The sequence below is a fragment of the Kitasatospora sp. NPDC058046 genome, from assembly GCF_042885595.1.
Classification (GTDB): Bacteria; Actinomycetota; Actinomycetes; order Streptomycetales; family Streptomycetaceae; genus Kitasatospora.
Genome location: NZ_JBHVRS010000009.1, coordinates 227705 through 283270, shown reverse-complemented (window position 1 = coordinate 283270; position 55566 = coordinate 227705). Strand labels below are relative to the sequence as shown.

48 protein-coding genes and 4 pseudogenes (1 of these 52 running past the window's edge) are annotated in these 55566 nt (G+C 74.3%); 19 read left to right on the top strand and 33 right to left on the bottom strand.

Annotated features, from left to right (window positions below):
• Window positions 1-1539 carry an APC family permease gene (locus ACFVU7_RS20800; protein WP_049654537.1) on the bottom strand — a complete coding sequence of 513 codons (1539 nt, stop codon included), beginning with the start codon at window positions 1537-1539 and terminating at the stop codon, window positions 1-3.
• A gap of 326 nt (window positions 1540-1865) precedes the next feature.
• On the opposite strand from ACFVU7_RS20800, the gene ACFVU7_RS20795 reads away from it, so the two are divergent.
• Together ACFVU7_RS20795 and ACFVU7_RS20790 are read left to right on the top strand one after the other, a co-directional pair.
• The gene (locus tag ACFVU7_RS20795; protein WP_388046373.1) at window positions 1866-2618 is read left to right on the top strand and encodes a FadR/GntR family transcriptional regulator; all 753 of its coding nucleotides are present in this window, start codon (window positions 1866-1868) and stop codon (window positions 2616-2618) included.
• A gap of 110 nt (window positions 2619-2728) precedes the next feature.
• Window positions 2729-3490, top strand: a complete 762-nt coding sequence (locus ACFVU7_RS20790) for a cache domain-containing protein (protein ID WP_388046371.1) — start codon at window positions 2729-2731, stop codon at window positions 3488-3490.
• A 52-nt stretch (window positions 3491-3542) separates the two neighbouring features.
• Here ACFVU7_RS20790 and ACFVU7_RS20785 read toward each other — a convergent pair whose 3' ends face one another.
• Window positions 3543-4337, bottom strand: a complete 795-nt coding sequence (locus ACFVU7_RS20785; protein WP_388046369.1) for a (2Fe-2S)-binding protein — start codon at window positions 4335-4337, stop codon at window positions 3543-3545.
• A 161-nt stretch (window positions 4338-4498) separates the two neighbouring features.
• On the bottom strand, window positions 4499-5113 hold the full coding sequence (locus ACFVU7_RS20780; RefSeq protein WP_375875388.1) for a hypothetical protein: 615 nt from the start codon (window positions 5111-5113) through the stop codon (window positions 4499-4501).
• Between the two features lie 159 nt (window positions 5114-5272).
• Between ACFVU7_RS20780 and ACFVU7_RS20775 the strand changes: the two genes are divergently transcribed.
• On the top strand, window positions 5273-6550 hold the full coding sequence (locus ACFVU7_RS20775; protein WP_388046367.1) for a sensor histidine kinase: 1278 nt from the start codon (window positions 5273-5275) through the stop codon (window positions 6548-6550).
• Window positions 6551-6613: 63 nt separating this feature from the next.
• On the opposite strand, the gene ACFVU7_RS20770 is transcribed toward ACFVU7_RS20775, so the two are convergent.
• Window positions 6614-8197 (bottom strand): purple acid phosphatase family protein, encoded by a 1584-nt coding sequence (locus tag ACFVU7_RS20770; protein WP_388046365.1) that lies wholly within the window; start codon window positions 8195-8197, stop codon window positions 6614-6616.
• 88 nt (window positions 8198-8285) lie between these two features.
• Between ACFVU7_RS20770 and ACFVU7_RS20765 the strand changes: the two genes are divergently transcribed.
• Window positions 8286-8978, top strand: a complete 693-nt coding sequence (locus ACFVU7_RS20765; RefSeq protein WP_304414272.1) for a response regulator transcription factor — start codon at window positions 8286-8288, stop codon at window positions 8976-8978.
• Window positions 8979-9353: 375 nt separating this feature from the next.
• Here ACFVU7_RS20765 and ACFVU7_RS20760 read toward each other — a convergent pair whose 3' ends face one another.
• Both ACFVU7_RS20760 and ACFVU7_RS20755 read right to left on the bottom strand, forming a co-directional pair.
• Window positions 9354-11018, bottom strand: a complete 1665-nt coding sequence (locus ACFVU7_RS20760) for a peptide-N4-asparagine amidase (protein WP_388046363.1) — start codon at window positions 11016-11018, stop codon at window positions 9354-9356.
• Between the two features lie 212 nt (window positions 11019-11230).
• Window positions 11231-12133: a LysR family transcriptional regulator gene (locus ACFVU7_RS20755; protein WP_049655825.1), complete on the bottom strand. Its 903-nt coding sequence runs from the start codon at window positions 12131-12133 to the stop codon at window positions 11231-11233.
• 138 nt (window positions 12134-12271) lie between these two features.
• On the opposite strand from ACFVU7_RS20755, the gene ACFVU7_RS20750 reads away from it, so the two are divergent.
• Both ACFVU7_RS20750 and ACFVU7_RS20745 read left to right on the top strand, forming a co-directional pair.
• Window positions 12272-13273, top strand: coding sequence for a pseudouridine-5'-phosphate glycosidase (locus tag ACFVU7_RS20750; protein ID WP_388046361.1), 1002 nt, complete (start codon window positions 12272-12274; stop codon window positions 13271-13273).
• 3 nt (window positions 13274-13276) lie between these two features.
• Entirely contained in the window at window positions 13277-14155 is an 879-nt protein-coding gene (locus tag ACFVU7_RS20745; RefSeq protein ID WP_388046360.1) for a carbohydrate kinase family protein, read from the top strand.
• A gap of 52 nt (window positions 14156-14207) precedes the next feature.
• On the opposite strand, the gene polX is transcribed toward ACFVU7_RS20745, so the two are convergent.
• Complete coding sequence (gene polX / locus ACFVU7_RS20740; protein ID WP_388046358.1) at window positions 14208-15938, bottom strand: DNA polymerase/3'-5' exonuclease PolX; 1731 nt, start codon at window positions 15936-15938, stop codon at window positions 14208-14210.
• A 58-nt stretch (window positions 15939-15996) separates the two neighbouring features.
• Window positions 15997-16710 carry a sensor histidine kinase gene (locus ACFVU7_RS20735; protein WP_388046356.1) on the bottom strand — a complete coding sequence of 238 codons (714 nt, stop codon included), beginning with the start codon at window positions 16708-16710 and terminating at the stop codon, window positions 15997-15999.
• A 292-nt stretch (window positions 16711-17002) separates the two neighbouring features.
• On the opposite strand from ACFVU7_RS20735, the gene ACFVU7_RS20730 reads away from it, so the two are divergent.
• Window positions 17003-17626: a transcriptional regulator gene (locus ACFVU7_RS20730; RefSeq protein ID WP_074004491.1), complete on the top strand. Its 624-nt coding sequence runs from the start codon at window positions 17003-17005 to the stop codon at window positions 17624-17626.
• Entirely contained in the window at window positions 17623-19068 is a 1446-nt protein-coding gene (locus tag ACFVU7_RS20725; protein ID WP_388046354.1) for an MFS transporter, read from the top strand. Before ACFVU7_RS20730 ends, ACFVU7_RS20725 begins: the two co-directional genes overlap by 4 nt.
• 19 nt (window positions 19069-19087) lie before the next feature.
• On the opposite strand, the gene ACFVU7_RS20720 is transcribed toward ACFVU7_RS20725, so the two are convergent.
• The gene (locus ACFVU7_RS20720; protein ID WP_388046352.1) at window positions 19088-19759 is read right to left on the bottom strand and encodes a DUF6629 family protein; all 672 of its coding nucleotides are present in this window, start codon (window positions 19757-19759) and stop codon (window positions 19088-19090) included.
• A gap of 6 nt (window positions 19760-19765) precedes the next feature.
• Window positions 19766-20776 carry a DMT family transporter gene (locus ACFVU7_RS20715; RefSeq protein ID WP_388046351.1) on the bottom strand — a complete coding sequence of 337 codons (1011 nt, stop codon included), beginning with the start codon at window positions 20774-20776 and terminating at the stop codon, window positions 19766-19768.
• Window positions 20777-21044: 268 nt separating this feature from the next.
• Here ACFVU7_RS20715 and ACFVU7_RS20710 point away from each other — a divergent pair, with 268 nt between their 5' ends.
• Window positions 21045-21308, top strand: coding sequence for a dsRBD fold-containing protein (locus ACFVU7_RS20710; RefSeq protein WP_049655929.1), 264 nt, complete (start codon window positions 21045-21047; stop codon window positions 21306-21308).
• Window positions 21309-21472: 164 nt separating this feature from the next.
• Here the strand turns inward: ACFVU7_RS20710 and ACFVU7_RS20705 are convergent, their stop codons facing one another.
• Both ACFVU7_RS20705 and ACFVU7_RS20700 read right to left on the bottom strand, forming a co-directional pair.
• On the bottom strand, window positions 21473-22246 hold the full coding sequence (locus ACFVU7_RS20705) for a hypothetical protein (protein ID WP_147409312.1): 774 nt from the start codon (window positions 22244-22246) through the stop codon (window positions 21473-21475).
• 913 nt (window positions 22247-23159) lie between these two features.
• Window positions 23160-23882, bottom strand: a pseudogene (locus tag ACFVU7_RS20700) (transposase); the annotation flags it as partial.
• 222 nt (window positions 23883-24104) lie between these two features.
• Here ACFVU7_RS20700 and ACFVU7_RS20695 point away from each other — a divergent pair.
• Entirely contained in the window at window positions 24105-24824 is a 720-nt protein-coding gene (locus ACFVU7_RS20695; RefSeq protein ID WP_388046349.1) for a DinB family protein, read from the top strand.
• Window positions 24825-25345: 521 nt separating this feature from the next.
• Here ACFVU7_RS20695 and ACFVU7_RS20690 read toward each other — a convergent pair.
• Window positions 25346-25737: pseudogene (locus ACFVU7_RS20690) on the bottom strand (transposase); the annotation flags it as partial.
• A 495-nt stretch (window positions 25738-26232) separates the two neighbouring features.
• On the bottom strand, window positions 26233-27114 hold the full coding sequence (locus tag ACFVU7_RS20685; protein ID WP_388046347.1) for an alpha/beta fold hydrolase: 882 nt from the start codon (window positions 27112-27114) through the stop codon (window positions 26233-26235).
• Window positions 27115-27300: 186 nt separating this feature from the next.
• Between ACFVU7_RS20685 and ACFVU7_RS20680 the strand changes: the two genes are divergently transcribed.
• The gene (locus tag ACFVU7_RS20680; protein WP_380741585.1) at window positions 27301-27735 is read left to right on the top strand and encodes a MarR family transcriptional regulator; all 435 of its coding nucleotides are present in this window, start codon (window positions 27301-27303) and stop codon (window positions 27733-27735) included.
• Window positions 27736-27755: 20 nt separating this feature from the next.
• Here the strand turns inward: ACFVU7_RS20680 and ACFVU7_RS20675 are convergent, their stop codons facing one another.
• Complete coding sequence (locus ACFVU7_RS20675; protein WP_049659344.1) at window positions 27756-28682, bottom strand: AEC family transporter; 927 nt, start codon at window positions 28680-28682, stop codon at window positions 27756-27758.
• Window positions 28683-28951: 269 nt separating this feature from the next.
• On the opposite strand from ACFVU7_RS20675, the gene ACFVU7_RS20670 reads away from it, so the two are divergent.
• Entirely contained in the window at window positions 28952-29410 is a 459-nt protein-coding gene (locus ACFVU7_RS20670; protein ID WP_049659345.1) for an HD domain-containing protein, read from the top strand.
• Window positions 29411-29659: 249 nt separating this feature from the next.
• Here ACFVU7_RS20670 and ACFVU7_RS20665 read toward each other — a convergent pair whose 3' ends face one another.
• Entirely contained in the window at window positions 29660-30034 is a 375-nt protein-coding gene (locus ACFVU7_RS20665) for a transglycosylase SLT domain-containing protein (RefSeq protein ID WP_241853055.1), read from the bottom strand.
• Window positions 30035-30590: 556 nt separating this feature from the next.
• Window positions 30591-32108 carry a carboxyl transferase domain-containing protein gene (locus ACFVU7_RS20660; protein ID WP_388046345.1) on the bottom strand — a complete coding sequence of 506 codons (1518 nt, stop codon included), beginning with the start codon at window positions 32106-32108 and terminating at the stop codon, window positions 30591-30593.
• Between the two features lie 387 nt (window positions 32109-32495).
• Between ACFVU7_RS20660 and ACFVU7_RS20655 the strand changes: the two genes are divergently transcribed.
• A complete protein-coding gene (locus ACFVU7_RS20655; RefSeq protein WP_049650667.1) occupies window positions 32496-32828 on the top strand; it encodes a ribonuclease in 333 nt (110 codons plus the stop codon).
• A gap of 129 nt (window positions 32829-32957) precedes the next feature.
• On the opposite strand, the gene ACFVU7_RS20650 is transcribed toward ACFVU7_RS20655, so the two are convergent.
• Window positions 32958-33776 (bottom strand): MOSC domain-containing protein, encoded by an 819-nt coding sequence (locus ACFVU7_RS20650; protein WP_049650662.1) that lies wholly within the window; start codon window positions 33774-33776, stop codon window positions 32958-32960.
• A 143-nt stretch (window positions 33777-33919) separates the two neighbouring features.
• Here ACFVU7_RS20650 and ACFVU7_RS20645 point away from each other — a divergent pair, with 143 nt between their 5' ends.
• Window positions 33920-34597 carry a TetR/AcrR family transcriptional regulator gene (locus ACFVU7_RS20645; protein WP_074004498.1) on the top strand — a complete coding sequence of 226 codons (678 nt, stop codon included), beginning with the start codon at window positions 33920-33922 and terminating at the stop codon, window positions 34595-34597.
• Between the two features lie 272 nt (window positions 34598-34869).
• Complete coding sequence (locus ACFVU7_RS20640) at window positions 34870-35394, top strand: universal stress protein (protein ID WP_074004499.1); 525 nt, start codon at window positions 34870-34872, stop codon at window positions 35392-35394.
• Between the two features lie 2 nt (window positions 35395-35396).
• Here the strand turns inward: ACFVU7_RS20640 and ACFVU7_RS20635 are convergent, their stop codons facing one another.
• Window positions 35397-36143, bottom strand: a complete 747-nt coding sequence (locus ACFVU7_RS20635) for an alpha/beta hydrolase family protein (RefSeq protein ID WP_380741576.1) — start codon at window positions 36141-36143, stop codon at window positions 35397-35399.
• Window positions 36144-36411: 268 nt separating this feature from the next.
• On the bottom strand, window positions 36412-37218 hold the full coding sequence (locus ACFVU7_RS20630; protein WP_049650658.1) for an IclR family transcriptional regulator: 807 nt from the start codon (window positions 37216-37218) through the stop codon (window positions 36412-36414).
• A gap of 324 nt (window positions 37219-37542) precedes the next feature.
• Between ACFVU7_RS20630 and ACFVU7_RS20625 the strand changes: the two genes are divergently transcribed.
• From ACFVU7_RS20625 to ACFVU7_RS20615, 3 genes are all read left to right on the top strand, one after another.
• Complete coding sequence (locus tag ACFVU7_RS20625) at window positions 37543-38853, top strand: extracellular solute-binding protein (protein WP_387975723.1); 1311 nt, start codon at window positions 37543-37545, stop codon at window positions 38851-38853.
• Window positions 38854-39062: 209 nt separating this feature from the next.
• The gene (locus ACFVU7_RS20620; RefSeq protein ID WP_388046343.1) at window positions 39063-40040 is read left to right on the top strand and encodes a carbohydrate ABC transporter permease; all 978 of its coding nucleotides are present in this window, start codon (window positions 39063-39065) and stop codon (window positions 40038-40040) included.
• A gap of 155 nt (window positions 40041-40195) precedes the next feature.
• Window positions 40196-41020, top strand: coding sequence for a carbohydrate ABC transporter permease (locus ACFVU7_RS20615; protein ID WP_049650666.1), 825 nt, complete (start codon window positions 40196-40198; stop codon window positions 41018-41020).
• Window positions 41021-41118: 98 nt separating this feature from the next.
• On the opposite strand, the gene ACFVU7_RS20610 is transcribed toward ACFVU7_RS20615, so the two are convergent.
• The 3 genes from ACFVU7_RS20610 to ACFVU7_RS20600 form a co-directional block, all read right to left on the bottom strand.
• Window positions 41119-41730 carry a hypothetical protein gene (locus tag ACFVU7_RS20610; protein WP_049650655.1) on the bottom strand — a complete coding sequence of 204 codons (612 nt, stop codon included), beginning with the start codon at window positions 41728-41730 and terminating at the stop codon, window positions 41119-41121.
• A gap of 162 nt (window positions 41731-41892) precedes the next feature.
• Window positions 41893-42678 (bottom strand): VOC family protein, encoded by a 786-nt coding sequence (locus ACFVU7_RS20605; RefSeq protein ID WP_388046342.1) that lies wholly within the window; start codon window positions 42676-42678, stop codon window positions 41893-41895.
• Between the two features lie 121 nt (window positions 42679-42799).
• Entirely contained in the window at window positions 42800-43441 is a 642-nt protein-coding gene (locus ACFVU7_RS20600; protein WP_049650653.1) for an alpha-ketoglutarate-dependent dioxygenase AlkB, read from the bottom strand.
• A gap of 175 nt (window positions 43442-43616) precedes the next feature.
• Here ACFVU7_RS20600 and ACFVU7_RS20595 point away from each other — a divergent pair, with 175 nt between their 5' ends.
• Window positions 43617-44135: a universal stress protein gene (locus ACFVU7_RS20595; RefSeq protein ID WP_388046340.1), complete on the top strand. Its 519-nt coding sequence runs from the start codon at window positions 43617-43619 to the stop codon at window positions 44133-44135.
• A gap of 7 nt (window positions 44136-44142) precedes the next feature.
• Here the strand turns inward: ACFVU7_RS20595 and ACFVU7_RS20590 are convergent, their stop codons facing one another.
• The 10 genes and pseudogenes from ACFVU7_RS20590 to ACFVU7_RS20545 form a co-directional block, all read right to left on the bottom strand.
• Window positions 44143-45768, bottom strand: a complete 1626-nt coding sequence (locus ACFVU7_RS20590) for an amidohydrolase (RefSeq protein ID WP_388046338.1) — start codon at window positions 45766-45768, stop codon at window positions 44143-44145.
• The gene (locus ACFVU7_RS20585; RefSeq protein ID WP_074004508.1) at window positions 45765-46625 is read right to left on the bottom strand and encodes a PaaX family transcriptional regulator C-terminal domain-containing protein; all 861 of its coding nucleotides are present in this window, start codon (window positions 46623-46625) and stop codon (window positions 45765-45767) included. The genes ACFVU7_RS20590 and ACFVU7_RS20585 overlap by 4 nt, the downstream gene beginning before the upstream one ends.
• A 156-nt stretch (window positions 46626-46781) precedes the next feature.
• Window positions 46782-47534 carry an Asp/Glu racemase gene (locus ACFVU7_RS20580; protein ID WP_049650649.1) on the bottom strand — a complete coding sequence of 251 codons (753 nt, stop codon included), beginning with the start codon at window positions 47532-47534 and terminating at the stop codon, window positions 46782-46784.
• Between the two features lie 32 nt (window positions 47535-47566).
• A complete protein-coding gene (locus ACFVU7_RS20575) occupies window positions 47567-48481 on the bottom strand; it encodes a fumarylacetoacetate hydrolase family protein (RefSeq protein WP_388046336.1) in 915 nt (304 codons plus the stop codon).
• Between the two features lie 17 nt (window positions 48482-48498).
• Complete coding sequence (locus ACFVU7_RS20570; protein ID WP_388046334.1) at window positions 48499-49680, bottom strand: cupin domain-containing protein; 1182 nt, start codon at window positions 49678-49680, stop codon at window positions 48499-48501.
• Window positions 49677-50648 carry a carbon-nitrogen hydrolase family protein gene (locus ACFVU7_RS20565; RefSeq protein ID WP_375875410.1) on the bottom strand — a complete coding sequence of 324 codons (972 nt, stop codon included), beginning with the start codon at window positions 50646-50648 and terminating at the stop codon, window positions 49677-49679. The genes ACFVU7_RS20570 and ACFVU7_RS20565 overlap by 4 nt, the downstream gene beginning before the upstream one ends.
• Window positions 50649-50716: 68 nt before the next feature.
• Entirely contained in the window at window positions 50717-53107 is a 2391-nt protein-coding gene (locus tag ACFVU7_RS20560) for an FAD-dependent monooxygenase (RefSeq protein ID WP_388046332.1), read from the bottom strand.
• Window positions 53104-53448 (bottom strand): annotated as a pseudogene (locus ACFVU7_RS20555) (acyl-CoA thioesterase); the annotation flags it as partial. The pseudogene ACFVU7_RS20555 and the gene ACFVU7_RS20560, both read right to left, overlap by 4 nt.
• A gap of 75 nt (window positions 53449-53523) precedes the next feature.
• A pseudogene (locus ACFVU7_RS20550) lies at window positions 53524-55131 on the bottom strand (AMP-binding protein); the annotation flags it as partial.
• A gap of 229 nt (window positions 55132-55360) precedes the next feature.
• Window positions 55361-55566 carry the 3' portion of a hypothetical protein gene (locus tag ACFVU7_RS20545; protein WP_388046330.1) on the bottom strand. 823 nt of this gene lie beyond the right edge of the window, so 206 of the gene's 1029 nt are visible here — the last part of the coding sequence; its start codon lies off the right edge, out of view; its stop codon occupies window positions 55361-55363.

Below are 55566 nucleotides of genomic sequence, written 5' to 3'. Positions count from 1 at the left end.
TCACGACCGCCCCCTGGCCGCCCCGGCCGCGGCCGTCGCGCCGCCGGTCGCCGCGCCACCGGCCGTCGCGTCGCCCGAGGGGGCGTCGCCGCGCAGGTGCGGGCGGGCCAGCAGGAGGTAGAGGCCGCCGGCCGCGAGCACGACCACCGCCGAGAGCAGCACCAGGTAGTTGTCGTACCAGGCGGCGTCCGGGGTGCGGCCCCAGCAGATGTTGACGATCGCGGCGACGCCGTAGACCAGCGCGCCGATGTTCACCGCCAGGCCCCAGCGGCCGAGCCGGAAGTCCCCGCTCGGGCGCCAGCCGCGCAGCCGGGCCCGCAGGGCGGCCAGCACCACCATCTGGAAGGCCAGGTAGATGCCGATGCTGGAGAAGGAGATGATCTTCGTGAGGGCGCCCTCGGAGAGCGCCGAGGCGCCCACGATGATCACGCCGGGCAGCGCCGCGGCGAGCAGCAGCGCGTACGGCGGCACCCGCAGCCGGCCCGAGACGGTGGCCAGCAGCCGGCTGCCCGCGATCATCCGGTCCCGGGCGAAGGAGTACGCGAGCCGGCTCGCCGCCGCCTGGAGGCTCAGCACGCAGGACAGGAAGGAGATCAACACCACGCCGATCACCACCCGGGCGCCGGCCGCGCCGAAGGCGTCGTGCAGCACCTTGGCCACCGGGTCCTTGTCGTCGCCGGAGACCACCGCGCCGATGTCCTGGATCGACATCACCAGGGCCAGGCTGACCCCGATCGCCGCCGCGCCGCCGACGTAGATGGTGCGCCGCATCGACTTGGGGATCTGTCGACCCGGGTCGGCCACCTCCTCGGCGACGTCGCCGCAGGCCTCGAAGCCGAAGAACAGGAAGACCGCGATCAGCCCGGCGGCCAGGAAGGCGTCGGCGTAGTTCCCGTCGCCGCCCGCGCCGAAGCGGTCGAAGACCACGCCGAGGCCGTGGTAGCGGTGCGTCAGCAGCAGCCAGGCGCCGACCGCCAGGGCGCCGAGCAGCTCGGCGGCGAAACCGAACATGGCCGCCGCCGACAGGACCCGGGTGCCGCCGAGGTTGATCACGGTGGCGAGCGCCAGCAGGCCGAGCGCGCACCAGACGGTCGTCGCGGTGCTCGGCTCGACGCCCAGGAGGGCGGCCACGTACGGACCGGCGCCGTAGGAGACGGCCGCGATGGTGGACATCAGCGCCAGCAGGTAGACCCAGCCGGTCAGCCAGCCCCAGGTGCGGCCCCAGAGCCGGCGCGCCCACGGGTACACCCCGCCGGCCACCGGGAACTGGGCGACCACCTCGCTGAACACCAGGGCCACCAGCAGCTGGCCGAGGCCCGCGATCAGGAAGCTCCAGACCATCGGCGGCCCGGCGGTCTGGAGCGAGGTGGCGAAGAGTGTGTACACGCCGACCACGGGGGAGAGATAGGTGAAGCCGAGCGAGAAGTTCGCCCAGAGGCTCATGTCGCGCTTGAACTCGGAGGTGTAGCCGAGGGCGGCCAGCCGTTCGGCGTCCGGGTCGGGGGAGTGGGCGGTGGCACGGGCACTGGCATCGGTCATGACCTGCTCCTGGGAACGTGTCGTGATGCGTCGTCAGGACGCGTCGTCGTGATGCGTCGTCGTGACGCGTCGTCGTGATGCGTGGGGGAGTGCTGCGGGGTGCTGTTCGGGCCGAGGCTGCGGGAGAACATACGAGATTGAGTTTCTAGCGGCAAGGGTGCGCGCTCGACCGGGAGGTACCCTGCGGGAAACATCAGGTCGGACGGTGATCCGGAGTCGGCGGTTCGGAGGCGGCGGTTCGGGGACGCTCATCCGGAGGCGGGTGATCCGGCGACGGGCGACCCGGCGACGGGCGACCCGGCGACGGTGATCGAGGAGGGGGCGGTGTGACGACCATCGGCAGTGCGACCCCGCTGCTCAGCGCCGTCCTCGCGCCGCTCGCCGACCTCGGGCGCGCCGACGCGGTGGCCCGCCGGATCACCGAGGCGATCGCCCTCGGGCTGGTCGCGGACGGGGACCAACTGCCCAGCGAGAACGACCTCGCCGACCAGCTCGGCGTCGCCAACGGCACCGTCCGCGAGGCCCTCGCCCTGCTCCGCGAGGCCGGGCTGATCGAGACCCGGCGCGGCCGCAACGGCGGCAGCTTCGTCCGCACCCCCGCCGAGGGCTCCCAACACCTCCAGCTCGCCCGGCTGCGCGACCTCGCCACCGTCGACCTGCGCGACCTCGGCGACGAGGAGCTGGCCGTCTTCGGCACCGCCGCCCGGCTCGCCGCCGAACGCGCCCCGGCCGACCTCGGCCCCAGGCTCACCCGGCTGGTGCACGACCTGCGCGACGCCGCCGGGCCCGCCGAGCGGTGCCGCGCCGACGCCCGCTTCCACATCGAACTCGCCGTCGCCGCCCAGTCGGTGCGGCTCACCCAGCTCGCCGTCCGGCTCCAGGCCGAACTCGGGCCGCTGCTCTGGCTGCCCGCCCCGCACGGGCCGGACCAGGCGCGCTTCGCCGAGCAGCACCGGGAGATCCTGGTCGCGGTGCTGGCCGGCGACGCGGCCGGCGCCCGGGCCGCGGCCGAGGCGCACGCGGTGGCCTGCGTCCACCATCTGGTCCGGCGGCACCTGGAGTTGGCGGACGACGGCTGAGCCGGGGCCCGTTGCTCCCGGAACCCGTTGTTCCCGGAGCCGTCCCTCGCCGGAAGTCCGTTGCCGGAAGCCCGTTGCCGCCGGAACCCTCCCTCGCCGCCGGAGCCGTCATGACCAGCGCGTCCAGCCCCGCCCTGCCCGTTGCCCGAGCCCGCGGCGGGCCCGCCGCCGTCGAGCGCTGCGCCCGACGGGTCGCCGCAGCCGTCGACGAGGTGCTCGCCGAACTGGACGGCCTGCGGGCGGCCGCGGCCGACTGCTGGACCCGGGCGGCCGCCGAGGGCCGCCGGCCCGGGGCCGCCGAACTCGCCGCGGTGCGCGGGGCGGTGGGCGAACTGCTGGCGCGGCCCGGCTCGCGCTGGTTCGGCTGCGGAGCGGTCGTGGCACCCGGCGCGCTCGCCGACGCGGACCTGCACGCGGAGTGGTGGTACCGCGGCGCGCGCGGGGCCGGAGAGCGGCGGCTGCGCCTCGTGCTCGACCCGGCGGACGCCGAGTTCTACGACTACCGGGTGTTGCCCTGGTTCGCCCGGCCCCGGGACGAGGGGCGGGCCGTGGTGGCCGGGCCGCAGGTCGACCTGCTCTGTGCCGACCGGTACGTGCTGTGCTGCGCCCGGCCGGTGGTCGTCCCGGGCGCCGGCTTCGTCGGGGTGGCGGCCGGGGACGTCCCGCTGGCCGCGCTGGAACGGCTGCTGGTGCCGCCGCTGCGGGAGCTGGCCGGCGAGGCCGCGCTGCTCGACGGCGAGGGGCGGGTGCTGGCCGCCACCACCCCGGCCCTGCCGGTGGGTTCGCTGGCGCGCGGGCTGCTCGCGGACCCGGCGGCCGAGCGGGTCGGGGTGCCGTCGGCGGCGGTGGACTGGACGGTGGTGCGCGGCTGACGGGTGACCGGACGGTGCCGGCAAGCCGATATGACCTTCATTTGTGAAGGTATTAGTCGTTCCGCTTCCCGCGGCCGGGCGGCGTGCTGAAGCAGCAGTCGCCGCAGAGACCGGCGCCCGGACCCAGCCGGTAGTAGAGGCAGCAGCTGTTCCGGCGAAACGCCGTACCGCGCGGCCCGGTGCGCAGGGTACCCGACCCGGCCAGCGGCGGACGGTCCAGCAACTCCGCCACCAACGCCCGTGCGGCGACCGGCGCATGGGCGTCCAGGATCCGCAGCGTCCCGGCCAGCGCGGAGGCGGCGTTGCCGAGCAGCAGGCGGCGGGAGAGCGGGGCGGCCGCCCGTACGGCCGTCGCCAGCGGCTCCAACTGGCCCAGCAGGACGGCCTCGTGCAGCTGGTCGGCGAGCGTCCCGGCGGCCTTCCCGGCGGTCGGCCCGGCGGCCGTCCCGGAGGACGGAACGGCGGACGGAACGGCGGACGGCCGGACGGGCTCCGGCGGGGTCCACAGGTCGAGCGGGCCCTGGTCCGGGATCCGCACCCAGGCGTGCTCCAGGGTCAGGACCGTCCCCAGCAGGACGGCCGAGCCCAGGCCCACCGACCAGAAGCGGGCGGCCAGTCCCAGGTGCAGGATCGAGGCGGCGACCCGGGGCTCGTCGGTGCCGAGCCGCTGCGCCACCACCCGCAGCCGCGCCGCCAACGGCGCGTCCGGCCCGGTGTCGTACAGCTCGGCCAGCGGCCGGAAGCCCTCGGGCGGCCGGTCGGCCGGTGCGGTGTCCAGCGCGAAGTACGGCCCGACGGCGGCGAGTCGGGCGTAGTCCGGCGGCCGAAGGCCGGGTGCGGGGTTCAACGGCCGTCCCCTGTGCGGTCGTTGAACCCCGCACCCGCCCGCGGCGGGGTGGTCGGATGGTCGAGGGGCATCGGGGCCTCCAGGTCTGCGGGTGCTCGGGCGACCATGCGCGTCGCCCCGGTCGGACCCGAGCGGCCCGGGCAGGCCTGGTCGGCCGGGTGTCAGCCGCGCACGGAGAAGTCACCACTGGTCGTGCGGATGAACGGTACCGTGCCCTGGCAGTCCGAGACCGGCTGGCCGAACACGCCCCAGACCCAGCCCATCCGGTCCCCGCGCCGCCCGTTGTCCTCCACCGAGAGCGCGACCTTCTGACCGGTCAGCTCCAGGCCCGGGAACCACGGCGCCTCGCTCTTGGTGATCACCCCGGTGGCGATCGCCTCCCGGCCGCCGACGGCCAGGCAGGTGATGTCGCCCTCGAAGTCGGCGACCAGCCGGCCGTCGGTGTGCACGTGACGGACGTGGAAGTGGCCCGCGGTGCCGCGCGGATCGGTGTTGGTGGAAGTGCGGGCGTCCACCGAGATCTGCACCGGGTCGCCCTCGAAGCCCTGGAAGGCCGTGGTGAGGACGGTGTTGCCGGTGCCGCGCACGCTCACCGGTCCGAAGCCGCCCGCGGGGTCGGCCGGTTCCGCGGCGGACGCCTGTGCTGCGGACGCCTGTGCGGCGGGGACCGGTGCGACGGTGGTGGTCGGTGCGGCGACGGCGGCCGGTGCGGCGGTGGCGGCCGTCGCGGTCAGCAGGAGGAGCGAGACGGCGGCGGTGGCGAGGCGGCGGTTCATGGGGTGGGTTCTCCTTCGGGTTCGGTCGTTCCGGTGCCACTCAGCATGCTTCCGCCCGGCCGCGCGGGCCTCCCGCTGCGGAGGGGAGTTGACGGTGGGTCGCTCCTCCCCGGGAAGGAACCGGCCTCCCCCGGGAGAGCTGCCCCCTAGGCTCGGTGGGTGCGCACCGAAGCCCGAACCAGCTCCGCCCAACCCAGCTCCGCCCGACCCCGCTCCGCCCGGATCCGCCGGCCGCTCGCCGCCGTCTCCGCGCTCGCCCTGCTGGCGCCCGTCCTGCTGGCGCAACCGGACGCCCGGGCGGCGGCCGCGCTGCTCGCCCTGACGGCGGCGTTCGCCGCGGTGGTGGCGCTGCTGCCCTGGCCCGCCGGGCGGATCACGCTCGGTGCGGCGGTCGGGGCGGTGGCCGGGGCCTCGCTGCTGGTCGACCTGGTCTACCCGGGGCCGTACCGGCTGCCCGCGTTCTGGCTGCCGTTCGAGTGGCTCGCCCTGCTCGGGCTGCTCTTCCGGGCCGTCCGCGGGCTGTCCGACCGCCGGGTCGGCCCGGTCGGCGGGCTGCTCGGGCTCGCGGCGGTGCTGCTGCCGCTGCGGTTCTCCCTGCGGACGCCGCAGGGCGGTGCGGCCTGGTCGGTGGTCGGGGTGCTGCTCTCGCTGCTGCCGCTGCTCGGTGTCGCGGGGGCGGCCCTCTACCTGCGGGTCCTGGACGCCCGACGGGAGCGGGCGGTCGCCCGGGCCCGGCGCGAACAGCGGCTGGAGGTGGCGCGGGGGCTGCACGACTTCGTCGCCCACGAGATCACCGGCATCGTGCTGGAGGCCCAGGCCGGTCAACTCCCGGACCAGGAGCCGGAGGAGACCGCCGTACTGCTGCGGCGCCTGGAGGAGGCCGGGCTGCGGGCGCTGGACTCGATGGACGAGATGGTCGGCGCCCTGCGCGAGCCGGGCGGAGAGGGCGGCCGGGACGGCCGGTCCGAGACGCCGGATCGGGAGGAGGAGTCCGACGGCGCGACCACCCGCCGGCTGGGCCTGGCCGACCTCCCCGAACTGGTCACCCGCTTCGGCGCCACCGGTGCCGGCGGCACCGCCGGTGCCCCGCGCGCCACCGCCGAGCTGGCGCCCGAGACCGCCGGCCGGCTCTCCGCCGAGGCCGAGGCGACCGCGTACGCCGTCGTCCTGGAGGCCCTCACCAACATCCGTCGGCACGCGCCGCAGGCCACCGAGGTCACCGTCCGGGTGGCCCCCGGCACGGACGGCACGGTCGAGCTGACCGTCACCGACGACGGCGGCCCGTCCCGCAAGCCGCTGCTGCGCCGCCGCCCCGGCGCCGGCGGCACCGGCCTGGCCGGGCTCACCGCCCGGGCCGCCGCCCACGGGGGCTCGCTGACCGCCGGCCCGGGAACGCCCGGGGGCTGGTGGGTCAGCTGCTCCCTGCCGGGTCGCTGAGGCACGCGCCCTGTGGCGTCGGCCGGCGCGGCAGGGCTGCCCCCGCTTCCGGGTGCGTCGCGCTCAGTGGCCCCGGCCGCCGCCCCGGGTGCCGCGCGGGCGGGTCAGGGTGAAGCGGTCGACCGGGACGAGGTCCCCGTACGGCCCGCTGACGGAGTAGTAGGTGACGCCGATCGTGGTCTGCCCGTTGCGCCCGCCCGGGTCGACGTCGAAGGAGGCGAAGCCGTACGGGTTGTCGGCGTCCCGGAAGGCGGACCAGGGGGCGTCCTCGATGACGTACACCGGCGGGCGCTTGCCGGTGGCCGGGTCGACGGCGCCGACGCCGGTGATCACCCGGGCCTTGGCGGGGCTGAAGAAGAGCTGGTTGGACGGGGCCGAGGTGCCGCCGCCGCCGATGACCATGTGGACGGTGCCCTTGGTGGTGTCGATGGTCTCGGTGCCGGTGGAGACCGGGATCGGCGTGCGGGTGTCGGTCGGCTGCTGGCCGCGGATCGGGTGCGAGCGCTCGTAGTGGTGCTCGTGGCCGCAGACCACCAGGTCCACGCCGTACTTGTCGAACAGCGGCACCCAGGCCTCGCGGACGCCGAGGTCGGCGCCGTTGAACTTGTCGGCGGTGGAGATCACCACCTGGTGCATGCAGACCACGATCCAGTCGATCCCCGGGTCCGCGTTGGCCGCGATCAACTCCCTTTCCAGCCAGCGCTGCTGGGCACCGCCGGAGTAGCCGTGGACGTAGCTGCTGCCGCCGTCCTGGTAGGCCACGTCGTCGTTGTTGAGGCTGATCACCCGCACCGAGCCGGCCGTGAACGAGTACCACAGGCCGCGCGTCTCCGCGTCGGAGCGGGCGTCCGGCAGCTCGAAGTACGCCTGGTAGGCGCCGTAGCCGATCGGGCCGTTGCCCTTCTCGTTCTCGTGGTTGCCGGCCGCGGGCATCCAGGGGCGGTGGCGGGCCGAGCGGGTGTTGTTCTCGAACCAGTCGGACCAGGTGCGGACCCGGTCGGTGGCGATGTTCGCGTAGCAGAGGTCGCCGTTGAGCAGGTGGAACAGCGGGGCGATCCGCTCGACCCCGGCGGTGGTGTCGCCGGCGGCGGGGCTGCCGAGGTTGTCGTTCACGTAGCCGTTGGCGGTCTTCTTGCCGAGGGTCGGGGTGCCCTGGTCGCCGAAGCTGGTGAAGGTGAAGGCGGACCGGCCGCGCGGGGCGGTGCGGACGGTGCCGAGTTCGGGGGTGGTGCCGTCGTGGACGGCGGCGTAGACGTAGTCCGTGTCGGCGCGCAGGCCGGTCAGCCGGGCGTGGTGCGTCTGGACCTCGGTGCCGGACGCGGCGTCCCGGTAGGTGCGGGTCGCGGCCTGGACCGTCCGGCCGAAGCCGCCGTTCGAAGTCCCGTACACCACCCGGGGGTTGCCGGCGGACCGGGTGGTGTGCCAGGAGACCACCACCTCGCGGGAGGCGTCCGAGCCGAACTGGAGGTGGAGGCCGGCCACCCGCGGCGCGCCGGAGCGGTCCGGCCGCTGCCAGAGCACCGGGGAGGCGGCGGCGGGGGCGGCCGAGACGCCGGAGAGGGACACGGCACCGCCGAGGCCGACGCCGGTCGCCCCGGCCAGGAGCCCGCGCCTGCTGACGGGGAGACGTCCACTGGAATCGTTCATGGCGGCCAGCCCACCGGACGAAGGTGAACCGCGCCGGGTCCGCCGCGTGAACTTTCCCGTCCGTCACCCGTGCGTCACACTGCTGGGCGTGACGAGGACGAACGGCGACGGCCCGCGGGTGATCCGCACCCTGATCGCGGACGACCAGGAGGCCGTACGGCGCGGTGTGCGGCGGATCCTGACGGCCCAGCCGGACATCGAGGTGGTGGGCGAGGCGGCGGACGGGCTCGCCGCACTGGAGCTGGCGGCCGAACTGCGGCCGGACGTCGCGCTGGTGGACATCCGGATGCCGCGGATGGACGGACTGGAGCTGACCCGGCGGCTGGCCGGGCCGGGGGTGGCGGAGCCGGTGCGGGTCGTGGTGCTGACCACCTTCGACCTGGACGAGTACGTGTACCCGGCCCTGCGGCACGGGGCGTCCGGTTTCCTGCTGAAGCGTTCCGGCCCGTCGCTGCTGGCCGAGGCGGTGCGGGCGGCGGCGGACGGGGAGAGCCTGATCAGCCCGTCGGTCACCGTCCGGCTGCTGCGGCACGTGACGGCTCCGCGCCGCCCGGAGCGGCGGCGGCCCGCGCTTGTGGTGCCGCTGACCGAGCGGGAGGTGGAGATCGCCGGGCACGTCGCGGCGGGCCGCACCAACGCGGACATCGCCGCGGAGCTGTTCATCTCGCCGGGGACGGTGAAGACCCACGTCGCCAGCATCCAGCGCAAGCTCGGGGTGGCGAACCGGGTCGGGATCGCGGTGCACGCCTGGGAGATGGGCTGGGCGGCGCAGGAGCGGTAGCGGCGGTGCCGCGGAGACGGGTGCGCGCCCACGGGGCCGAGGGGATGCTCCGTGGACGCGCGGAACCTACGAGGTGGGGGTGGCCTCCGGACGTGACGTCCTCCGGCCGGTAGTTCGATCGTCGACCGAGGTAGTCATCCAGCGTCGGACCCTGATCCGTCTCGATCCGTCGCCACTGCCTCCTGCGGTCGAACTCCTTCAGCTACCTCGCAGGTCCATCTCCCATCATGCGCCTCCTGCGGGCTGTGCACCAGGGGTGAACGGTATGAATCCAACCAATTTTCGCAACTCGGGCAATCCGGGGTGGATCGGCTGACGGGGCTGGCGGGCGACGGGGCTGCCGGGCACTGGGACTGCCGGGCGACGAGACCTCCGTCAGGGGCGCGGCCAGCCGTCCACGAAGGTCAGCGTCCGCTGGTACGGCCCGTCGGGCCCGGTGCTGCGGTACTCCTCCGTGCTGCCGCCGGTCCGGACGGTGCGGTCCCCGTCGTGCCGCCGGGCGGTGGGGCGCAGGGTGTGGTCGACGGTGGAGCGCTCGGTGACGTGGCCGCCGGTCGCCGCGGTGGCCTCGCGGTGGTAGCCGAGCTCCATGGCGGTGGTCTGGTCGGTGTTCCCGGCCGCGTCGCGGCTCACCCGGTAGCTGACGTCCAGCGGTTCGCCCTCGTGCACGGTGGTGGTGCGGTGCGGGCCGCCACCCCAGGTCGCGGTGGTGCGGGTGAGGTCGGTGCCGTTGTGCAGCGTCACGTCGTTGCCGCCGTCGCGCAGCCGCTGGGCGGAGCGGAACGCGAGCTCGTCGCGGACCTCGGTGGTGATCCGGCCGTGCGAGGTCTGCACCCAGCCCCGGGCGAGGTCGTCGCGGGCGGCGGTGACCGTCCAGTCGCCGCTGCCGCCGCCGTGGTCGGCGAGGTCGGTGGCGACGGTGGCCTCCGGGGCGACCCGGTGGTCGGTGAGCTGTCCGGTGGTGCGGGCGGCGCCGTGGTCGGTCTCGGCGAAGAGGTTGACCTGGCCGGTCCAGACGTCGTTGCTCTGCGCCTCGGCGGTGTTCACGGTGACGCCCACGCTGTGCGGCCGGCCGTCCAGCAGCAGTCCGACGTACGGGGTGAGGTCGAGCCGGTAGGCGGGCAGGTCGAAGGCGAAGACGCCGGGCACGGGCCGCCAGAGCAATGGGTCCCAGCCGCCGGTGTAGATCACCGGGTACGGCCAGACCGCGCCGGCCACCCGGCCGTCCACGGTGAGCCGCAGTTCGCGGAACGGGCCCTTGCCGCAGATGCCGCTGCCGGGGTTGGCGGCGGCGAAGGCGTCCGGTGCGGAGGCGTAGGCGAACTCCTCGCAGGCGCCGCCGCCCCGGGCGTAGACCTCGGCGGTGAGGCGTTCGAGGTTCTGCGGGAAGACGAGGTCGCGCCCGGCGGCGGGGGCGGCCTGGGTGAGCCCGAACGGGCCGGTGGTGAGCAGCCGGTCGGCGGAGCGGGCGGCCGGCCAGTGCGCGTCCGCGGTGTAGAAGGTCAGCTTCGCGCTGATCGTGAAGACGCCGGTGTAGGTGGCGTCGGTGACGTTGGCGAGGTCGAAGGAGAACTCCTGCGGGCCGCCCGCGAAGAGCGGGGCGTAGCGGGTGACGTCGTGCTCGACGTTCCAGGCGATGCCGTCCTTGGACGGCTCCGGGGTGGAGGAGAGCAGCACCTGGACGCCGCCGACGCGGACGCTGAAGATCCGGTCGAACTGCCGTCCGGCGACCTGCCCGTGGAGGTCCATGACCACCGCGGACCAGGGGCCGGCGCAGTCGGCGGGCGGGGTGAGGGTGGCGTTGTACGGGGTGTCCGGCGGGTTGCCGTACCCGTTGCGGAACTCGCGCTCGTGCATCACCTCGACGGTGCAGGAGCGGGTGTCGGGGCGGGTGAGCGGCTTGGTGGCGGTGACCGGGTCGTGGTAGTCGGTGCCGAAGTCGGCGTGGGCCGGGGCGGCGGCGGTGAGGGTGCCGGCCAGGGTGAGGACGGCGGCGCCGATCAGACCGGCGGTGCGGCGGAGCAACGGGCGCAGGGCCAAGGCGGGTTCCCGGGGTCGGGCGGCCCGCGGGCGGGTGCCGCGGGCCGGTCGGATGGTCCGGGAATCCTTCCGGGGGTGGCATGCCAGCGTCAAGGATTCGCGCCGACCGGATCCGGGCCGGCGGGTGGGTCGGGTCGGGTCGGTCAGGGAGTGGGTCGGGTCGCGCCGGTCAGGGAGTGGGTCGGGTCGGGCCGGTCACGGAGTGCGTCGGGTCAGCGGTCCTCCAACTCCGCGGCCTCCTGCCGGATCAGGTCCCGCAGCGAGGCCAGCCGGGGCCGCCGGTCGTCCGTCCGCCACTGCATCTCCAGCGGCAGCGCGGCCCGCCCCTCCAGTCGTACGGTGGCCACGTCCTCGGTGAGGTGGCCGGTCATCGAGCCGGGCACCAGCGAGAAGGCGCGGTTGCGGGCGAGCAGGTAGAGCCGGGAGCCGACGATCCGGGGCGGGCTGACCAGCACCGGCGGGTCCACGCCGTGCTCCGCGCAGAGGCCGAGCACGTGGTCGTAGTAGCGGGGGTGCTGCTCGCGCGGCCACAACAGCAGGGGCAGGTCGCGCAGTTCGGCCAGGCGCAGGCTGCTCCGGCGGGCCAGTGGGTGGTCCCGGCCGAGCGCGACCAGCACCGGTTCGTCGGCGATCCGCTCCAGCCGGTAGCCGTCCACCTCGTCCAGGAAGCGGCCGAGCCCGATGTCGGCCAGCTCGGCGGCCAGGGTGGCGGAGACCTGCCCGGTGTCCACGGCCAGTTCGGCGGTGTCGAGCGCGGGCAGCTCCTGCTCGGCCCGGCTGACCACGGCGGGCAGCAGGCGGTTCACCACGCTCGGCGAGGCGACGATCCGGGCGGTGCCCAGCCGGGACTCCTCGTGCAGCCGCACCCGGGTCAGCAGCGTCTCGGCCTGCCGGAGCAGCAGAGTGCTCTCGGCGGCCATCACCTCGCCGGCCTCGGTCAGCGCGACCGAGCGGCGGCTGCGGTCGAACAGCTCGACGCCGACGGTCCGCTCCAGCCGGGCGACCTCCTGACTGACCGTCGGCTGCGAGATGTGCAGCCGTTCGGCGGCCCGCCCGAAGTGCAGCGTCTCGGCGACGGTCAGGAAGACCTGGAGCTGGCGCAAGGTGAAACCCATGGGTGGCAGGGTAGACGAACCAATAGGTGATGGCCTATCAGAAACCTCAGTACTCATTCTGGATTCCGATGTGAACCGTCCATACGCTGAGCAGCACGTTGCCCCACCGCAGCGGCAGCCTCACAGAGAGTTCGCATCATGACCGGACTTCTTCCCCCCGCCGCTCCCGCCGTCCAGGTCTCCGAGGAGGTCGCCCGGGCGCTCGCCGACGGCCGGCCGGTGGTCGCCCTGGAGTCGACCATCTTCACCCACGGCCTGCCGCGGCCGCGCAACCTGGCCGTCGCGCTGGAGGCGGAGCGGCAGCTGCGGGCGGCGGGCGTCGTGCCCGCCACGATCGGGGTGCACGCCGGGGTGCCCACGGTCGGGCTGAGCACCGGACAGATCACCGAACTGTCCGCCGCCGACGGCCTGGACAAGGTGAGCCTGCGCGACCTCCCGGTGGTCGCCGCGCTCGGCCGGCACGGCGGCACCACCGTCGCCGCCACCGCCTTCCTCGCCCACCGCGCCGGCATCCGGGTCTTCTCCACCGGCGGCCTCGGCGGCGTGCACTTCGGCGCCTCGGAGAGCTTCGACGAGTCGGCCGACCTGACCGCCCTGGCCGCCACCCCGGTCACCGTGGTCAGCGCGGGCGTGAAGTCCATCCTCGACATCCGGGCCACCCTGGAACGCTTCGAGACGTACAACATCCCGGTCATCGGCTACCGCACCCGCAGGTACCCCGGCTTCTACGTCACCGACTCCGGCCACGAGATCAACTTCAGCGTGGAGTCGCCCGAGCAGGCCGCCGGGGTGATCGAGGCCCGCGACCGGCTCGGCCTGCCGCAGGCCGTCCTGATCGCCAACCCGGTCGACCCGGCCAAGCAGCTGCCGCCGGAGGAACTGGACGGCATCCTGGCCCGCGCCTGGGCCGAGGCCGAGCGGCGGGGCGTCACCGGGAACGCCGCCACGCCGTTCCTGCTCGACTTCATCCAGCGGGACACCGGCGGGCGCAGCCTGGACGTCAACGTCGAGGTGTACCGGGGCAACGTCCGGCTCGGCGGGGAGATCGCGACGGCGCTGGCCGGTGGTGCCTCCGGTGCCTCCGGCGCTGCTTCGGCGGGTGCTGCGGCCTCGGCGGGCGCCGTCGAGACCGGGGCCTGAGCCGTGCTGGGGGTGCTCGGGGACCTCGTCGAGGACATCGTGGTCTGGGCCGACGGCCCGCTGCGGCACGGCACCGACTCCGGCGCCCGGGTCTTCCGGCGGCGCGGCGGCAGCGCGGCCAACGTCGCCTGCTTCGCCGCCGGGCAGTACCCGGCCCGCTTCCTCGGCTGCGTCGGCGAGGACGCGGTCGGGGACGGCGTCGTCGCCGAACTGACCGGCCACGGCGTCGACGTACGGGTCTCCCGGCGCGGCCGGACCGGCAGCGTCGTGGTGCTGATCGACCAGGGCGGCGAGCGGACCATGCTGCCCGACCGGGGCGCCGCCACGCTGCTGGAGCGGGTCCCGGACGCCTGGCTGGCCGGACTGACCCACCTGTACGTGCCGGCCTACTCCTTCGACGGCGAGCCGGTCGGCGGTACGGCGGTGGACGCGCTCGCCCGGGTCCGGCGGGCGGGCGGCACCACCTCGGTGGACGCCTCCTCGACCGGCATGCTGGAGCGCTTCGGCCGGGAGCGCTTCCTGGTCCTGCTGGCCGGGCTGGCGCCGACCTTCGTGTTCGCCAACCGCTCCGAGTCGGCGTTCCTCGGACTGCTGGTCGGCGGCCTGCCGGGGCCGGAGCGGGCCCGGCTGGCGGCCACCACGGTGGTCACCAAGGCGGGCGCCGAGGCGACCGCCGTCGACGTCCCGGGCGAGCCGCTGGTCATGGTGCCGGTGCCGCCGGTGGCGGAGGTGCGCGACCTCACCGGGGCCGGGGACGCCTTCGCGGCGGGGTTCCTGGCCGGCTTCCTGGACACCGGGGACCTCGGGCGCGCGGCCGGCCTCGGGCACCGCAGCGCGGCCCGGGTGCTGGCCTCGCCCGGGGCCTCCTTCGGCGGGGAGTGACGGTTCGGCGGGTGCCCTTCGGCGGGCCCGTCGGCGGCGGGCCTGCCCGGGGTTACCTGGGCACCGCGTCCTTGCGGAGGAAGTGCTTCAGCTTCTGCCAGGTCCAGGTGTTGACCACGTCCTCGGCGGTGAGCCAGCCGCGCTGCGCCGTGCCGATGCCGTAGCGCGGGTAGCCGAGCTGGCCGGTGGCGTGCGCGTCGCTGTCGATCGCGAACCGGACGCCGTGCCGCCTCGCCCGCAGGACGTCCTCGTCGCGCAGGTCGAGCCGCTGCGGGGAGCTGTTGATCTCGATCGCGGTGCCGGTGCGCGCGGCGGCCTCGAACACGGCGTCCAGGTCGACGTCGATCGGTCCGCGCCGGCCGATCCGGCGGGTGGTGAGGTGTCCGATGACGTGCACGTACGGGTTCTCGCAGGCGCGGATCAGCCGACGGGTCTGGGCGGCCCGGTCCAGGGCGAAGTGCGAGTGCACGGAGGCCACGCAGACGTCGAAGCCGGCCAGGAACTCCGGTGGCCAGTCCACCCCGCCGTCCGGGCCGATGTTCAGCTCGGTGCCGTGCAGCAGGCGCAACTTCTTGTGCCGGTCGGCGAGTTGCCGCAGCTGCTCGCGCTGGGCGAGCATCTTCTCGTCCGTCATCCGCTGCATCACCAGGTCCGGGGCGTGGTCGGTGACGGCGAAGTAGGAGTAGCCGCGGGCGGCGGCGGTGTCGACCATCTCCTCCAGGGTGGCGAGCCCGTCGGTCAGGTCGGTGTGGGTGTGCAGGTCGCCGCGCAGGTCGGACTCCTGGACCAGATCCGGGAGTCCGCCCTCCAGCGCGGCCTCGATCTCGCCCCGGTCCTCGCGCAGCGGCGGCGGGATCCACGGCAGGCCGAGCGCCGCGTACACCTCCTCCTCGGTCTCCGAGACCACCTTGGCGCCGCCGTCCACCTCGAACAGCCCGTACTCGGAGAGCTTCAGCCCGGCCCGGACGGCCATCGTGCGCAGCCGGATATTGTGCGCCTTCGAGCCGGTGAAGTAGACCAGCGCAGCTCCCCAGTCCTCCTCCGGGAGGACCCGCAGGTCCACCTGTACGCCCTGGGTGGTACGGACCGAGGTCTTGGTGCCGCCGCTGCCGATCACCTCGGCGACGTAGGGGAGTTCGGTGAGCGCGGCCATCAGCGGGGCGGAGTCCGCCGCGGTCGCGAGCACGTCGATGTCGCCCACCGTCTCGCGCATCCGGCGCAGCGAGCCCGCGTACGCGCAGCGGGTGCAGCCGGGGACGGCGGAGAGCGCGGCGACCAGCTGCTCGGCCAGCTCGGTGGCGGTGTCCAGCAGGGTGCGGCCGCCGGACTGCCGCATCAGCTCGATGCCGTGCAGGATCCGCTCGCCGCTGCGCTCGCCGAAGCCGGGCAGGTCGGCGAGCCGCTCGGCCCGGGCGGCCGCGGCGAGTTCGTCCACCGAGGCGATCCCGAGGTCGCGGTAGAGGGCCAGGGCGCGCTTGGGCCCGACCCCGGGGACGGCCGTCATCTCCCGTACGCCGGACGGGACCTCGGCGCGCAGCGCTTCCAGGGCGGGGATGGTTCCGGTGGCGAGGTACCCGGCGATCTTCTCGGCGGTGGACCTGCCGACGCCGGGGATCTGCTGCAGGCCCTTGACGTCCAGGCCGGCCAGGTCCTCGGGGTGGCCGCCGACCGCGCGGGCGGCCTTCTCGTAGGCGCGGGCCCGGAAGGCGTCCCCGCCGGTGATGTTGATCAGGTCGGCGTACTCCTGGAGCAGCTCCCTGACCTGGTCGTTGAGCCGGGGCATGGGGCAAGTCTAGGGTCGGTGGGGCGGGGGCGCCGGGTGTACTTCCTCGTGTACTCCGTCAGTCGTACGCGACGGTCAGCAGCAGGACCATGGTCAGCCCGCCGCCGGGGGTGGGCTCCACCGCGAGCCGGCCGCCCGCGGCCACCACCAGGCGGTGCAGGGCGGGCCCGACCGGGCCGTCCGCCCGCACGCCCGCGATCAGCCGCTCGCGCGCCTCGGGCGGCTCGTAGGCGCCCCGGTCGGAGACCCGGACCTCCACCCGGGCGCGGGTCGCCGCCGTCCGTCCGGGCGCCCGCAGCGCGGACGCGCCGCCCGCCACGTCGGCCCGGACCAGCACCCGGCCGCCCAGCGGGCTGCGCCGGATCGCGTGGTCGACCAGCCCGGCGAGGACGGCCTCCAGCCGGCGGGCGTCCCCGGCCACCACCGGGAGCCCGGGGGCCACCCGGACCGTGACGGCCGCCGCCCGCCCGCCGCCGCGCACCACCCGGCGGACCACGTCGGCCACCTGGACGTGCCGGGCCATCGGTTCGCAGCCGGCCTGCCGGCCGGTCCACCGCAGCCGCTCCAGCTCGGTGCGGTCGAGCGCCCTGGGCGCGGCCATCGCGCCGGGCGAGTACGGGCCGGGGCCCTCCTCGGCCCCGGCCGGCGCCGCCGCGCCCACGCGCCCGGACCCGCCCCGGCGCCCGGTGCCGACCGCGCCGACGGTGCCGCCGAGCGCGCCGAGCGCCTTGGCTCCCGACGCGACGTAGCCCCAGAGCCTCCCGCGTGCCATCGCCCTGCCCCTCGTGCTCCCCGGCGGCCGTCATCGAATCCGCGGCCGACCGGGGTGGGCCGGCTTCCGGGCCCTTCCTGCCAGCGTGCGCCTCGGCCGCCCGGGTGACAATCCCGCTCCGGGTCGCGGTCCGCTCCGGGGCCCCCGCCGAGCGGCCGGCCGGGCACCCGCCGACCGGCGGGGCCCGGAGGCGTGGCCTACTGCGGATCGAGTAACCGCAAGGACTTCTTCGCAAAAGATCTTTCGCAAAAAACCCTTTGCAAAGAACTCTTTGGGGTTCTAGTCTCCTGCCATGACCGAAGAACGCGGCTGGAAGCACAGCGACGACCCGCACATCGCCATCACCGCCAAGAACATGCGGGCGATGGCGCACCCCGTGCGGATGCAGTTGGTCGGGCTCCTGCGCAAGCACGGCCCGTCCACGGCGACGAGGCTCGCCGAGCAGCTGGGGCTCAACTCCGGAGCCACCAGCTACCACCTGCGCCAGCTCGCCGCCGCGGGCTTCGTCGAGGAGGACGAGGAGCGCGGCAACGCCCGCGAGCGGTGGTGGCGTTCGGCCCACCCGCTCACCGTCTGGACGGTGGACGACATGGCGGACGACGAGCTCGACACGGCCGCCGGCTTCCTGCGGTCCGTCCTGGCCGCGCACACCCAGACCGCCCAGCGCACGCTGGACGCCTTCGAGACCATGCCGCGCGAGTGGCGCCGGGTGACGGACCTCAGTGACCGGGTCCTGCAGCTCACGCCCGCCGAGGCCGAGCGGTTGTCCGGCGAGCTGTTCGAGGTGGTCCGGCGCTACCGGCAGATCGACCACGGCGGGCCCGCGCCGGAGGGCACCGAGCAGGTGGCCGTCGTCGTCCACCTCCTGCCGGACGCGACCGCCACCGCCACCGCAAGCGAGGGGGAGACCGCATGACCACCGGAACCGCCGCCACCGCTGCTACCGCCACCGACGCGCCGGGGCGCAGCTTCCGCCCGCTGGCCGGGGTGCTGACGGCCATGGCCGTCTCCGTGACGGGCACGCGCGTCTCGGCCATCGCCCTGCCCTGGTTCGTCCTGGCCACCACCGGCAGCGCCACCATGACGGGCCTCGTCGCGTTCGCCGAGATGGCGCCGTACGTGGCGGTCAAGGCGCTGACGGGCCCGTTAGTCGACCGGCTCGGGCCGCGCGTGGTGTCCTGGACGACGGACGCGGTCAGCGCCGTCGCGGCCGGGCTGGTCCCGCTGCTGCACGCGCAGGGGCTGCTTCCGTTCTGGGTGCTGCTGGTGATGGTCGCGGTGATCGGGGCGATGCGCGGCCCGGGGGACTTGGCCAAGTCCGTCATGGTCCCGGAGGCGGCCGACCACGCCCGGGTGCCGATGGAGCGCGCCACCGGGCTGTCGGGCGTCACCGAGCGGCTGGCCTCCACCATCGGGCCGGCGGTCGGCGGCGGGCTGGTCGCCCTGATGGGCCCGCTGGCCGGGCTGGCGATCAACGCGGTCACCTTCGCGCTCGGGTCGCTGATCATCGCGGTCGCGCTCCCGCGCGGCATGGGGCGCCCGGCGGTGCCCACCACGGCCGCGGATCCGGCCGCCGATCCGGCCCTCGACCCGGCCGTTGACGCGTCCGGGGAGGAGCAGCCCGCAGGTTACTGGCGGATGTTCCGCGAGGGCTTCACGTTCCTGCGCTCGGAGCCGCTGTTGCTCACCGTGATCGTGATGATCGGCATCACCAACCTGATCGATGCCGGGTTCATCACCGTCCTCGTCCCGGTCTGGGCGCGGGAGTCCGGAAACGGACCGGCCGCCATCGGCCTGCTGGCCGCCTCCATGGGTGCCACCGCGGTCGTCGGCAGCCTGATAGCGGCGGCCGTCGCCTCCCGGCTGCCCCGTCGGACGGTCTTCTTCACCGGCTTCCTGCTGTGCGGCGCACCGCGCTTCCTGGTGCTCGCCCTCGGCGCGCCGATGTGGCTGGTGATCACGGTCTTCGCGATCGGCGGCTTCGGCTCCGGCTTCCTCAACCCGATCCTCGGCGCGGTGCTCTTCGAGCGGGTGCCCCGCCACCTGCTGGGCCGCGTCCACGCCCTCGGCGACTCCCTCGCCTGGGCCGGCATCCCGCTCGGCGGCCTGGTCGCCGGTGCGGCGGTCGCCACGGTCGGCCTCATACCCAGCCTGATCGCGGCCGGCGCCCTGTACTTCGCGACCACCACGCTGGCCGGGCTGCGCCCCGAGTGGCGGGAGATGGACCGCCTCCGTGGCCGCTCGGGCCGAGCGGACAGCGTGGCCGACGCGAGCGGTGTGGTCGGCACGGGCGACGCGGGCGACGCGGGCGACGCGGGCGACGCGGCCGTCGAGCCGGAACCGGCGCGCAGCGCGTAAGCCGCCCCCCCGGGCGTGGCTAGCGGGCCCGATCGGTGACCGGGCCGGGCTCATCCGCCGGGCGGTGGCCCGCCCAGTGGAGCAGCAACAGGCTGGCCAGGGCGGCGAGGGCGCACCAGGTGGAGACGAAGGCGAGGTGCCAGAGCAGGGCGCAGACGACGGCGCCCGCACCGGTGACGAGACCGAGACGGCGGAGCAGCCGGTCGCCGCTCACCAGGAGGGAGCCGACGGTGGCGAGGAGGTAACCGGCCAGCAGGAGGGCCGGGTACGGGATGCCGACCGCGTAGCCGAGGGTGTGGCCGTGCACGGCGGCCGTCACCGGATGGGAGCCGACGGCCACGGCCAGCGGGACGGCGACCGCCGCGCCGAGCAGGGTGAGCGCGGCGAGCACCCGTCGGCGCGGTCCGACGGCGGCGCACCACACGGCGGCCGGGACCAGGACGGGCAGCAGCGGCAGGGCGACCACCGCCCAGGCGGTGCGGGCCGCTCCGGCGAGGCCGTCCGGCAGCCCGCCGTCCGTACCGAGCCAGACCAGCGCCTCGATCAGCTGGTGCACGCCCAGCACCAGGGGGAGCGCGGCGAGTGGCAAACGCTCGGGCCGGCCGGCCCGACGGGCACGGACCACACACGCCACGCCCGTGACCGCGACCAGCCCACCGGCCACGGCGTCCGCCTGCGCGCTCCAGCACATCGCGGCCTAGCCGGTGCTCCCGGGGCGGTCGTCCCCCTCGGGTCCCTGCCCCGCTCCGTCCTCGGCCTTGTCCTCCGGTTCGTCCCCGGCTTCGTCCCCGGGTTCTTGCCCGGCTTCGTCCCCGGGTTCGTCCTCCGGTGGTGCCCCGATGCTCTCCAGGGTGTCGCGTGCGGTCCCGGGCATCGCCGGATGGCGGCCGATCACGATCACCCCGATCACGATCGCCAACAGCCCGACCGACTGCCACGCCAACGCCCCCGGGGTCACCCGCAACCGGTCACCGAGGAAACCCACCGCGCACGCGATCCCGGCCAGCGGCTGGGCGGCGGTCAGCGCCGGCAGGGACATCCGCAGCGGCGCGGCCTCGAAGGCGCTCTGCACCAGCAGCAGCCCGACCACCCCCGCCACCACCACCGCGTACGGCTGCCAGCTGCGCAGCACCGCGGCCAGGCCCTCGTGGTCGAGGCGCTGGGTGGTGGTCCGGGTCAGCGCGTCCTGGAGGCCGTAGAGCAGCCCGGCGGCGAGCGCCAGCAAGGTCGCCTCCTCGAACAGCGGCAGCCGACGGGCCAGCGAGACCAGCAGCACCACCAGCCCGACCACGGTGCCCACCACCAGCCAGTGCCGCAGCTCCCCGGCGGGCGGCCCCCCGCCGGTCGGCCGCCCGGCCACGATGAAGGCCGTCACCCCGAGGGCCAGCAGCGCCACCCCGGCCCAGCCGGAACGGCCCAGGGTCTGACGGGTCAGCACCCGGGCCAGCGCCATCGCGAAGATCAGATTGGTGGCCAGCAGCGGCTCGACCAGCGACACCTCGCCCTGGTTGAGCGCGAACGCCGAGAGGATCAGCCCGCTGACCATGAACCCGGTGCCGAGCAGCCACTGCGGCATCCGCATCAGGTCCAGCAGCAGCCGCCAGCGCAGCAGATCGGAGCGCGGGGCTTGCTGAGCCGCGTGCTGCTGGAGGACGAAGCCGAGCCCCAGACAGCAGGCCGCGCTGAGAGCGAGGAGGAAGACCGCCACGGAGGGACCACCAGGTTGTCGCTGCCCGCGCCGCGCCGACGAGTCCGAGAGGTGGGTCGGGCGTCGCGGCCGCTCCCGTCAGCCTACCGCCGGGCCGGTGCCCGGGCCGATCGCACGACACGCCCGCGACGGGGCGGGCCACCAGGCCCTCCGGCAGCGCTTGCCGCCATCGGCAGGGCAGGCGCACGCTGGTGTGAGCGGCCGCCACGGGTCACCGTCCGTGCCGGTCCGGACAGGCGCGACGGGGGCCGCCGCCAGGAGGTGTGGCATGCACAACCAGTGGGACGTGGAGCTGAGGTTCGAGGAAGACGGCGTGCACACGGCGTGTGACGCCAGGCTGACCGGCGCCAGGGCGCCCGGCCTGAGCGCGCACGGCGAGTCCGTGAAGAGCGCGGACGACCGTCCGCTCGCCAGGATCGGCGAGGAGGTCGCGGCCTCCCGCGCCCTGGAGGAACTGTCCCGCAAGCTGCGGGCCCAGGCGACCGGGGAGATCGACGACGAAGGGCACCGCCCGGGCTACCTGATCTACTGAGCCCACCGGCCGCCCCGCCCCTCCCGGTCCGCAGCGGCTCCGGGCAGCCCGGCGGCCGCCCGATCGACGTGGACGGCGCCCACGGAGGCGCGTTCCAGCGAAGGTACGCCATGACCTCGGAGGGAGGAGGGCCATCATCGGACCGGCCTGTCCGGTCGTCGGCCCTACCGGCGCCACCACGGGGCGCGGAGGACGTCGTCCGGGTCGGTGGCGCAGTTGGTGCCGCTGACCACCTCGTGGGCGGGAACGTCCCAGCCGACGACGCCCGGAGCCTGACGGTCCAGCTCGACCAGCCGGGCGCGCTGCGGGCCGGCGCCGGTGTCGACGTCGCACATCAACACGCTCGTCCAGGACCGGCCGTCGAGGGCGGCGACGACCGAGAGCACCGGAAGCACCACCAGGGAGAGCAGCAGCGCCGCGACCCGGACCGCCTCGACGGCCCGGGGCCCGAAGGCCACGGCGGTGCGCCCGGTGCGCCGGCCGGTGTCGGCCGAGCGCGCGCCCGTCCGGTACTCGGCCACCACGCCGAGCCGCAACAGGTAGCCCAGGACGCCCGCCGCCACACCCCACCACAGCCCGTTGAACGCCCCGACCACCACCCCGAGCGCCCCCGGCAGGATCGCCGCCCGGGCCGCCGTCTCCGCCAGGGCCCGCCCCTGGCGCCGGGCGGCCCCGCCGTGAGCGGCCCGGTAGGCGTAGCCGATGTAGGAGAGCACCGCCGCCAGCACGACCGCCAGCACCGGCTCGGCGAAGAACATCCCGATGACGACGTCCACCCAGTTCGCCGGCCCCATGGCCAGCAGCGCGTCCCGGGCCGCGTCCCCACCCCCGAGCGTCCACGCCAGCTTCAGCACCGGAATGGCGAACACCACCGCCGGCGCCATCACATGAGCCGCACTCACCTGTGCCGCGCCGCCGCCCCGCGTCCCTTCGGTCATCCGGCAACGCTACGCACGCCCCCCGCACCCCCACACCTCCGACACCCACCCCTGCACCTCGTGGCCTAACCCTCCACCAGCGGCGCCGGCCAGCTGTATCCGGTCCCTGCTCCCGGCCCCCTTCCGGAACGGGGTCCCACATCCTGCCGCCTGGCCGACTTCCTGCGCCGTTACTCAGGTTGATCCTTGACCAACGGGATGGGGGCGTGCTCACCGGGGCGCTGATCGCTGTGGCCCGGTTCGGTCGCGTTCGATCAGCGTGGCGGGGAGCTTGACGGTTCTGCCCACGTCGCAGGGGGTGGCCTTCGTCCGGTTCGGGATGCCGGGTGGCCGGCCGGGGCCGGGCGTGCTGGGTTTGGGCGCACGGGCCGGACTGGGCAGGTGGGGGTCGGATGTTCCGGAACCCCCGGCGGACGCGGGTCGGCGTCAGCGCGACGCCGGGGCGGCTGGTCTTCTCCCAAGGGCGGCGCTGGTCGGCGGCGAGTGGGGCGGCGAGGCGGAGCTGGGTGCGGGCGACGATCACGAGCCAGGTCCAGCGGTCCGCGGCCTCCGGGGAGCGGAGCCTGGGTCGGGCCCAGCCGAGGGTCTGCTTGAACAGGCGGCAGGTGTGCTCCGGGTCGAATCTGCGCAGGTAGCTCGACCAGATGAAGTCGACGTCATCGGCGGTGGCGCCCGTCTTGGAGGACCACAGCCAGACCGGTGGCGCGTCGCGGTCGCCGGGCAAGTGGTCGACCTTCAGCCGGATCAGGGTGCTCTCGACCAGCGGGAGTTCGCCGTCGTCGCCGATCCAGGCGGAGCGGTGGGTGAGGTAGGGGTGGACCGGTCCCACGCCGTCGTCTCGGCCTTGCCGTAGCGCGGGGTGTCGTTCCTGGTGGTCAGCGTGGGTTCGGGCCAGGCGGCGGGGTCGGCGAGTGGGAAGCGGGGCCCGCGCTTCGGGGGCCCCGCCCTTCGGGTCGTAGACGTAGGCGGGCTTCGCCAGTCGCAGGACGCGGTCCGAGCGCAGGCGGCCGACGACCTCGACGGGCAGGTCCCGCAGCACGTACGCGAGGCGCATCGGGTCGTAGCCCGCGTCCATCACGATCACGATGTCCGGGTCGCCGTCGCGCCACTGACCCGCAGCGACCAGGCGCCGGACCACCTGCCGCAGCTGGGCGGCGGTCACCAGCGCAGCATCGTCGGTCGGGCCGAGGCGGACCACGTCCAGGACCTGCGTCCACGAGGTCCGGTCCGGGGTGAGCGCGGTGACGAACGAGTAGGGCCAGCCCGGCACCACGTGGTTGGACGCCTGGCCAGCGCGGCCGTGGACCAGGCAGAACAGCCGCTCGGGCGAGCAGGCGGCGTCGGAGCGCAGCCACGGCGAGACGTCCACGGTGAGCACGATCCGGCCCGCGAAGCGGGGCAGTGGCAGCTCGGCCAGCAGGTCCCGCAGCAGCTCGGTGTCCAGACGGCCGTGGTCGAGCGCGCCGTACAGGGAGCCGTAGTCGCGGCGTTGCTCGGCGGTCAGTGACAGCTCCACCGGCGTACGGGTGGGCGCATCCGAGCACAGCAGCGTGTCGGTCGGCTCAAAGAACGCGTCCGCCCGCGCGGACAGGCTGGCGTAGTAGTCCTCCCGGAAGAGTGACAGTTCCACGAACATGTCTCGCCGGGTGGCAAGTCGGAGCACATTCATCGGCACGGCCCCGTCGTCGATTCCTCGATCTCCTCGCAGAGTCAGGATCACGACCGGGCCGTCCCCATGTCCGCCGATCACCCGAACGAGTGAGCCATCGACGAGCACAATCAGGGCCCGATGCCAAGGAACAAGCTAAGTCAAACCGGGGAGGCCGGCTTGTCGGTGCTCGGACCTAGTATGCGGATCATGACGCGATATATCGACGAGGATCTGCACAGTGCGGAGTTCCGCGAGTGCGATCTGACCGGGGCGCGCCTGATCGGCGTCGTCATGCAGGATGCCGTGATCGACGGGCACGTCACCAACCTCGTAGTGAACGGTGTCGAGGTCACCGAGTACGTCGAGGCAGAGCTCGACCGACGTCATCCGGTGCGGGTGCTGATCCGCTCCGAGGACCCTGACGATCTGCGCGAGGCATCGCGTCAGCTCCATGCCGTCTGGGCCGCCACGATCGAGCGAATCCGCCGTACGCCCGGCATCGAGCGCCGCAGCGTGAACGACGAGTGGTCGGCGGTGCAGACGCTGCGCCACCTGGTCTTCGTCCACGACTCGTGGTTCCGCCGCTGCTGCCTGGGCTCGACGGAGCTGTTCACGCCGATGGGCATTGGGCCGACCGTCGAGCCCTACCGTGGAGCGCACGGGCTTGACCTCTCGCTCGATCCGGCCCTCGACGAGGTCGTGAGCGTGCGTGACGCGCAGGCCGCCGAGCTTGAGGCCTGGCTCGATGAGGTCACCGCCGTGCAGCTCGCAGCGCGAGCGCCGGTGCCCGACGACGATGTCTGGCCGCCGTACGCCAGGGGCCGCTTGGTGCGGCAGTGCCTCGGCACGGTGCTCAAGGAGACCTTCGAGCACCACACCTTCTGCGTTCGCGACCTCGACCTGATCGAGGCACAGGACGCCGAGTAGGGCCGACTACAGACAACGTGCACCCAAGCCGACCCGCCCGGGCCCAGGCCGGCCGGCGTCCCGAACCGGACCAAGCCCCCCCGCTGCGACGTGGGCAAGACCGTCAAACGCCCCGCCACGCTGATCGAACGCGACCGAACCGGACCGGTCCGCTCACACCCGCCCCGCTAGCGAAACCGAGCCGCACCATAAGGAACAGGCTCAGGTTGAACCCGCCTCGCCGCAGAGGCTGAGAGCCGTCGATCCGCGGGTACGCCCTCGTCGTGCGATACGTGCGCGGCGTCGGTCCACCATCCAGGAGTAGGAACTCCTAACGAAATGATCTTCGATGGTCGGTTCCAGTCGCTGGGGTGCCATCGGGCAGCATGGGGGCGATGAACTCGGATGAGCCGGTGCCTCGGGAGTTGAAGGTCCTCGATACGACCTCGCTGGTCAGGCTGGAGGAGCGGGCATGCGAGCTCGGCCTCAACCAGCGGTTGAACCCGGCATGGGTGCAGGCGAATGCGGCGCCCGATGGAACCCAGGCTCAGGAAGGCCTCGTGGATGTCATCGCGGATCTCCCAGCGGATGCGCAGGCGTCGGAACCAGTGCAGGTGGGCGAAGGCGCCTTCCACGACCCAGTGTTGAGCGCCGAGTCCGGCGCCGTGCTCGGTGCCTCAGCGGATGATGAGCGGCTTCACGCCGAGGTTCCAGACCAGGCGGCGGTACTTGTCGTGGTCGTAGCCGCGGTCGCCGAGCACGGCGTCGGGCCGGCGCCGGAGCCGGCCGCGCTTGCCGCGAACGGACGGCAGTGCCTGAAGCAGTGGAATGAGCTGGGTGACGTCATTGCGGTTCCCGCCGGTCAGGGGGCGGCGAGCGGGATACCGTTGGCGTCGGTGATCAGGTGGTGCTTACTGCCCGGCCGCAGTCGCTCGCTTCCCGGGCTGAGTGAGTGGCAATTTGCTTAAGTGGAGCGGGAGATGGAGCGATGTCCGCTCCCGTCGACGGGTCTCGATCGTCACCCTGATCTGCTGCAAACCCGGCGAACAGTCCCGGTGGGACGACGGCCGGGGCAAGCGCAAGGCCTGCAAGAGCTCCGCCCGGACTGATCGCCTCCCTGTCCCGACCGGCCGCCTGTGAAGCGCCTGCTGCCCTGGCGAGCGAGTGCGCGAGGGCTTGTCGCGGAAGTGGATCTCGGCGGTGAAACGATCACGCTCCGTGGGACATGGAGATCTGACGAACAGTCAGTTGACGTGGTTTGAACCGTTGCTGCCGCAGGGCATCAAGCCGGGCCGACCGCAGGCGTGGACGCGGCGGAAACTGATAGGCGGCATGCGGTGGCGGATCCGGGCCGTGCCTCCTGATGCGACTGAGTGGGGGGACGTGAGAAGTCGGATGGGCCGACTTCTCATGCTGCGGGGGTACGTGGTCAGGGGTGGTGGGTGGGGGTGAGGAAGGTGGTGAGGTGGGGGTTGAGGTCGTGGGGGGCGGCCATGGGGAGGGTGTGGTGGGAGGTGGCCGGGATGATGGCGACTTCGGCTCGGGGGAGGGTGTGGTGGGCGGTGCGGGCGACGGCGTGGGGGTCGTGGGTGCGGCTGTGGGCGGCGAGGAGGGTAAGGACGGGGGTGGTGAGGGTGCGGAGGCGTTCGGGGGTGGGGCGGGGGCCGGTGACGACGGGGGAGGCGGGGAAGTCGGCGTAGCCGAGGGCGTAGAGCTCGCGCCAGGCGGGGTCGGGTCGGGGGGTGGTGCCGGCTTCCCAGTCGAGGTAGGCGCGGGCGCGGGCCGGGGTGCGGTGGGGGAGGAAGAGGGGGAGGGCGCGCAGCAGGTAGCCGGGGCGGAAGCCGGCGAAGCACTGGGTGGGGTCGAGCAGGGCGAGCCGGCCGACCCGGGTGGGGGCGTGCAGGGCGTACTCCAGGGCGATCCAGCCGCCGTACGAGTGGCCGCAGAGGTCGGCCTGTTGGACGCCGAGTCCGTCGAGGACGGCGTCCAGCCAGCCGAGCAGGCCGGGGACGCCGTCGAGGGCGGCGCCGTCGTGGACGCTGCGGCCCGGGTCGCCGATGAGGTCGACGGCGAGGACGCGGTGTCCTGCTTCGGCCAGGGCGCCGGCGTTGGCGAACCACAGGGTGGAGGTGGCGCCGCCGCCGTGGAGCAGGACGAGCGGGCGGCCGTCGGCGGGGCCGCAGGCGTTGATCCGGGTGGTGCCGTGGGCGGTGCGGACGGTGAGCGCTTCGACCGGGACGGGCCAGCGGGCGAGCAGGGCGTCGTAGGCGGCGAGGAAGGGGGCGAGGAAGGGGGCGGTGCGGGCGGACATGAGGGCCTCCGCGGGTGTGGTGTGATGGCGGCCGAGCCGGCTGGACCACTCGCCGGGCAAGTGTCGCGGTGAACGAGTATTACGCTGAACACGTATCGTGCTAAACAAGTATCTCGCTGAGCGAGAGAATAGTCGCACATGCCCTCCCCGAGGAAGGACGACAGGGTGTCCGAGGTTGCCGACCCGATGCGGCTGGTGCACCTGCTGCGTGGCCTGACGGTCGAACTCGACCTGTTCGGCGCCGAGTTCGCGGCCCGCAACGGTCTGCATCCGACCGATCTGCGGGCGCTGATCCACCTGCTGGACGCGGCCAGGGCGGGGGAGGTGGTCACCCCGGGCCGGCTCGGCGAGGCGCTGGGGCTGAACTCGGCGGGTACCACCGGCCTGGTGGACCGGCTGGAGCGGCTCGGGCTGATCCGGCGCGAGCGGGACCCGCGGGACCGGCGCCGGGTGCGGCTGCTGGTGGAGGAGCGGGCGATGGAGCTGGGGGAGGGCTTCTTCGGCGGGCTGATCGGCGATCTGGTCGCGGCGATGCGGCAGTTCGAGCCGGGGGAGCTGGACACGGCCCGGCGCTTCCTGACGGCGATGACCGGGGTGGTGGCGGCCGCCCGGGAGAACTGAGCGTCCAGGGAGGGCCGGGGCTACGCGGGGCCGAGGGTCCAGCTGATCACCGACAGCGTCGCCATCGACACCAGCGTCGACCAGAGCACCGCGTCCCGCGCGAGGGCGATGCCCTGCCGGTACTCGCGGGCGTAGGTGTACACGTTCTGGGCGGTGGGCAGCGCGGAGAACAGCACCACGGTGAGCAGTTGGTGCGCGGGCAGGTGGAGCAGCGGGCCAGCCACGGCGAGGGCCACCAGCGGCTGGACCAGGGTCTTGAGCGCGACGGTCAGCCCGACCTCGGTGCGGCGCGGACGGCCCTCCGCCGGCGGGCGGTTGTGCAGCGATATGCCGAGGGTGATCAGCGCGGTCGGGACGCCGGCGCCGCCGAGCAGTTCGCAGGAACGATTCAGCTCGGCGGGCAGGTGCACGCCGGTCGCCGAGGCAAGGGCGCCCAGGGCGGTGGCCAGCAGGATCGGGTTGCGGACGGGCAGGGTGAGCAGCGCCCGCCGCCCGGCCGCGCCGCCGTCCAGGACTGCCAGGACGGCGGGGGTGACCACCAGGATCTGGAACAGCACCACGGGCGCCACGAAGGAGGCGTCGCCGAGGACCTGCATGGTCACCGGGATGCCGAGGTTGGCCGAGTTGACGTAGCCGGAGGCCATCGCGCCGACGGCCAGTTCGCCGGGCTTGCGGTGGAACAGCAGCCGCCCGACGAGCAGACCGAGGCCGATCGTGACCACCGTGCCCGCCGTGAAGGCGAGCATCGAGGCGTTGGCGAAGCGGTCCAGCGGGGTGCGGGCGATCATCAGGAACAGCGCGGCCGGCATCGCCACGTGGAAGACGAACCGGTTGAGCACCGTCTCGGCCTGCGGCCCGAGCAGCCCGGTGCGGCCGACGACGTAGCCGACGCCGGTGAGCGCCCAGATCGGCGCGAAGGCGGACAGCAGGGGGTGCAGGGCTGGCATGGTTCCTCGGATCGCTCGGGCGGATCTGCCGGTGCGACGGGGGTCTCCCGTCGGGGGCGCCGACTCCCGAGCGCGGTGACCCCCCGAAGCCCATGAACCCCCGGGGCAGTAAACCAGTGGCCGTCGGCGAGGTGATCAACGGGTCTGTCGCGGGCACGCCAGCCGGGTCGGGCCATCGGCGGGATCGGCGGGCCAGGCACGAGGTCGACCGCTCGGAGCGACGCCGACCGCCCGGAGCGACGCCGACCGCCCGGGCCTACGATGAGCCGATGGAGGACCAGTACCTGAGCCTGTCCGAGGTGGAGGCGATCGCGCGCCGGGCCCACCGGGGGCAGGTGGACAAGAACGGCCACCCGTACGGCGAGCACATCGCGGCGGTCGCCCACGGGACGGCGGCGCGGGGCGGCAGCGCGGCGCAGGTCGCGGCGGGCTGGCTGCACGACACCGTCGAGGACGACCGGCTGAGCCGGGAGTGGCTGGCCGGGGCCGCGCTGCCGGAGGAGACCAAGGCGATCGTGGACGCGCTCACCCGGCGCCGGGACGAGCCGGTCGAGGAGTACACGGCTCGCATCCTGGCCACGCCGGGCGCGCTGCTGGTCAAGCGCGCGGACCTGGCGCACAACTCCGATCCGGCCCGCCTCGCCGTGCTGGACCCGGCGACCGCCGAGCGGCTGGCCGCCAAGTACGCGCGGATGCGCGAGCTGCTCGGACTCACCGGCGAGCTGTAGTCCACGAGCTGTAGTCCCCGAGCCGGGGCCCAAGGAGCCGGGCCCAAGGAGCCGGGGCCCGAGGAGCCGGAGCCTGAGCACCTGCGGAGCCCGCCGCCCACGGGCGCCGGGGAACCACAAGAGGGCCCGGACCACGCGGATCGCGCGGGTCCGGGCCCTCTCGGGCACCCCGGTGGTCCCTGTCCGACCCCCGGGGTGAGGGGGAGTGGTCAGGTGACGGTCGGAGGCTGGTGGGCCGATGGGGTCGGCTTAGTACCAGTGGTTGGCCTGCCAGAAGTTCCAGGCGGCGTTCGGGCTGCCGTAGCGGGTGTTCATGTAGTCCAGCGCCCACTTGATCTGGGTGGCCGGGTTGGTCTTCCAGTCCGAGCCCGCCGAGGCCATCTTGGAGCCCGGCAGCGCCTGGGCCAGGCCGTACGCGCCGGAGCTCGCGTTGGTCGCGGACACGTTCCAGCTCGACTCGTGGGCGATGATCTGGCTGAAGGACGCCAGCTGGTTGGCCGGGACGATCTGGGCGGCGATGGCCTGCGGGGAGGCGGTGGCGGCGTTCGCGGTGGCGGGCAGGACACCCGCGCCCAGGGCGGTCAGACCGGCGGCGCCGGCGAGGATCGCGGCGGAGGTGCGCATACGGAGCTTGAAAGCGGGCATAAAGAGCAGGACCTCAATCGGGTTGGGCCGGGTCACTCCCCGCCGCGGACCTCGGCCGGACAGGGGCCGTAACGGTCGCGGGGTCGTGACCCGGCAGCAAGCCGTTCACCGGCGGGACAGGTGCCGGTGCGGCTGACGACTGAGCCATTGTTGGCAGACGGCATCGGCCCCCGCCAAGACCCCCTCGGTACGACCCACGGTCGTACGGAAGGGGCCGCCGTGGATTCGAAGGGGCGGTCGCGCGGAGCGTGCGGAGCGGGGGTGAGCAGCGCGAACGCGGGGGGTGTCGGAGTGACGCGGGCGTTCCGGGGGTGTCTACTACCGCCCGTCGTGGGTGTTGATCACGTGTGAGCGCACTCACCGTGCGGGGCTCGGCGGGCGTCACTCGCCGGCCCGGTCGAAGCACGGTGGGTACAGACGATCAACCCCGCGCTGAGACCGGCGCCACACCCGAGCGGCGGGATCGGCGCCACACCCGACCGGCGGGATCGGCGCCACACCGCCGCGCCGAGCGGCAGGAGGTGGGAGGCGGGTCCTAACGGAGGTCGCCCAGCCGTCGGTGCCGGACGGCCCGGGCCGCGAGCCGGTCCGTTTCGGTGGTCGCCGACAGGGCGCCGAGCGCCGCGCCGACCGCCTGCCCGAGCCGGGCGCAGAAGGCCGCCGGCTCCTCGGCGGCGTCCGGCAGCTCCGGGACCACCTCGTCGACCAGCCCGACCTCGGCCAGCCGGTGCGCCCCGATCCCCTGGGCGCGGGCCAGCTCGGCGGCGTGCGCGCCGTCCCGGTGGACGATCGCCGAGGCTCCCTCCGGCGGCAGCGGCGCCAGCCAGGCGTGCTCGGCGGCGATCACCCGGTCCGCCGGGAGCAGTGCGAGCGCCCCGCCGCCCGAGCCCTGGCCGAGCAGCACGGCCAGGACGGGGGTGCGCAGCGCGAGCAGGGTGGTCAGGCAGTGGGCGATCTCCACCGCGATGCCGTCCAGCTCGGCCTGGGCGGACAGCTCGGCGCCGGCCGTGTCCACCACGGTGACCAGCGGCAGTCCGAGCTGCTCGGCCAGGCGGGCGGTGCGCCGTACGGCCCGCAGGTCGGCGGCGGTGAAGGGGCGCTCGTGCTCGGGGGTCTGCCGCTGCTGGCCGACGACCAGGACGGGCCGGCCGCCGAGCAGGGCCAGTGCCCGGACCAGTGCGCCGCCGCGCCCGCCGGGGGCGTCCAGCAGCACCAGCTCCTCGGCGGTGTGCCGCAGCAGCTCGCGGGTGCCCGGGCGGTCGGGGCGCCGGGTGCGGAGGACGGAGTCCCAGGCGTCGGGGTGCCCGTGAGTGCGGACGGGCGCGGGGGTCGGAGAGGCGGTGGGGTCTGTAGGAGGGGACGGCGGTGCGGCGGCGAGGACGGCGAGGGTGCGGCGGAGCAGCTCGCGCAGCTCCTGCGGCGGTACGACGGCGTCCACCAGTCCCTGGCCGGCGAGGGTCTCGGCCCGCTGGACGTCCGGCGGCAGTTCCACGCCGCGCAGCTCCTCGTACACGCGCGGGCCGAGGAAGCCGAGCCGGGCGCCGGGCTCGGCGAGGACCAGCTGTCCGAGCGTGCCCCAGGAGGCGAAGACCCCGCCCATGGTGGGGTTGCGCAGGTAGGTGAGGTAGGGGAGGCCGGCGGCGCGGTGCGCCTGGACGGCGGCGGTGATCCGCAGCATGCAGAGGAAGGCCGCCGACCCCTCCTGCATCCGCGTCCCGCCGGAGACGGGCAGGGCGAGCAGCGGCAGTCGCTCGGCGGTGGCGCGCTCGACGGCGCGGGTGATCCGCTCGGCGGTGGCGACGCCGATCGATCCGCCGAGGAAGCCGAACTCGGAGGCGATGAGGGCGACCGGCCGGCCGTCGATCGAGCCGACGCCGGTGAGGACGGCCTCGTCCAGGCCGGTGCGCTCGCGGGCGCGGTCGAGGGAGGCGCGGTAGTCGGGGTCGGGCCGGTCGACGACCGGTGGCTCGTCCCAGCCGCGGAAGCCGCCCGGATCGACCAGCAGGCCGATCAGCTGGTGGGCCGTCAGTGCCGTGCCCGAGCCCGTACCCATGCCCACCCCGTCAGAGTCGTTCCGGCGATCGTTCCGGTGATTGCTCCGGCGATCGTTCCGGCGGTTGTCCCGGCCCCGCCGTGATCCGTCCGGCTAGGCGGCACTCTATGCGGCACGGTCCGGTCGGGACAGCTCCGACATGAGTTCGATGGCGGTCGACCCTTGCGCCGGACGGGCGGTTCGTGGGCGTTTCGCGGACGGCTCCGGGGGAGGGGTGCGAGGCTCGGCGTACGGCTCAAGTCCTCGTAGGTAAAGGGTAGTTACTCGCTGGTTAATAGTTTTTCTGAGGGCTTCCGGAGCTGACGGTGTCTCGTCAGACTGGTGGACATGACTCGCACTCTACGCGCGTGGAAGACCCGCGCCGCCGCCGTCACCGCCGTCGCCCTGATGACCCTCGCCCCGGTCGCCGTCGCCACCGAGGCGCACGCCGACGTGAGCGGCTCGGTCTGCCTCTCCGCCCTCCCGTCGCAGGCCACCGACACCCTCAACCTGATCGCCTCCGGCGGACCGTTCCCCTACTCCCAGGACGGGGTGGTCTTCCAGAACCGGGAGGGCGTCCTGCCCAGCGAGTCCTACGGCTACTACCACGAGTACACCGTCATCACCCCGGGCTCCCCGACCCGCGGCGCCCGCCGGATCGTGACCGGGCAGGCCAGCCAGGAGGACTACTACACCGGCGACCACTACGCCACGTTCTCGCTGATCGACCAGACCTGCTGACCGTCCGCTGATCACCCCGGGGCCGTCCCCGGACGCTCCGACGCGACGGTGGCCTCGGCTGGCTTCCCCGCCGAGGTCACCGCCGTGCGGCCGTAACCGTAGCCGTAGTCGCTACGGCCGCCCCCGGGCTCAGAGCTCGGACGGCCCCCAGGCGCCCACCGCCAGCTCGTCCCCCACCCGCAGCGTGCCGGGCCGCAGCACCGCGAACTTGCTGCCGAACGCCACCCCGCCCGCCGCCGCCCGGCGGTACCGGGCCAGCGTGCGCAGCGGCTCCGGGCCCGCCTTGGTGCCGTGGGACTGGTCCACCATCGTCACCGCGCAGCGGATCGCGAGCTTGGCGTAGCCCAGTTCGGCCCCGCCCACCTCGATCCGGCGGGCCAGGTCCTCGGTGTGCGGTTCGGACCAGCCGTCCACCACCACGTTCGGGCGGAACCGGTCCATCGGCAGCGGCGGAGTGCCGGAGAGCTCGTTGAAGTACTCCAGCGAGGAGTGCGACACCAGGTGCACGGCGCAGCTGTCCGCGTAGCCCGAGGTGCCCGGGACCAGCCCGTCGGTCACCCGGTCGTGCTCCGGCGGCACCCGGACCAGTCGGCTGCGCGCGCCCAGCACCCCGGAGAGCCAGTCGGCGGCCTCCTCGCCCTGGTCGATGCCGAAGAACGGCGCACCGAACAGCCGCACCTCGCGGCGCGGGCCCCCGGTGTCCACCGGAACCGACACCGGCTCCGTCCCCGGGGCGGCCAGGGTCAGCGAACGGCCGTCCTCCGCCACCGTCGGGCGGACGGTGGCCAGCACCGGGTCCCGGCGCTGGGAGCGGAACACGCCCTCCTCGTCCACCACCATGAACGCCCGGTCGTGGGCCAGCCCGGCCCGGGTGAGCTCCGCCTGCGCGGCCGCCACCCCCGCGCAGCCCTTCACCGGGTAGTACCGCAGTTCCGTCACCGTGGCCATCGTCCTGCTCCCCCTTCGCGCCGGCGTGCCGTGCTACGCCCGCGTACCGTCCATCTCGCGAACCCCACAGGGTAGTTGAGCGGGTCGGTGGGGGCGGAGGCGGGACGGGGTGGATCCGCCCGCCGCTTGCTAGGGTCGGGGGCATGGCACCACCGAGCAGCGCGAACCCCCCGGGGCGGCTCCGGCGTGACGCGCAGCGCAACCGCGACCTCCTGCTCGCCGCCGCCCGCGACATGTTCTCCCGGCACGGCCTGGACGTGCCGCTGGACCAGATCGCCAAGGAGGCGGGCGTCGGCAACGCCACCCTCTACCGGCACTTCCCGACCCGCGAGGCGCTGATCGGCGAGGTGTTCGCGGACGCCGGGGGCGGCCTGGCCGCCGCGGGCGAGGAGGCGCTCGCCGACGCGGACGCCTGGACCGGCCTCGAACGGTACTTCGGGCGGATCTTCGAACTGGTCGCCGCCGACCGGGGCATCAACGACCTGGTCACCCAGGCCATCCCGACCATCCCCGGGATGATCGAGATCAGCCGCGGGCACGCCACCACCGTCGGCGCCCTGATCGCCCGCGCCCAGGAGCAGGGCACCATGCGCCGCGACGTCGTCACCATGGACCTGCTCTTCCTGCTCGGCCCGCTCTGCCGCGCCCTGCCGGCCGCCACCGAGCTGCGCCCCGACCTCTGGCGCCGCTACCTCGCCCTGCTGCTCGACGGCTTCCGCGCCCAGGCCACCCACCCGCTGCCGGTCCCGCCGATCGGGGAGGAGCACCTGGACCGGATGTTCGCGGACCTCTGGGAGGCGGAGCAGCCGGAGCCCTCCTGAGCCCGGGCCCTCCTGAGCCCGGGCCCTCCTGAGTCCGAGCCCTCCTGAGTCCGAGCCCGCCGCAAGCCCGAGCCCGCCGCAAGCCCGAGCCAGCTTCCGCCCGTGCCGCATCAGGGACGCGTACGGAAGGACGGGCCCCGCGTCAGAGCCGCGTCAACGGCCCGTGGCCGTACGGGCGCGGGCCGCTTTGCTGGGGTGGAATCGGCGCGGTCCGGTCCGGCCCGGTGCGAGGGCACCCGGGCGCGCGGGCGGACGGAGAGGCAGGGCGGGCCATGACGGACAGTGGTGCGGACGGGGGCCGGATCGTGGTCGGCATCAGTGGCTCGTTGGGCAGCCTCGCCGCACTGCACCGCGCGGTGGCCGAGGCCCGTCGCTCGGACGTCGAGGTGCTCGCGGTGCTCTGCTGGACCCCGCCCGGCGACGAACTCGGCTACCGCCGCACCCCGTGCCCGCCGGTGATCGAGGCCGGCCGCGACGCCGCCGTGGCCCGGCTGCGGCAGGCCCTCGACGAGGCCTTCGCCGGACGCCACGCGGGTGTCCGGCTGCGCTGCCAGGCCGTCCGCGGCGACACCGGCCACACGCTGGTGCGGTGCGCGGACCGGCCCGGTGACCTGCTCGTCCTCGGCGCCGGACGGGAGCGCGGCCGCCTCGCCCGACTGGTGCACCCCTCGGTCACCGCCTACTGCGTCCGGCATGCCGCCTGCCCGGTCCTGGCCGTCCCGCGTCCGCCGCTGCAGCGCGAGCTGGAGGCCCTGGAGCGCGGTGGCGGGCTGCGGGAGCCGGCGGCGGGGAACTGAGGTCAGGCCGGCCCGGCCGCCTCGGCGAGGACGGCGGCGGTCCGCCGGCCGGCGGCCAGGGTGTCGGCGTCGGTGGCCGGGAGGCAGCGGCCGGCCTCGGGGTGGTAGGCGGTCATCACCACGCCGGCGTGGTCGGTGGGCAGTTCGAGGGTCCGTACCGCCGAGCGCTGCTTTGTCAGAGCAGCGCTCAACCGCCGGGTGTGCTCGATGTCCACGATCCCGTCCGCCGTGCCGTGGACCAGCCAGAGCGGGACGGGGGACGGGCCGGCGGCCAGGTGGTCGAGCGGGGCCTCGCCGGTGGTGACGGCCGTGGTCGAGTAGTGCGAGGCGATGCCGACGGCGGCGACGGGCCGTAGCTCGGCGGGGGTGTCCGGGTGGGTGGCCACGGCTATCGCCTCGCGGCCGCCCATCGACCAGCCGGCCAGCACGAAGCGGGCCGGGTCCCCGCCGTGCTCGGCGGCGATCCGGCGGGCCTGGGCCAGCGAGGCGAGCAGTTCGGCGCCGCCGCGGTCCGGCTGCTCGGAGCTCCAGTCCGGGACGAGCACCAGCAGCCCCAGCCCGGCGGCCTCCCGGGCCAGCGGCCGCAGCACGTCGCGCTCGTTCGGGCCGTTGCCGTGCCAGAGCAGCACGACGGGAGCCGGTCCGGCGGTGCCGGCGGCCGGGAGGTGGACGTCCATCAGCCGCCCTTCCGCGTACGGAGCGGCAGTCGGGGCGGCAGGCGGACCGGCCTCGGGTCGAGCGCTCGTCATGCGGGGTTCCCCTCCGGTTCGGTGGATGATCACGGAGCTGGTACTGTACTTCTCGTCGCGAGGGAGGGATTCCTCGTCAGGCGTCAGTGGTGCTACCAGAGCACGTCCTACTTTCAGTAGGAAGAGTCCGTGCGACCCGGGCCTGGCGCTCCAGAGTCGGACAGGGTCCGGTGCCGTTCGTTCGGCGCCGGGCCCTGTCCGCGTTTCCGGGAACAGGGCGACCGCCGGACGACCGTTCAGGACGGGGCGTTCTCGAGGCGAGGCGTTCTCAGGACGGCTGGCGGTCGGAGCCCAGCTCGCGGGAGATCCGCAGGCCGACCTGGGCGACCACCGGGCCGAGGGCGCGGACCCGGGCGGCGGTCATCCGTGAGGTGAGGCCGGAGACGGACAGGGCGGCGGTCACCTCGCCGGTGTGGTCGAAGATCGGGGCGGCGACGCAGCGGACCTCGGGCTCGTTCTCGCGGTCGTCGATCGAGTAGCCGCGGGCGCGGATGCGGGCGAGGTCGGCGCGAAGCCGGGGCTCGTCGGCGATGGTCCAGGCGGTCACCGGGCGCAGTCCGGCCGCGACCACCTCGGCGACGGCCTCCTCGGGCAGCCAGGCGAGGATCGCCTTTCCGGTGGCGGTGCAGTAGGCGGGGGCCCGGCTGCCGACCCGGGAGGCCATCCGGACGTTTGTCTCGTCCTCGACCTTGTCCAGGTAGACGATCCCGGGGGCCTGCCAGACGGTCAGGTGGACGGTCTCGCCCGCCTCGCGCTGGAGCCGGCGCAGGTGTTCGGCGGCGACGCTGCGCAGGTCGAGGGTGGTCAGGTAGGCCTGGCCGAGCCGCAGGGAGCCGTGGCCGAGCCGGAACCAGCCGGTCTCGCGGTCCCGGTCGAGGAGGTGCTCGTCCAGCAGGGGGCCGGCCAGTCGCAGCACGGTGCTCTTGTTCAGGCCGAGCCCGTCGGCGAGCTGGGCGAGCGGAACGCCGCGCCCGTCGCCGTGGTCGCGGACGTAGCCGAGGACGGCGAGCGCGCGGCGCAGTGAGGAGGACTGGTTGCGTTCGGTCGCGGGTTTCTTGGGCGCCGTCTCCGTCATGGGTCCGTTCCCTGTGTCGTTCTGCCGGTGTTCCCCCGCAGGTCGGCGGCGGTTGTCAGAACGTACCCGGTCGTGACGGGATCGCCTCATCTTCGATACAACGTTGTGCAGTGCAAAACTTTCCCCAACTCCCTCTTGTTGGCGCCGATCGCCCCCGCCTAACGTCCCTGCCATCGAGCAGGCGACGTCGCCCCACCCGAGCGCTGCGCCCTGCCGTACCCCCACCACTTCACCCACCATCGGCCCCGGTCAGGGCCTGCTTCGACGTGCCCGTCCCCGCGGCGGACGTCTCGGCGGCAGCTGTCGGGAGGGGAGGTCTCCACCATGCGACTCATCGGACGGACCGCCGCAGCCGTCGTGCTCGCCGCCGGCTGCCTGGCCGCCACCGCCTGTGCCCCCGGCACCGCCTCGCCGGCGAGCGACAAGGCCGCCGACGACCGGACCGGCACGCTGCAGGTCTGGCTGTACAACGAGGCGGGCAACGCGGCCAAGGAGGCCGTGATCGCCAAGGCCGTGACCGACTTCCAGGCCTCCCACCAGGGCGTCACCGTCAACGTCAGCTACATCGACACCGACGCCTCGGCCCGCGCGGCCAAGATGAAGGGCGCGTTCAACGACCCGAACAGCGCCCCCGACCTGGTCGAGTTCGGCAACACCGACCTGCCCGGCTACGTCGCCGCCGGCGGCCTCGCCGACATCACCACCGAGCTGGACAAGTGGCAGGACAAGGGCGACCTCGACCCGGCGATCGCCAAGACCGCCGTGGTGGACGGCAAGACCTACGGCCTGCCCTGGTGGGTCGGCGTGCGCGCGCTGTACTACCGCACCGACCTGTTCACCGAGGCCGGCCTCACCCCGCCGACCTCGTACGCCGAACTGGTCGCCGCCAACCAGAAGATCCACGCCGCCCACCCGGACACCTTCGGCATCGCCGTCGGCGGCAAGTACACCTTCGCCGCGCTGCCCTTCGTCTGGGACGCGGGCGGCGACATCGCCACCAAGGACGGCGCCGCGTTCAAGGCGGCGATCAACTCGCCCGCCTCGCAGGCCGGGATCAAGCGCTACACCGACCTCTTCGGCGCGGACGGCTGCCCCGCCCAGCAGTGCGCGGACCTGACCGGCGGCAAGACCGTCGACCTGTTCGCGGCCGGCAAGTCGGCGATGGCGGTGCTGCTCAACTCCAACCGCGGCAAGGTGGACGCGGGCGCGGTCAAGGGCAAGTACGGCGTGGTCCCGCTGCCTGGCGAGAAGCCCGGCTCGATCGCCCCGGCCTTCGCCGGCGGCAACAACCTGGGCGTGATGAAGGCGGCCAAGCACCGCACGCTGGCCGTCGAGTTCGCCGAACTGCTGGCGAGCCCCGCGTACCAGGAGCAGATGTACGACGCGATGGGCAACCTGCCGACGCTCAAGTCCGTCAGCGGCAAGGTCGCGGCGAAGGACGCGTTCCTGAAGCCCTTCACCGACACCATCGCGGCCGGCACCAGGTTCGTCCCGCTCGACCAGGCGTGGGCGCAGATCGACGCCCAGGCGGTGATCCCGACGATGCTCCAGCAGGTCGTCACCGGCAAGGCGGACGTGGCCAAGGCCTCGGGCGACGCGGCCGCGCAGGTCTCCTCGGCCTTCGCCGCGCACTGACGGCCGACCGCCGGCGGCGGGGGCGCGCCACGACCGCCGCCGCCGGCATGTGAGTCACCGCCACCGTCACCGCCGCCGGCAGCGAGTCACCGGCGCTGCCGGTACCGAGTCACCGCCGCCGGCACCGAGCCACCGGCGCCGCACCGCCGGCCCCCGGCCGCGTACGGACGGCCCCCCTCCCGGTTCGTCTCAGAGAGCAGGTCCCGCACGTGTCCGTATCCACCTCGACCGCCCCGGCGCCGCCTTCCCCGCAGAGGCGCCGTGGGGGAAGGGCGCCGGCCGCACCCCCGGGCGGCCGGCGCCGGCGGCCCCCGCTGCTGCTGCTCCTGCCGGCCGCGGTCATCCTGATCCCGCTGGTCGCCTACCCGATCTACCAGCTCGGCCTGCTGTCCGTACTGGACTTCGGGCAGGCCCAGGCCTCGGGCGGCGCCCCGACCTCCTTCATCGGCTTCGGCAACTACTCGAAGATCCTCGAGGACGAGCAGTTCTGGACGGTGCTGTTCCAGACCATCGGCTTCGCGGCGTTCTGCGTGGTCGCCACCCTGGCCGTCGGCGCCACCCTCGCGGTGCTGCTCACCAAGGTCGGCCGGTGGCCCCGGCTGGTGCTGACCACCGCGGCGATGGCCGCCTGGGCGGCGCCGGCGATGACCGGTTCGACGGTGTGGAGCTTCCTGTTCGACACCAACCTCGGCCTGGTCAACCACACCCTGGAGGGGCTCGGACTCTCCGGCTTCCACGAGTTCAACTGGTTCTACGACAAGTGGACGGCGTTCCTGATCGTCGGCGCCGTGGTGGTGTGGCACTCCTACCCGTTCGTGATGGTCACCCTCTACGCGGGCATCCGGGCCATCCCGGAGGAGATCATGGAGGCGGCCGCCCTGGACGGCGCCAACACCTGGACCACCTTCCGCCGGATCACCGCACCGATGCTGCGCCCGATCCTGACCATCGTGGTGATCCAGTCGGTGATCTGGGACTTCAAGGTCTTCACCCAGATCTATGTGATGACCGAGGGCGGCGGCATCGCCGGCCAGAACCTCGTGCTCAACGTGTACGCGTACCAGAAGGCGTTCGCCTCCTCGCAGTACGGGCTGGGCGCGGCGATCGGCGTGATCATGCTGCTGATCCTGGTGATCCCGACGGTCCTGTACATCCGCACCCTGCGACGGACGGGGAACGAACTGTGAGCCCGGCGAACTCCCCGGCGAACTCTCCGGCCGTGAAGCCGGCCCGGAACACCGGCGACCCCCAGGACGGGAGCGGCCCCCAGGACGGGAGCGGCCCCCGGAACACCGGCGGCCCCCGGAACACCCGTGGTCGGAACACCCGCGGCCGGTGGCGGCTGGCCGCCAACAGCGGCGCGATCGTGCTGGCCGTGGTCACCGCCTTCCCGATCTTCTGGATGGTGCTCTCGGCCTTCAAGCCCAAGGGCGAGATCCAGTCGCTCGACCCCAGGCCGTGGACCGCCCACCCCACGCTGGAGAGCTTCCGTCAGGTGCTCAGCGTGGACGGCTTCGCCCGCTACTTCGGGAACAGCCTGGTGGTCGCGCTGTCGGTGGTGGTGCTGTCGGCGATCGTGGTCTTCCTGGCGGCGGTGGCCGTGACCAGGTTCCGGTTCAAGTTCCGCACCACCATCATGGTGATGTTCCTGATCGCCCAGATGATCCCGGTCGAGGCGCTGACCATCCCGCTGTTCTTCATGTTCCGCGACGCCGGACGGTTCGCCCCGGGCATCGGGCTGAACACCCTGGCCTCGCTGGTCCTGGTGCAGCTGGCGTTCTCGCTGCCGTTCGGGATCTGGATGATGCGCGGCTTCGTCGCGGCCGTCCCGGTCTCGATCGAGGAGGCGGCGCAGATCGACGGGGCCGGCCGGACCCGCATCCTGTGGCGGATCCTGCTGCCGCTGGTGGCCCCGGGCCTCGCCGCGACCAGCGTGTTCTCCTTCATCGCGGCGTGGAACGACTTCGTCTTCGCCAAGACCTTCATCATCAGCGCCACCCAGAACCAGACGCTGCCCTCGGCGCTGCTGGTCTTCTTCAAGCCGGACGAGAACGACTGGGGCGGCATCATGGCGGCGTCCACGCTGATGACCGTGCCGGTGCTGATCTTCTTCATCGCGGTGCAGCGCAAGCTGGTCTCCGGGCTGGCCGGTGCGGTGAAGGACTGATCGCCCGCGCGTGCGGAGCGGCCGGGAGTCCCGTCGTCGTGCGGGACTCCCTGTCGTACGTGAGGGTGGGCGCTCCGGGCGTGGGCGCCGGCACCGGTTCAGGAGACGAAGCCGACGATGTCGGTGCCCTTCCGGCTCCGTGCGATCCGGAGCCAGCCGACGACCTCCGCGACGGCCTCGGCCACCTCGCGCTCCGGCACCGGGGCGCGGCCCTCGCGCCCGGCCCGGTCGAACCGGTCCAGCGCCTGCCCGCAGTCCCCGGCCGACCAGGTGCCGCAGGACGGCACCGCGCAGAAGGGCAGTCCGGTGGGAAGGCCGCCGCCGTACTGGAAGTCCGCGACCGAGACGGCGGTGATCCCGTACGCCTTCAGACCGTCGTCGACCACCTCCAGCCAGTTGCCCCGGAACGGGCCGAAGGAGTCGACCTCCAGGGGTTGCCCGACCAGCCAGCACAGCCGCCGGTACGCGTAGCCGTACTGGAAGGCGTGGTCCTCGTTCCCGGAGAAGGGCCCGCCGTGCACCACGGCGCGCAGCGCCTCCAGGGCGGTCGGGGCGCCCTGCGCGATCTCGTCGGCGAAGTGCTCGTCGGACCTGTCCAGGGACGGGCCGAAGTACGCGAGGGCCTCGTCGACCGCTCCGTCGTCGCCGCTGCCGACGCGGGCACGGAGCTCCGCGGGGTCGACCAGGTACGCGCGCAGGAAGGAACTCATATCAGCACGGTAGCGGGCGCAACGGACAGCCGGGTCGGCGGGTCCGGCCGCCCTCGGGCGGTGGGGTCGTACTGAATCGTCTTGCCGTACAGGCAAGTTGACGGGACGGCAGCGGCCTCGCCGGCTCCCCGGGTGAGGGGCGGGAGCGTCGGCGGCCGGGGCTCAGGCCGCGGCCGCGGAGTCGCGGGCGGGGACGGCGACCAGCACGAACTCCGCGCCGGCGTCGTCCCGGACCAGCGCGGTGCGGCCGAACGGCCCCGGCGCCGGACCGGTGACGACGGCGCCGCCGAGGGCGCGCAGCCGGTCGGCCGCGCGGTCGGTGTCCTCGGTCGCGAAGTGGACCAGCCAGCGTGCGCCTCCCTCCGGACCGGCGCCCGGGCCGGAGGGGCTGGAGGGGTCGGAGGGGCCGATGCTGCACGCGGGCCGACCGGCCACCCGGGCGAGGGTGTGGCCCGCCCGCGGCCGGTCGTAGCTGTAGCCGACGACCCGGCGGTAGAAGGCCCGCGCGGTGTCGGGGTCGGGGGAGAGGTGCTCGTTCCAGGCGAACGCGCCGGGCTCGTCGACCAGGCCGGCGCCGTCGATGGTGCCGGCCCGCCAGAGCCCGAAGCGGGCACCGAGCGGGTCGACGGCGAGCGCGGCGCGGCCCTGCTCGGGCACCTCGTACGGTTCGCGGGCGAGGCGGCCGCCGGCGGCCCGGACGGCGGCGGCGGTGCGCAGCGGGTCGGGGCAGGCGAGGAAGGTGGTCCAGGCGGGCGGGTCGGTCGGCCGGGCCCGTTCGACGGCCGCGACCTGGGCGCCGTGCCGGGTGGCCACCGCCTCGGCGCGGCCGGTCGGGACGAACTCCCAGTCGAACAGCGCGCCGTAGAAGGCCTGCGCCCGTGCGGTGTCCGGCGTGGTGAGCACGACCCAGCACGGGACCCCGGCGCGGTAGTTGCCCGGCTTCGGCATGCGGTCCTCCTGGCGGGCCCGGTGTCCGGCGCCCGGCGTCCGGTGCCCGGAGCAACGGCCCCACCCGCCAGCCTCCGCGCCCGGCGGGTGCGCGGCAAGCGGGCGTCCCCGGCGACGATGCCTAGGACACCCCGTGCGGCCGGAACTGGACGCTGATCCGCGGGCCCACCGGGCGGGCCGTCTTGGGGATCGCGTGTTCCCAGGTGCGCTGGCAGGAGCCGCCCATCACCACCAGGTCCCCGTGGCCGAGCGGGTGGCGGACGACGGTCGTGCCGCCGGACCGGGGCCGCAGCGCCAGGGTGCGCGGCTCGCCGACGGAGAGGATCGCCACCATGGTGTCCTCGCGGGCGCCGCGCCCGATCCGGTCGCCGTGCCAGGCCACGCTGTCCCGGCCGTCCCGGTAGTAGCAGAGTCCGAGGGTGCGGAACGGCTCGCCCAGCTCCCGGGCGTAGTGGTCGCTCAGGGCGGCCCGGGCCAGGCCGAGCACCGGGTGCGGCGGTTCGGCGTGCGCCGGGTAGGAGGCCAGCAGGCGCGGGACGTCGACCGTCCGCTCGTACATCTCGCGGCGTTCGGCGCGCCAGGGCACGGTGGCGGCCAGCTGTTCGAACAGCTCGTCGGCCCCGTGCAGCCAGCCCGGGAGCAGGTCGAGCCAGGCGCCGTCGCCGAGCGGCTGCCGTCGCAGGCCGTCGAGCGGGCCGAGGCGGACGCCGCCGCGGTCGGTGTCGTCGAACAGCGAGGGCTGGAGGTGGACGGTGCCGTGCATGGGGTCAGCGTACGCCCTTGTTCGAACAGGTGCTCGAATATTGCGCCCAGGGCATGGGTATGCCGAGCGATGCACGGTGATATTCAGTTAATGCCTTCGATTTGCAGGCCAAATCGGGAGTGTGGCAACCTAATCGCAGACATTGAAGAGTTCTGACATCGGAAAGCGAAGGATCATGTCGGACGGCGCCCGCGTCATCGTCGGAGTCAGCGGTTCCCTGCACAGCCTGACCGCCCTGCACCGGGCGGCCGAGGAAGCCCGGGTCCGGCAGGCGGTGCTGGTGCCGGTGCTCGCCTGGACGCCGGTCGGCGGCGAGCGCAACTACCGGGCCCGGCCGTGCCCGCCGCTGCTGCGCGCCTGGCAGGAACTCGCCGAGGCGCGGATGGCGAGCGCGCTGGAGCAGGCCTTCGGCGGTCTGCCGATCGGCGCGCCGGTGCGGCCGCTGGTCGTGCGCGGCGATGCCGCCACGGTGCTGACCGGGCTCGCCGACCGTCCGGGCGACCTGCTGGTGGTCAGCACCGGCGAGCAGGGCGGCCTGCGGGTCAGGCTGCGCGGGCTGACGCGCCGCTCGGTCACCCGGCAGTGCCTGGCCCGGGCCCGGTGCGGGGTGCTCGCCGTTCCGCCGTCCACGCTGCACGAGGACCTGCGCGCGCTGCACCGCGGCATCGATCTGCGGGAGCTCGCGGCGGCCTGACGATCCATCAACTCCGGTGCGTGGTGCGGCCGTCGACCACCGTACGGGTGGGGCGAAGGTCGCGCAGCGCGTCCACCGGGCAGTCCAGCGGATCGACCGGCCACACCGTGAGGTCGGCGAACGCCCCCGGCCGCAGGCTGCCGCGCACCGCGCTCTCGCCGGTCAGCCGGGCCGCGTTCACGGTGTGCAGGGCGACCGCCTCGGCCCGGCCGATCGCGTGCTCCGGGCCGACCACCCCGGCCGTGGTGCCCCGGGTGGTCATGCCCCAGACCGACACCATCGCGCCGTACGGGCCGACCGGGAAGTCCGAGCCCCCGGTGATCAGCGCGCCCTCGTCCAGCCACTCGCGCAGCGGGAAGAGCGCGGCGGTGCGCTCCTCGCCCCAGGCCCGCTGCTGGGTGAGCGCGCCGTCGTGCAGCAGCGGGTGCTGGACCGTCACCGGGATGCCGAGGGCGATCGCCCGGGCCCGCTGTTCGGGGCGGGCCAGGCCGCCGTGCTCGACCACCAGGGTGCCGGGCGGCAGGCCGGGGCGGCGCGCGGCCACCTGCTCGAAGACGTCCAGCAGCACCCGCAGCCCGCGGTCGCCCCAGGCGTGCACGCCGACCCGCCAGCCCCGCCCGACCACCCGGTCCACCGCCGCGAGCAGCTCGGCCGGCTCCCAGAGCAGCCGGCCGTGGTAGCACGGCTGCCCCCGGTAGGGTTCCTCCACGGCGCCCGCCTCGAAACCGCCGTCGATGCCGAACTTGACGCCCCACAGGCTCAGTCGGCCGTCGTCCCGGCCGGCGGAGCGCCAGGCGTCCATCCGCTCCAGCAGTGCGTCCACCTGCTCCGGCGTGCGGGCGGCGAAGCCGGAGACCAGCGCCCGGACCCGGACGGCCAGGGCGCCCTCGGCCCGCGCGGCGTCCAGCACCTCCAGGTCCTCGACCGGGACCAGGCAGTCGCGGACGGTGCCGATGCCGGTGGCGGCGAAGTCGGCGGAGGCGGCGCGCAGGCCCTCGATCCGCTCCGCGAGGGTGGGGCGCGGCAGCACCCGCTCGACCGGCTCGACCGCCCGGTCGACCAGCCGGCCGGTGAGCCGCCCGTGCCGGTCGCGCTCGATCACGCCGCCGGGCGGTGCCTCGGTGGCCTCGGTGATCCCGGCCAGCCGCAGCGCGGCCGAGTTGAGCACCATGTTGTACGCGCCGCGGCGCACCAGCACCGGGTGGTCCGCGGTGGCCGCGTCCAACTCCCCGGTGGTGGGCATCCGTTGCTCGGCCAGCAGCACCTCCTGCCAGTTGACCGTGGTCTGGATCCACTCCCCGGCGGGGGTGCGGGCGGCGCGCTCGCGGATCAGGGCGAGGAACCCGGCCAGGTCGTGGGCCCGGTGGACGGGCACGCCGTGGACGCTGTGCCCGGCCATGACCAGATGGGTGTGGGTGTCGTCGAAGGCGGGCAGCACCGTCGAGCCCGGGGCGTCCACCACCTCGGTGGCCGGGCCGACCAGGGCGTCCAGGCCGTCGGGCGCGGGGGACAGGGCGGTGATCCGGCCGCCGGTGACGGCGACCGCCCGGCGGGGCGGCTCGCCGGGCACCAGGGTGTGCACGGCGGCGGCCCGGATCAGCAGGTCGGCGGGGACGGGGGCGGGGTCGGTCATTGCGGCTCCTGGATCGCCGGACGCACCGGGGGGCGGGACAGCCCGGTGACCTTCTCGACGTACCGAAGACTGGGCTCGGCGAGCAGTCCGTGCAACTCGGTGAACACCGCGCGGGCCGGCACCGCGTTCCAGTCGGCGGGCAGCAGCTGCGCGGGCAGCCCCGGGTCCAGGTACGGCAGGCGGCGCCACTGGGTGAGCATCGGCACGTAGGCGCGGAACGCCTCGGCCGGGTCGACCGGCGACCGGTCGCGCCGCTCCTCGGCGGCCGGGTGCCAGGCGTCGGCGAAGGCCGCGTACTGCGCCTCGATCGCCGGGAGGTCCCACCAACTCGCCACCGCCGTCCGGAGATCGGCGAAGCCGGCGTACTCGGCGGAGAGGAACAGGTGGACGTAGGCGCTCAGCCCGAGCCGGTCCAGCAGCCGGCGGGCGTCCGGCAGCAGCCGGGCGGGCGCCAGCCAGACCCCCGGGGCGGCGTTGCCGAAGCCGAGCCAGCTCAGCCGGGAGCGCAGCTGGTGGCGGTGGGCGCGGGCGGACTCGGGCACCGAGAAGACCGCCACCACCCAGCCGTCGGCGAGTGCGGCGGGCTCCAGGCTGTGGAAGATCCGCCGGTCGCCCTCCTCGAAGACCGGCTCCACCGCCGGGGCGAGCCGGTAGCCGGTTCCGCCGCGACGCTCCTGGAGCAGGGTGCCGGCCTTCTTCAGCCGGGACGTCGCCGAGCGGACGGCCGGGCCGTCGACGTCCAGCTCGGCCAGCAGGGCGATCAGGTCGGCGATGGATATCCAGCCGCCGAGGCGGCGGACGAACTCGCCGTAGACGGTGTTGATCAGGGAGCTCGGCCGGGGTGCGTTCTCGGACATGCGCGGGCCCTCCTCCCCGGCGACTGGTGGCGATCATAACGAGGGTGCGGGACATCGGAAGGGTCTTGCCGATCTTTGCCGGATGCGCCGATCCGGCGGGAAGCGCACGGAACACCTGCTAGGGGTAACGCCTACTGCGCGTACCGCTACCGCCCGCTACGCGTAGGCGCCGGAGAGCAGGGTCCCGGCCCCGGGGGCGAAGGCGGGCAGGCCGAGGGCCCGCAGCAGCTGGTGGGTGGTGCAGACGGCGGCCGAGACCACGGGCTTGCCGAGCTGCTGCTCGGCCTCCTCGACGGCGGACAGCGAGGGCAGCTGCACGCAGGCCGAGAGCACCACGGCGTCCGCCCCGGCGTGGGCGAGACCGCGGGCGATCGCGGGCAGCCGGGCCGGGTCGTGGGCGGCCACGTCGAGGTTGTCGGCGATCTCCAGGGCGGCGTGGTCGAGCACCTCGATGCCCTCCGCGGCGAGGTACTCGACCACCGTCCGGGCCAGCGGCCGCAGGTACGGGGTGACCATCGCGACCTTGGCGGCCCCGAGCTCGTGCAGCCCGGCGACCAGGGCGCCGGCGCTGGTGACCACGGGTGCGGGGGCGCCGTTCTGGATGGTGCGCAGGTGCAGCCGCCGCTCGGCCTCGCGGTGGTAGCCGTGGCCGGTGGCCATCACCGCGACCAGGCAGGCGTAGCCGAGCACGTCCACCCGGGCGTCCGAGAGCTCGGCGGCGCAGCGGTCGGACTCGGCGTCCATGGCGCGCAGTTGCTCGGGGGTGACCCTGGTCATCCGCATCCGGCTGGAGTGGAAGGTGAACCGCTCGGGGGCGACCGCCTCGCGGGCCCGCAGCAGGGCGGGGACCTCGGTCTCCATGGTGACGTTGGAACTCGGGACGATCTGGCCGATCCGGTAGGTGGTCATCGGGCGGACGGTCCTTTCCGGTCGGGGGCTGGTCAGCGGGCGTCGACCACGGGGTTGGCGAGCGTGCCGATCCGCTCGATGGTGGCCTCGACGAGGTCGCCGGGCTGGAGGAACCGCGGGGGCACCATCCCGGCGCCGACGCCCGAGGGGGAGCCGGTGGCGATCACGTCGCCCGGTTCCAGGGTGACGCCGGAGGAGATGTCGGCGATCAGCCGGGCGACGCCGAACAGCATGTGGCGGGTGTTGGAGTCCTGCCGCGGCTCGCCGTTGACCTTCAGCGAGAGGTCGAGCCGCTGCGGGTCGGGGATCTCGTCGGCGGTCACCACGACCGGGCCGAAGGGGGCGTAGCCGTCCTGGCCCTTGGAGAAGAACCACTGGCCGGAGCGGCGCTGGTCGCGGGCGCTGATGTCGTTGACGATGCTGTAGCCGAACACGTGCCGCAGCGCCTCCGCCTCGGCCACCCGGAAGGCCGGCGCGCCGATCACCACGGCGAGTTCGCACTCCCAGTCGAGCTGCTTGGTGAGGTCGGCGTTGTGCGGGATGGGCCCGCCCGGGCCGGTGACGGCGGTCGAGGGCTTGCCGAACAGCACCGGGCGGTCGGGGAGTTCGCGGTCGGTGTCCAGGGTGCGGTGCGACTCGGCCACGTGCTCCACGTAGTTGAGGCCGACACCGACGATCTTGCCGGGGCGCAGCGGCGCGCACAGCGAGACCTCGGCGAGCGGCCTGGTGGCCGGGGAGCCGGCGAGCAGCTCGCGGACGACGGCCAGGGCCGGTTCCCCGGCGCGGATCAACCCGAGGAGGTCGGGCGGGAGTTGAGCACCGGCGGCGGTGGCCAGGGCGGTCAGGTCGGCGACCCGGTCGCCGTCGAGCCGGGCGCCGAGGCGCGGGGCGGCTGCGGCTTCGGCGGTGGCAGCGGGGTCGGCGATTCGGAAGGTCAACAGGTGCATGGCGGTGGGGCTCCTGGTCAGGCGGTGGTGGTGGGCTGCTGCCCGTCCGGGTGGGCCTCTTCGCGGTGGAGGCCGAGCGAGTGCATCACCGGGAAGTCGTTGAAGGAGAACAGGCAGGCGTCCTCGCCCTGGTCGAGGTTCGCGTGCTCGTGCCAGGCCCAGGACGGGACGACGAAGACGTCCCCCCGCTGCCACTCGAAGCGGTGGCCGGCGATCACCGAGACGCCCCGCCCCTTGGCCGCGGTGTACACCACCGAGCCGGTGTGCCGGTGGGCGCGGGTGGCCTGGCCCGGTCGAAGCAGTTGCAGGTGGGCGGACATGGTCGGCATCACCGGGCCGCCGGTGACGGGGTTGGTGTACTCCATGACCACGCCGTCGAAGGGCGATCCCTCGGTGGCGCGGGCGAGTCGGCAGAGCGCGTGGTAGCTGGGCTCCCAGGGCCAGCCGAACAGCGGCGAGTAGGGGCGGGTCCACTTCTCGACGCCGTACGGCAGCAGGTTGCCGCCGTAGCTGAGCAGCGAGGAGTCGGTGACCGGCCCGGGCCGCTGGTACAGCTCCGGGTGGACCTCGTAGAAGTTGGCGTCGAGGGTGTTGACCAGCGGGATGTCCAGGCCGTCCTGCCAGATCACCGGGGCGTCGTCGGCCTCGTTGCCGTGCTCGTGCCAGGTGTTGTTCGGGGTGATCGCGAAGTCGCGCGGGCCGACCTTGAGCTTCTGCCCGTCCACGACGGTCCAGGCGCCGGTGCCCTCGTGGACGAAGCGCAGTGCGGAGGCCTGGTGGCGGTGCGCCGTCATCGCCTCGCCGGGGCCCATGATCTGCAGCCCGGTGTACAACAGGCCTACGGCGGCGCTCAGTTCGCGGCGGCCGGGGTTCACCAGCATCACCACCCGGCGCCCGGCGTCGTCGGCCTTCACCAGGGGCAGGGCCTTGTGCACCAGTGGGCGGAGGTCGGCGTAGCGCCAGAGCACGGGGACGGACCTCGGCTGCGGGTACCAGGGCTCGATCTCGTTGGCGACCGTCCACAGGGCGCCGGCCTGGTACTTGGCCAACTCCTCGTAGTAGGCGAGCAGTTCCGGGCTGTCGGTGACCCTGGCCCGGCCGATCCGGTCGTCGTCGTGACCGTCGTGACCGTCGTGACCGGCATGGCTTCCGCGACCGTCGTGACCGTCGTGACCGGGGGTGCGTTCGGGGCTGGTCATGCCTCCTCCTCGGGGAACACCAGCGGCCGCAGCGGGCGGTTGTCCACGTGCAGCCGGAAGACGTCGAAGCGGTTGTAGTGGCCGACGATGTCGTGCATCTGCCGGGGCTGGACGCAGCGGCCGAGGTCGATCTCGGCGTAGACGATGCCCTCCTCGTCCACCAGCGGTTCGGTGACGGCGCGGCCGTCCGGGCCGAAGATCCCGGACAGGGCGCTGTGCGGGCGGGCGAGTTGCTTGCGGAGCCGCGGGTCGTCGCCGGCGATCAGGTCCACGATCTCGGGGGAGACGGTGGAGCAGGCGACGACCGAGAACACCTTGCCCTCGAAGCAGTGCGCGGCGGTGCGCAGGGCGATGGAGTCCGCCATGTCGTAGTCCTCGGGGCCCACCGGCAGCGCGATGTAGCAGGCGGCGTGGACGAGTTCGCCCTGGGCCAGCAGCGTGAAGCGGGCCAGCGGGTTGGTGTTCTCGCCGCAGGCCAGCGCGCCGAGCGGGCCGACGGCGGTGGGGTGCACCGTGAGGGTGCTGCCGTCGCCCTGCCCCCAGGTCAGTTTCTCGGCCCAGGTCGGCACCAGTTTGCGGTGCACGCCGAGCAGTTCGCCGTCCGCGCCGATGATCAGCAGGGTGTTGTACAGCGGTCCGAGGCCGGGCCGGCCGCGTTCGTTGACCCCGATCACCAGCACCACGCCGGCCTGCCGGGCCGCGGCCCGCAGGGTGTCGACGTACGGGCCGGGGACGTCCACGGCGGCCCGGTACAGCCGGTCGTACCAGGGCGAGCCCTGCACCGGGTTCATCGTCCAGTTCCAGTACGGGTAGCCGGGCACGAAGACCTCGGGGAAGACCACCAGTTCGGCGCCGTGCCCGGCCGCCTCGTGGATCAGCGCGACGGCCTTGTCGACGGTGGCGGCCGGGTCCAGGTAGACCGGGGCGGCCTGGACGGCGGCGGCGGTGAAGCGGGGCAGGTCGGGCATGGTTCCTCGTCCCTCCTCGGGGGCTGCGGTGGGGAACGCGACGGCTTCTCGAGGGGCTCGGGGGCCGCTCACGGAAGGTCCGGTGACCAGCGGCGGTGGACGGGCGGGGGCGGCTCGCGCAGCAGGTGCAGGCGCGGGGCGACCCGGTCGGCGTTCGGCCCGGGCGGCTTCCGGCTGCCGGCCCGCCAGGGTTCGGGCCAGCGGGCGCCCGGCCCGGTGTGGTCCCGCTCGGCGGCGGCGTGCAGCGTCCAGAGCGGGTCGTACAGGTGGGCGCGGCCGACCGCGACCAGGTCGGCCCGGCCGGCCAGCAGGACGGAGTCCGCGTCGTCGAAGCCGGAGATGGCGCCGACCGCGATGGTCGGCAGGCCGGTGGCGGTGCGGACCAGTTCGGCGAACGGCGTCTGGTAGCCGCGCCCGTACGGCGGCCGCTGGTGCGCCACCACCTCGCCGGTGGAGACGTCCAGCGCGTCCGCCCCGGCCCCGGCGAGCGCGCGGCCGATCGCCACGGCCTCCTCCTCGGTGGTGCCGCCGGGCGCCCAGTCGCAAGCCGAGATCCGCACCAGCAGCGGCCGCCCGGCCGGCCAGACGGCGCGCACCGCCGTCAGCACCTCCAGTGGCAGCCGCAGCCGGTGGGCGAGCGGACCGCCGTAGCGGTCGGTGCGGCGGTTGGTGAGCGGGGAGAGGAAGGAGGAGAGCAGGTGGCCGTGGCCGAACTGGAGCTCCAGCACGTCGAAGCCGGCCCGGGCGGCCCGCTCGGCGGCGGCCGCGAAGTCCGCGGTGACGGCGGTCAGTTGGATGTCGTTCGCCTCGTGCGGCACCGGGCTGCCGGTGTCCCAGGGGAGGGCCGAGGGGGCGATCAGCGGCCAGCCCTCGGCGAGCGGGTGCCCGACGCCGTCCGGTCCGGGGGCGGCGGTCGCGCCCCGGCGGCCGGCGTGGGTCAGCTGGATGCCGAGCGGGGTGTCGCTCACCGCCCGTACGGCGTCGACGAGTCGGCGCCAGGCGGCCTCCTGGTGGTCGGCCCACAGGCCCGGGCAGCGGTCGGTGGCCCGGCCCTCGGGGCTGACCGCGGTCATCCCGGCGATCACCAGCCCCGCGCCGCCGAGCGCGTGGCCGGTCAGTTGGGCGCGGTCGAAGCCGCTGGGCAGCGCGTCGGGGGAGGTGAAGGTGGCGAGCGGGGGCACCACGACGCGGTTGCGCAGTTCCAGCGCGCCCAGTTTCAGCGGCCGGAACATCGGCGGCACCCCGGGCGAGCCGCCGAAGGCGGTGTCCACGGCGTCCACGAAGGCGGGGTCGCGGGCCCGCAGGTTGCCGTAGGTGACCCGCCGGCTGCGGGTGAGCAGGTTGAAGGCGAACCGGTCGATCCCCTGCCCGGTGCGCCGCCCGATGGTCTCGAACCATTCCAGGCTGGCCTGCGCGGCGCGCTGGGTGGACTCCACCACCGGGCGCCGCTCGGCCTCGTACCCGGCCAACGCCGCGTCCAGGGTGGGCTGTTCGCTCAGCGCGGCGGCCAGGGCGAGGGCGTCCTCCAGGGCGAGCTTGGTGCCGGAGCCGATCGAGAAGTGCGCGGAGTGCGCGGCGTCGCCGAGCAGGACCACGTTGCGGTGGCGCCAGCTCGCGTTCCGGACCGTGGTGAAGCGGATCCAGCGGGAGGCGTTGGGGATCAGCCGGTGGCCGTCCAGGTGCCCGGCGAGCAGCTCGGCGCAGCGCCGCACGCTCGCCAGGTCGCTCTCTCCGCGCGCCGACTCCCGTGCGGCCAGGGCCTCGAAGCCGGCGCGGTGCCAGGCGTCCGCGGCCGCCTCGACGATGAAGGTCGAGCGGGTGGCGCTGTACGGGTAGGCGTGCACCTGGAGGACGCCGAAGTCGTACCGCTCGACGATGAAGGTGAAGGCCTCGAAGACCTTGTCGGTGGCGAGCCACATGTAGCGGCAGTGGCGTTCGTCCAGGTCGGGGCGGAAGCTCTCGGGGTGGGCGGCCCGGGTGCCGGAGCGGATTCCGTCGGCGGCCACCACCAGGTCGTACTCGGCGGCCAGTCGGTCGACGGGCGGGGCCGGGGTGCGGTAGCGCACGTCCACCGCCAGCTCGGCGCAGCGCTGTCGGAGGACGGCGCGCAGCCGGTTGCGGTCCAGGGCGGCGAAGCCGTGGCCGCCGCTGGTGCGGACCTCGCCCGCGTAGCGGATGTCGATGTCGCTCCAGCGGGCGAACTCGGCGCTGATCGCGGCGAAGACGAGCGGGTCGGCCCGGGCGATGCCGTCCAGGGTCTCGTCGGAGAAGACCACGCCGAAGCCGAACTCGTCGTCCCGGCCGTCCCGTTCGAAGACGGTGATGTCCCGGTCGGGTGCCAGCTGCTTGGCCAGGGCGGCGAAGTAGAGCCCGCCGGGGCCGGCGCCGATCACCGCGATCCGGCGCACCGCCCGCGGAGCCGCTTCCGGTCGGCCCGCGCGGTCCGGTGCCGTGCTCATGCGAGCACCTCGGGCCGCTGCGGCCCCGCCTCGGCCAGCGTGCGGCGGACCTGCGCGGGCCACGGCTGGGAGCCCCCGTCCTGCGGCGCGGCGTGCACCACCGACATCCGCCCGCTCGCGGCCAGTCCGTGCGGGCCGTGCACCTCGAAGGCGTAGTGCAGGGAGGAGCCGCCGACCCGGACCACCCGCAGTTCGGTGCGGACGAGGTCGCCGAACCAGAGCCGTTCGCGGTAGTCGGCCTCGAAGTGCACCCGGGGTATCCGCCCGAACAGTTCGGCGAGCCCGAGCCGGCGCAGCAGGGCCGCCTCCGCCGCCTCGGCCCAGCGCTGCACGGCGGAGAAGTGGTAGTGCCCGGCGGCGTCGGTGTCGGACCACTCCACCCGGCGCTCGACGGTGACGCTGGCCGGGGTCAGCGCGGCCCGTCGGCGCAGCTCGGCGCGGTGCAGCTTGCCGGTCGCGGTGCGCGGCAGCTCGGGCACGAACTCGACCGCCCGCGGGTACTTGTAGGGCGCGATGGCGCGCTTGACGTGCTCCTGGAGCGCGCGGGCCGTCTCCGGCCCGGCCGGTACGCCCGCGCGCAGCACCACGTACGCCTTGACCACCGCGCCGCGCCGCTCGTCCGGCGCGCCGACCACCGCGCAGTCGGCCACGTCAGGGTGGGCGGCGAGCGCCTGTTCCACCTCGGGCCCGGCGATGTTGTAGCCGGAGGAGACGATCATGTCGTCGTTGCGGGCCCGGAACCAGAAGTAGCCGTCGCCGTCCCGGACGTAGGTGTCACCGGTGAGGTTCCAGCCGCCGCGGACGTAGTCCAGCTGGCGCTCGTCGTCCAGGTAGCGGCAGCCGGTCGGGCCCTTGACGGCGAGCATCCCGGGCTCGCCGTCCGGCACCGGGCGGCCCTGCCCGTCCAGGACCGCGGCCCGGAAGCCGGGGACGGGCCGGCCGGTGGAGCCGGGGCGGATGTCCCGGCCGGCGGCCGAGACGAACACGTGCAGCAGCTCGGTGGCGCCGATGCCGTCGATCAGCCGCTGTCCGGTGGCCGTGTGGAAGGCCTGCCAGACGGCGGCGGGCAGCGGCTCGCCGGCCGAGACGCAGTGCCGCACCCCGGCCAGCCGGTCGGCCAGCCCGGCGGCCAGGATCGCCCGGTAGGCGGTCGGCGCGGTGAACAGCACGCTCACCCGGTGCCGGCGGACCTGTTCGGCGAGCTGCTCGGGGGTGGCCTGCTCCAGCAGCAGGCCGGCGGCGCCCGCCCGCAGCGGGAAGACCAGCAGGCCGCCGAGGCCGAAGGTGAAGCCGAGCGGCGGGGTGCCGGTGAAGAGGTCATCGGGGGTGGGATGGAGCAGGTGGTGGGAGAAGGTGTCGGCGATGGCGAGCACGTCGCGGTGGAAGTGCAGGGTGGCCTTGGGGCGGCCGGTGGTGCCGGAGGTGAAGGCGATCAGCGCGACGTCGTCGGCGGCGGTCGGGACGGCGGGGAAGCCGGCGGGCTTGGCGGCGCAGCGGGCGGTGAGGTCCTCGGGGCCGGGGCCGCCGTAGGGGAGAACCCGCAGCCCGGGGGTCCGGGCCCGGTCCAGCTCGTCGAGGAAGCGGTGGTCGCACAGGGCGAGGGCGGGCCGGGCGATGCCGGTGAGCTCGGTCAGCTCGGCGGCGCGCAGCAGCGGCATGGTGGTGACGGCCACCCCGCCGGCCTTCAGCACGCCGAGCCAACAGGCTGCCAGCCAGGGGGTGTTGGGGCCGCGCAGCAGGACCCGGTTGCCGGGGACGAGGCCGAGGTCCTCGGTCAGCAGGCGGGCGATCCGGTCGGTGTGGCCGCGCAGTTCGCCGTAGGTCCAGCTCCCGGTGGGGGTGAGCAGGCAGCGGCGGTCCGGGCCGAGGCGTTCGATGGTGTCGTCGAGTAGGGCGGCGGCGCAGTTCAGGCGGTCGGGGTAGGCCAACTCCGGGAGTTCGAAGAGGAGTTCGGGCCACTGCTCGAAGGGCGGGAGGTGGTCTCGACAGAACGTGTCCACGTGCGCCGAGGGTGAGAGCTCCATGGGCGGGCACCTCGTTGTGCGAGCGGGGAGTGAGGCCCAGTATGGCGCTTCAGTGACGCCAGTCAAGAGAGCGATACACGCATTCGGGCGACGGCCCTGGTGGCGCTCCCCGGCGCCTCCGGTGCTCCCTGGCTCCTGGTCCCCGTTGTCGCCCGGCTCCCCGCTCGGGTCCGCGGTCCGGGACGGGCGGCAACCGGCCGTCCCGGACCGCCTCGACGGGACCGGACCGTCAGCTGCTCGCGCCGTCCGCGGCGGCATCGGGCGTGCGGCCCTCCTGCGCCTGCCGGGCACGCTCGGCGACCAGCTCGGCGAGGCCGGTGAACGCGGGCCCGGTGAGCTGGTCGCCCGACCCCTCCCCGCGCACGACGAGCAGCACGCTGCCGACCCTGGCCAGTGCCACCGCCGACGAGGAGTCCTGGACGCGGACGGCGCTCT

Bases quoted from the DNA above. Each gene is read 5' to 3' on its own strand.
- ACFVU7_RS20600 (WP_049650653.1), bottom strand. From the start codon at position 43,441: ATGCACGGCACCGTCCACCTCCAGCCCTCGCTGTTCGACGACACCGAC.
- ACFVU7_RS20595 (WP_388046340.1), top strand. From the start codon at position 43,617: ATGTCGGACGGCGCCCGCGTCATCGTCGGAGTCAGCGGTTCCCTGCAC.
- ACFVU7_RS20685 (WP_388046347.1), bottom strand. From the start codon at position 27,114: ATGTCCGCCCGCACCGCCCCCTTCCTCGCCCCCTTCCTCGCCGCCTAC.
- ACFVU7_RS20665 (WP_241853055.1), bottom strand. From the start codon at position 30,034: ATGCGCACCTCCGCCGCGATCCTCGCCGGCGCCGCCGGTCTGACCGCC.
- ACFVU7_RS20585 (WP_074004508.1), bottom strand. From the start codon at position 46,625: ATGTCCGAGAACGCACCCCGGCCGAGCTCCCTGATCAACACCGTCTAC.
- ACFVU7_RS20735 (WP_388046356.1), bottom strand. From the start codon at position 16,710: ATGGCACGCGGGAGGCTCTGGGGCTACGTCGCGTCGGGAGCCAAGGCG.
- ACFVU7_RS20705 (WP_147409312.1), bottom strand. From the start codon at position 22,246: ATGACCGAAGGGACGCGGGGCGGCGGCGCGGCACAGGTGAGTGCGGCT.
- ACFVU7_RS20650 (WP_049650662.1), bottom strand. From the start codon at position 33,776: ATGGCCACGGTGACGGAACTGCGGTACTACCCGGTGAAGGGCTGCGCG.
- ACFVU7_RS20590 (WP_388046338.1), bottom strand. From the start codon at position 45,768: ATGACCGACCCCGCCCCCGTCCCCGCCGACCTGCTGATCCGGGCCGCC.
- ACFVU7_RS20625 (WP_387975723.1), top strand. From the start codon at position 37,543: ATGCGACTCATCGGACGGACCGCCGCAGCCGTCGTGCTCGCCGCCGGC.
- ACFVU7_RS20565 (WP_375875410.1), bottom strand. From the start codon at position 50,648: ATGCCCGACCTGCCCCGCTTCACCGCCGCCGCCGTCCAGGCCGCCCCG.
- ACFVU7_RS20635 (WP_380741576.1), bottom strand. From the start codon at position 36,143: ATGACGAGCGCTCGACCCGAGGCCGGTCCGCCTGCCGCCCCGACTGCC.
- ACFVU7_RS20630 (WP_049650658.1), bottom strand. From the start codon at position 37,218: ATGACGGAGACGGCGCCCAAGAAACCCGCGACCGAACGCAACCAGTCC.
- ACFVU7_RS20780 (WP_375875388.1), bottom strand. From the start codon at position 5,113: ATGAACCGCCGCCTCGCCACCGCCGCCGTCTCGCTCCTCCTGCTGACC.
- ACFVU7_RS20755 (WP_049655825.1), bottom strand. From the start codon at position 12,133: ATGGGTTTCACCTTGCGCCAGCTCCAGGTCTTCCTGACCGTCGCCGAG.
- ACFVU7_RS20770 (WP_388046365.1), bottom strand. From the start codon at position 8,197: ATGAACGATTCCAGTGGACGTCTCCCCGTCAGCAGGCGCGGGCTCCTG.
- ACFVU7_RS20580 (WP_049650649.1), bottom strand. From the start codon at position 47,534: ATGACCACCTACCGGATCGGCCAGATCGTCCCGAGTTCCAACGTCACC.
- ACFVU7_RS20645 (WP_074004498.1), top strand. From the start codon at position 33,920: ATGGCACCACCGAGCAGCGCGAACCCCCCGGGGCGGCTCCGGCGTGAC.
- ACFVU7_RS20660 (WP_388046345.1), bottom strand. From the start codon at position 32,108: ATGGGTACGGGCTCGGGCACGGCACTGACGGCCCACCAGCTGATCGGC.
- ACFVU7_RS20605 (WP_388046342.1), bottom strand. From the start codon at position 42,678: ATGCCGAAGCCGGGCAACTACCGCGCCGGGGTCCCGTGCTGGGTCGTG.
- ACFVU7_RS20725 (WP_388046354.1), top strand. From the start codon at position 17,623: ATGACCACCGGAACCGCCGCCACCGCTGCTACCGCCACCGACGCGCCG.
- ACFVU7_RS20670 (WP_049659345.1), top strand. From the start codon at position 28,952: ATGGAGGACCAGTACCTGAGCCTGTCCGAGGTGGAGGCGATCGCGCGC.
- ACFVU7_RS20710 (WP_049655929.1), top strand. From the start codon at position 21,045: ATGCACAACCAGTGGGACGTGGAGCTGAGGTTCGAGGAAGACGGCGTG.
- ACFVU7_RS20730 (WP_074004491.1), top strand. From the start codon at position 17,003: ATGACCGAAGAACGCGGCTGGAAGCACAGCGACGACCCGCACATCGCC.
- ACFVU7_RS20610 (WP_049650655.1), bottom strand. From the start codon at position 41,730: ATGAGTTCCTTCCTGCGCGCGTACCTGGTCGACCCCGCGGAGCTCCGT.
- polX (WP_388046358.1), bottom strand. From the start codon at position 15,938: ATGCCCCGGCTCAACGACCAGGTCAGGGAGCTGCTCCAGGAGTACGCC.
- ACFVU7_RS20640 (WP_074004499.1), top strand. From the start codon at position 34,870: ATGACGGACAGTGGTGCGGACGGGGGCCGGATCGTGGTCGGCATCAGT.
- ACFVU7_RS20575 (WP_388046336.1), bottom strand. From the start codon at position 48,481: ATGCACCTGTTGACCTTCCGAATCGCCGACCCCGCTGCCACCGCCGAA.
- ACFVU7_RS20570 (WP_388046334.1), bottom strand. From the start codon at position 49,680: ATGACCAGCCCCGAACGCACCCCCGGTCACGACGGTCACGACGGTCGC.
- ACFVU7_RS20790 (WP_388046371.1), top strand. From the start codon at position 2,729: ATGACCAGCGCGTCCAGCCCCGCCCTGCCCGTTGCCCGAGCCCGCGGC.
- ACFVU7_RS20800 (WP_049654537.1), bottom strand. From the start codon at position 1,539: ATGACCGATGCCAGTGCCCGTGCCACCGCCCACTCCCCCGACCCGGAC.
- ACFVU7_RS20720 (WP_388046352.1), bottom strand. From the start codon at position 19,759: ATGTGCTGGAGCGCGCAGGCGGACGCCGTGGCCGGTGGGCTGGTCGCG.
- ACFVU7_RS20680 (WP_380741585.1), top strand. From the start codon at position 27,301: ATGCGGCTGGTGCACCTGCTGCGTGGCCTGACGGTCGAACTCGACCTG.
- ACFVU7_RS20695 (WP_388046349.1), top strand. From the start codon at position 24,105: ATGACGCGATATATCGACGAGGATCTGCACAGTGCGGAGTTCCGCGAG.
- ACFVU7_RS20675 (WP_049659344.1), bottom strand. From the start codon at position 28,682: ATGCCAGCCCTGCACCCCCTGCTGTCCGCCTTCGCGCCGATCTGGGCG.
- ACFVU7_RS20560 (WP_388046332.1), bottom strand. From the start codon at position 53,107: ATGAGCACGGCACCGGACCGCGCGGGCCGACCGGAAGCGGCTCCGCGG.
- ACFVU7_RS20750 (WP_388046361.1), top strand. From the start codon at position 12,272: ATGACCGGACTTCTTCCCCCCGCCGCTCCCGCCGTCCAGGTCTCCGAG.
- ACFVU7_RS20655 (WP_049650667.1), top strand. From the start codon at position 32,496: ATGACCCTCGCCCCGGTCGCCGTCGCCACCGAGGCGCACGCCGACGTG.